The following is a 56820-nucleotide window of genomic DNA, read 5'->3' on the forward strand; positions in this document are numbered from 1 at the left end:
TTCCAAGGCGCCATCGGCGCTCAGGGCGCGCAGGGCGACGCGGGCGCTCAAGGCGCGACCGGCGCTCAGGGACCGCAGGGCGATGCGGGTGCTCAAGGCGCGACCGGAGCCCAAGGCCCGCAAGGCGACGCAGGCGCACAAGGCTTCCAAGGCGCCATCGGCGCTCAGGGCGCGCAGGGCGACGCGGGCGCTCAAGGCGCGACCGGCGCTCAGGGACCGCAGGGCGATGCGGGTGCTCAAGGTGCTCAAGGCTTCCAAGGCGCCACCGGCGCGCAGGGCGACGCAGGCGCACAAGGCGCCACCGGCGCTCAGGGACCGCAAGGCGATACGGGTGCACAAGGCGCGACCGGCGCTCAGGGACCGCAGGGCGATGCGGGTGCTCAAGGTGCTCAAGGCTTCCAAGGCGCCACCGGCGCTCAAGGCCCGCAAGGCGACGCAGGCGCACAAGGCGCCACCGGCGCTCAGGGACCGCAAGGCGACGCGGGTGCACAAGGCGCGACCGGCGCTCAGGGACCGCAAGGCGACGCGGGTGCACAAGGCGCGACCGGAGCCCAAGGCCCGCAAGGCGACCCGGGCGCACAAGGTGCTCAAGGCTTCCAAGGCGCCACCGGCGCTCAAGGCCCACAGGGCGACGCGGGCGCACAAGGCGCGACCGGCGCTCAGGGACCGCAAGGCGACGCGGGTGCACAAGGCGCGACCGGAGCCCAAGGCCCGCAAGGCGACGCAGGCGCACAAGGTGCTCAAGGCTTCCAAGGCGCCACCGGCGCCCAAGGCCCGCAAGGCGACGCAGGCGCACAAGGCGCCACCGGCGCCCAAGGCCCGCAAGGCGACACAGGCGCACAAGGCTTCCAAGGCGCCCAAGGCGCACAGGGGGACGCGGGCGCCCAGGGTGCCACCGGCGCCCAAGGCTTCCAGGGCGCCCAAGGTGCGCAGGGGGCCCAGGGAGACACGGGGGCACAAGGTCCGCAGGGCGTGGCAGGCAACGGAGTCGAGGCCGCCTACATTCAGGGCCCGCTGACCGTAATTGCAGACACCCCTGTCAATTTCGGCTGCGAGCCCGGAGATATCGCTGTCGGAACCGGCTATCAGCTCTCGGGAGCAGGCGTCAACCCTGTGCTCATCCAGCCACTCTCGACCAGTGGCTACCAGTTCACCTTTACCGGCGGAGGCGCCGACATCTGGGTGTCCTGCATTTCACTCGGCACACCGGTGGCATTGACAGCTCCGTCCAACACGTCGGGCCGGGCGACGTCCAACAGTAGCGGGGCCAGCCGGCCGGACAGCAGGTCGAAGCGTCCCGTCGTCGTCGAGGAGGAGAGATGAGCATGCGTCAAATATTCGGGTCACTCGCCTGCGGTGCGGTCCTGCTGACCGGAGTCACGGCATGCAGCGACAAGCCTGCCGACAAGCCACAGACGAACAACGCCGGCAACAAGACGAACGGCGACATCGAGACTGCGCCGGCGGACCTACTTAAGCTCGGTGTCGAGCAGGGCCAGGCCGGCAACTTCGACGCGGCGAAGGTCACCTTCGAGAAGCTGCTGGACGCCGAGGCCGACAACAAGTTCGCCTGGTTCAACCTGGGCTACATCGCCCAGTCGCGCAACCAAGCCGACGAGGCGATCAGTAACTACGACAAGGCGCTGGCGGCCGACGCCAACTACAAGCCGGCCCTTTACAACAAGGCCATAGCACTGGAAGGCAAGGCGCCGACGACGGCGATAGACATCTACCGCAAGGTCGTGTCGATCGATGACAAGTCCTCAACCGCCTACCTCCGACTGGGCATGTTGCTGTCCCAATCTGGCGAGGACGCAGCAGCGCGGGACGCCTTCAAGGCGGCGATTCGTCTGGACAAAGGGCTCACCTCCGCCGTTCCCGCGAAGTACCGCCCGACCCCTACCCCTCGATCCTCGACTTCGGCAGGTCGGTGATTGTCTCCATGCGCACGCCTCGCGTAACGGTGTTCACGGGGAGCAACCGCACCCGCTTCATCGACGAATGCTTCGAATCGCTCGTCACGCAGACCTTCTCCGACTGGGAATGGGTGGTCGTCCTCAATCAGGGGTCGCGTTGGCGACCCGTGAGGCACGACGATCGGATCCGGCTCATCGTCCAGGACGACCTGAACGGCGTCGGCGCAGTGAAGGGGTACGCCTGCGCCGAGGCTGCCGGTGACATCCTGGTCGAGCTTGACGACGACGACCTGCTCAGCAGCGACTGTCTGCAAGAGATCGTCGACGCCTTCGACTCCAACCCGGAGGTGGGTTTCGTCTACAGCGACACCGCGCAGATCCAGGAGGACGGCGGCCGCTCCGAAGACCGTTTCGCGAGTTCGTTCGGCTGGCGGCACTACGACGACAAGGTGGACGGCCGCGAAGTGCTGGTCTGCCGGGCGCTGCCGCCGACGCCACACAACGTGAGCTACATCTGGTACGCACCGAACCATGTTCGGGCGTTCCGCCGGGACATCTACGAGAAGGTCGGCGGGTACGACGAGTCGCTCGACGTTGCGGACGACGCCGATCTCATGGCTCGGATGTACCAGGTGAGCGAGTTCCATCACATTCAGAAATGCCTGTACCTCCAACGCATGCATGCCAAGAACACGCAGCGCATTCCAGATGTCAACGCGCGCATCCAGCAGCGCACGGTGGAGATCTACGACCGGAACATTCAACATAATGTGCTGGCCTGGTCACGGCGGCAGGGGCTCCTGGCGCTCGACCTGGGCGCCGCGCACAACAAGCCGGAAGGGTATCTCGGTCTGGATTACCACGACGGGTCGGGTGTGGACATCGTCTGCGACATCACGAAAGGCGTGGACCTGCCGGACGACAGCGTCGGTGTCATTCGAGCGGTGGACTTTCTGGAACACATCCCGGACAAGATCGCACTGTTCAATGAGCTGTACCGACTACTCGCGCCGAACGGCATGCTGTTGTCGCTGACTCCCAGCACCGACGGTCGCGGTGCCTACCAAGATCCGACGCATGTGGCGTTCTACAACGAAAACTCGTTCTGGTACTTCACGGACGCCAAGTATTCTCGGTTCGTACCTGAAATAGAATGCCGGTTTCAGGCGTCGCGGTTGGTGACGTACTTCCCGAGCGAATGGCACAAGGCGCACAACATCCCGTACGTATCCGCGAATCTGATAGCGATCAAGGACGACGTCGTGCGCAACGGCGGCCTGCTGAACATTTGACCATCACGCGGCGTAGCTGGCGCTGGGACCCGGAGCGCCAGTTTGGAACGACGAAGATCGTGGCCGATGAGGGCCTGGTGGGTAGGCCGAGGCACCCAACCGCGCGACCGTTCGTGGCCTACGGTGACTGTCCTGGGCATCGGCTATCGGCACGTGGGTGGCATGGACCACGCGTTAGGGGACCGAGGCCCTAAGCTATCGCAGTGCCTGAGCATGGCGTGATCGATCTCGACGAGCACAACCATGTGCCGGCCGAATCGGGTCCCACCACTACCCGTCGTCATGCGGTCAAGAAAGCTCAACTGCGCCTCGTCGCCGTCTTCCTAGTCGGCTTGCTGCTGGGCGGGATCAGTGTCAACGAGTTGCGAGACTTACGTGAGCAGCGGGAACGGGCCGCGTCGGTCGCACTCGTCGTCATACCGGGGTCGGCCCGTTCCGACGGCGTCGTTACCGAGGGCGTCGCCGAATTGGACGGGTCGGTGGAAGTGACCAACTTTGGCCCTCTGCCGGTCACGATACGTGCGGTGCAAGCGCAGACATCTGGCGTCCTGATTCAGGACGTCGGCCAGTCCCAGCCGTTGCGCCCCGGCAGCACCCGCTGGCTCGACGTCAAGCTGCGGCTTCAGTGCCCGCTCGAAGTCCGGGACGAGCCGTTGTCGATGCGCGTCTCAGTAGAGACCGCTGATAGGCAAAACAGAGAGTTCCACTACCCCGTAGCCCTGCACGCAAGCGGCTGGCACGTCCATGCTTCGCTCCTGTGCTTGCGGGCAGGTCTAGACCGGTGAACGTGACAACGGGGGGCCAAAGGGCCTGAGGGGATCCCGCGGTCGTTGCCCGGGATACGGACCTTTTGCGGACTGGCACGTCCGGCGGCGCTTTCGTGGACCTTGAGAAACGGCAGAAGCCCAGGCCGATGACCTGGGCTTCCCTACCGAGCCGCCTGACGGAATCGAACCGTCGACCTACGCATTACGAGTGCGTCGCTCTAGCCGACTGAGCTAAGGCGGCAACGATCAGCAAGTGTACGGCACCCCGGCGGCACCGACCGAACGGGATACCCCCGCCCCGCCGGCAAGCACCAACCGGACATCGGCCGCTATCTGGACGCTTACCGGACAGCGGATGATCGGTGCCGGGACTACGCTGCGCCGGGTGAGCGACGAACGCGACCACCCCGAACGTCAGGACGAGACGACCGAACGTCCTGACCGTGCGCCGGCCGGTGAACGCGCCGCCCACCGGCCGCGCAGCACCGACCCGCTCGAGTTGGGCTTCACGCCGCGCAAGCCGGTGCCGTGGCTGGCGCCGTTTCTGCTTATCAGCACCGGCATTCGGACGCTGCTCGCGGTGCTCTTCGGGGCGTACCTCGACAAGCGCGAGTTGCAGAACGCGTTCGGCGACGGCGTCTTCCGCCAGGTCGGGCCGGACGGCGGGCTGTGGCTCGACTACGTGGCCGACCTCGGTGACGGCTTCAACGCCACCTATTCGGTGGCGTACCTGCTGGCGCAGCCCGAGCTGACCGTCGACGGGCACCGCCTGCCCCGGGCGCAGACCCTGGTGATGGGCGGCGACCAGGTGTACCCGTCGGCGGCCTACGCCGCGTACGAGGACCGGTGCAAGGGCCCGTACCAGGCTGCCCTGCCGGTGGCACCGGCTGAGAAGCCGACGCTCTTCGCGGTGCCGGGCAACCACGACTGGTACGACGGTCTCACGGCTTTCCTGCGGTTGTTCGTCCGTTCCCGGGACCGCAACTTCGCGGGCTGGGGCACCGGGCAGTCCCGGTCGTACTTCGCTGTGGAGTTGCCGGCCGACTGGTGGTTGCTCGGCGTGGACGACCAGTCCGGCTCGTACCTGGACGACCCGCAGCTGGCCTACTTCGACGAGGTGGCCCGGCAGCTCGGGCCGGAGTCCAAGGTGATCATCGCGGCGCCGGCGCCGACCTGGGTCAAGGCCGCCGACAACCCCACGGCGTACGACTCGATCGACTACTTCATCCGCACGATCATCGACCCGACCGGGGCGCGGGTGCGGCTGTTGCTCTCGGGCGACCTGCACCACTACGCCCGCTACTCCGGGCCGGACCGGGAGCTGATCACCTGCGGTGGCGGTGGCGCGTACCTCTACCCCACGCACAAGCTGCCGGAGCGCATCGAGGTGCCACCGCGGGACACGCTGGCCCGCAAGGCCAGCTCCGCCAAGCCGTACGACCTGGTGGCCCGTTACCCGGACGCCGCGCGGTCGCGCCGCTACGGCTGGGGCATCTTCCCCCGGTTGCCGTTGCGCAATCCCGGCTTCACCACGTTGCTCGGCACCCTGCACACCCTGCTGATGCTGGCCATGGCCGGTGCGACGGCGAACTGGGCCGACAGCACCAACCAGCGGCTGTTCAGCGTCCCGCTGGTGGTGATGGTGCTCGTGACGGTGATCGCGGCGGCTCTGTTCGCCAAGCCGCCGAGCGCGGGCGGCAAACGCCACGCGCGGCACTGGATCCTCGGCGTGGGCCACGGCGTGGCGCAGGTGGCCCTGGCGGCGGCCGGCACCTGGGTCTGGTTGGCGCTGCCGTTCTACGACTGGCCGTGGCCGCTGCCGGCGGTCGCCGCGGCGGTGCTCTACGGCCCGGTGATCGGGCTGGTCGCCAGCCAACTGGTCGCGGCGTACCTGCTGGTGGCCGGCTCTTTCGGAGTGAACGTCAATGAACTCTTCGCCGGCCAGGGCATCGAGGATTCGAAGTCGTTCCTACGACTGCGCATCGACCCGGACGGGACGTTGACCATTTATTCGCTGGGGGTGGACCGGGTCGCCCGCGACTGGCAGGTGAACCCCGACCAGTCCCCCACCCAGAGTTGGCTGATCCCCAAGTCCCCCCTGACCCCCCACCTAACCGAACCCCCCACAGTCCTTCACTAACCCACCCCACCCACCCCACCCAGCACCCTCCGTTGATCATGAAGTTGTTGCGCCGACACGCCGCTTGGGGTCAAGGGGTGGGGGCCGAGCCGGGGACGGGGGCGGGGTGGGGTTAGGGGGTGTAGTGCTGGTCGTGGGCTTGGCGGGAGCCGCAGACGTCGGCGCGGGAGCACATGGAGCGGGAGCCGTCGGCGTCCAGGCGTACGGTCACCGCGTCGCGGGGGACGCTGTGGCCGACGACCCGGCCGTCACCCTCGGGGGTGGAGACCCGGCTGCCGACCGCCGGGGCGGTCTCCTGAAAGCGCTGGTACAGCGGGTGCTCGTACTTCAGGCAGCACATCAGCCGACCGCAGGCGCCGGAGATGCGCAGCGGGTTGAGCGGTAGGTCCTGGTCCTTCGCCATCCGGATGGTCACCGGCTCGAAGTCGGTCAGGAACGTGGCGCAGCACAGGTCCCGACCGCAGGAGCCGATGCCGCCCTGCACCCGTGCGGAGTCGCGTGCGGAGAGCTGGCGCAGCTCCACCCGACAGTGCAGGGTCGCGCCCAGGTCGCGGACCAGGGACCGGAAGTCCACCCGGTGCGGGGCGGTGAAGTACACGGTGCTGCGCTCACCGCCGCTCTCGGCGGAGCCGAGCACATGGTCGACCGCCACCACCTTCATCGGCAGGCCGTGCGAGCGGATCAGCCGTTTCGCGGCCACCTTCGCCTCGGCCTTGCGCCGACGCAACGCCTCGTCCCGGCGGAGGTCGTCGTCGCCGGCCAGCCCGACCAGGCGGGGGAAGCCGTCGGTGTCCTCGGTCACCCACTGCGCGGCCCACACGCACTCCGCCACCTCGGGCCCGTCATCGGTGGGCACCAGCACCCGGTCGCCCACCTGCGGACGCAACTCGCCCGGGTCGAGGTAGTAGAGCCGCCCGTACCGGTTGAAGCTGACCGCGCAGAGCATGCCCATCCCCCCACCCTACGACGGGTCACGGCGCAAGGCGCACCGGCCGGCTACGCCCCGCTGCCATTCATGACCGTCGACTTGACCTATTGCCGGGCGTCCCGTCGTGCCGTTGCTGCTCGCCCGGACGGTTGAATCCGGGGCCGGGCAGGAGACAAGACGTGCCTCGGCGGCGTTGAGTGGAGGCAGACCTGCGGGGGGTGCAGGGGGAAGACCACGGCGTCGCCGTGGGGGCTGGCTCAGGTCAGGCGCCCGCGAGCGACGCCGTGGCCTGTCCGAGGCAACGCAGCCACGGCCCGGAAGACCGAGTCAGTAGGGCGACGCGATCGCAGCCAGAGGTCCCGAGGGACGCGGCCAAGGCCGAAGGACAGGGCCCGGTTACCAGCCGACCCGGGTGGGCTGGTCGTAGCGGGGTCGTCCGTCCGTTGGCGGACGCCACGCGGTCTCGGCCAGGCTCGGCGCCCACTGACGCAGCAGCGTCTCCGCACCGTCGTACGCGACGCAGAGCACCGCCAGCACCCGTGCGGCGATCTCGGCGGCGTCGGCCACACCGGGCCCGACCGGCCCGGGGCGCGCCGACGCACCGGTGGCGGTGGCGGCGACCACGGCGACCGCTTCGGCCGAGCGGAGCACGTCGGCCAACGTGCGGGCCAGCGCGAGACGGCTGCCCTCCACCCAGTCGGCGAGGGCGTCGGCGTAACCGGCGGTGGATTCGAGTCGCCCGACCAGGCTGTCCGGCCCCTCGTCGAGGTGGCGCAGCAGCGCCGCCCGCTGTTGCCCGTACGCCGTGGCGGCCGGACCGGACCAGAGCACCGAGTCGGTGAGCGCGGCGGAAACGTCGTCGTACCCCCGGACGAGCCGGCGCACCGCGTGGCCGGCGCTGGCGAGCGGCACCGGGTGCAGGTCGAGGAAGCCGCGGACCGCGTCGCCCGGCAGCACCTGCATGCGGCGCAGCAGCGGCCAGACCCGGTGCCCCTCGGGGACGCCGGCCGCGATCAGCCTGTCCACCCGGCGGAGCAGGTCGAGGCCGGGCTCGGCGAGCCGGTCCAGCGCATCCATCACGGTTCCCCGGTGAGCCGGCGGCGGGCCGCCCGGTCGACCTCGGCGTAGCGGTCGGCGGCCTCCCGCACGGCCGCCGCGGCGGCGGCCAGTCGACCGGCCGCGGCGCGGGCCTCCCGGGCCCGGTCGTCGGTGGCGGTGGTCCACTGCCGGTGCAGCGCCCGACCGATCTCGCCCGGGCGGCCCGGTGCGTCGGCGCCGAACGCGGCCTGGGCCGGATCGCTGGCGGTGACGGTGTGCGAAATGACGGTGAGCGTGGCGCTCGCCTCGTCCAGTCGGGCGGAGAGCGCGCGCAGTGTGTCCATCTCAGGCCCCCGCGAGCGGTCGGTAGGCGGCGAACGTCTCGTTGTGCAGCTTTTCCCGGGCCCATTCGGCGGCGTCGGCCGCCGCGGTGACCGCGGCCTGCACGGAACCGGCCACGTCGCGCGGGCTGCGGGCGTGCAGCGGCCCGAGGAACCGGACGTCGGTGATCCGTCCACCGGCGGTGACCACCACCTCGACCAGGCCGTCCGGCGAGCGGACGGTCACCTCGACGGTCGACACCGCCTGGTCGAACTCGGCCTGGAGGGACTCGATCCGGCGGTAGCGTCGCACCGCCTCCTCGATCCAGGCTTCGTCGATCTCCCCCCGCGGCATCGGCCGACTCCTCCCGGGTGATCCATCACTCAGTGTGGTGCCACCGTCACCACGGCACAGGGACCGTACCGCACCGCAATCGGGCCTGTCGATGCCTGTGGACAACGCCGGGAGGCGCGGAATCAGCCCTTCCAGAGGGCGAGCATCATCGCCTCGACCGCGATCCGCGGCTTGACGTTCGCCTCGATCGCCGCACGGCAGGCGAGCACGGCCTCCAACCGGCGCAGCGCCCCCTCGGCGTCCCACTTCTGCGCGCCCGCGCCGGCCAGCGCGGCCGTGTCGGTGTGCACCGGGGCGACGGGTGCGCGCAGCGCCATGGTGAGCGCGTCCCGGTAGAAGCCCGCGAGGTCGACCAGCGCCCGGTCCAGTGCGTCCCGCTGGGCCCTGGTGGCCCGGGACTTCTGCCGCTTCTCCAGCTCCTTGAGCTGCCCGGCAGCGCCTCGCATGGCACCGGCCGCGCCCCGGCCGGTGCCGCCCGCGCCAAGCGCGGTCTCCAGTGCCGCCCGCTCGGTCGTGTCGGCCTCGGTGACCGACGCCTCGGCTTCCGCCTCGGCCGCCTCGATCAGCGCCGACGCCGCGTCGAACGCCGCGCCGACACCGGTCAACCGGCGGGGCACCGCGAGCACCGCCTCGCGTCGTTTGCGGGCCTCCGGGTCGCGGGCCAGCCGGCGGGCCCGACCCACGTGGCCCTGCGCGGCCGCCGCCGCCCACTGCGCCACGTCGGGCGCGATGCCGTCCCGACGAACCAGCACCTCGGCCACCGCGTCGGCCGGCGGCTGCCGCAGGGGTACGACCCGGCAGCGCGACCGGATGGTCACCGAGATGTCGTCCGGGTGGGTGGACGGGGCGCAGAGCAGGAAGACCGTCCGCGGTGGGGGTTCCTCGATCGCCTTGAGCAGCGCGTTGCCGGCGGCCTCGGTGAGCCGGTCGGCGTCCTCGATGACCACCACCTGCCAGCGCCCGCCGGACGGGGTGCTGGCCGCGCGGAGCACCAGCGCGCGCATCTCGCCGACGCCGATGGAAAGCCCTTCCGGCACCACCATCCGCACGTCGGCGTGGGTGCCGCCCATTGTGGTGTGGCAGCCGGGGCACTCGCCGCAGCCGGTGCCGTGCACGCACTCGAGTGCGGCGGCGAACGCCCGTGCGGCGACCGAACGGCCGGAGCCGGGTGGCCCGGTGAAGATCCACGCGTGCGTCATCCCGGCGGACGGATCCACCCCGCCGGTCGCGGCGTCGTCGGCCGCTAACGTGTCACCGCGGGCCGGGCCGGCGGTGCCCAACGCGGCCGCGCCAGCACGCAGCACGGCGGCTGCCGCGGCGGCAGCGCGCCGCAGCTCGACCACCGCCTCGCCCTGACCGACCAGGTCGGCGAAGACGTCCGGCATCAGGTCTTGTGCTCCATCGTCACCAGCTCCGCGTCGGATAACTCAGGCTGCACCGAGGTGTCCGGGCCCTGCGCCGGCCGCGGGTGCACGATGCCGCCCGGCTTGCCGAGCATCTCCTCGACCCGGCGGACCACCAGCCCGGTGATCTCGTCGGCCGGCCGGGACGCGTCGAGCACCAGGTAGCGCTTCGGGTCGGCGGCGGCGAGGTCGAGGAACGCGTACCGGACGCGCTCGTGGAAGGCGACCGACTCGGCCTCCAGCCGGTCGGTGCCGGTGTTGCGCGAGGCCACCCGGGACAGGCCGGTGCGCGGTTCGACGTCCAGCAGCACCACCAGGTCGGGCTTGAGCCCACCGGTGGCCCAGGAGGAGAGCCAGGAGACCTCGTCGACGGGCAGTGTCCGGCCGGCGCCCTGGTACGCCAGGGACGAGTCGACGTACCGGTCACTGATCACCACGCCGCCCCGGACCAGCGCGGGCCGGACGACGGTGGCCACGTGGTGCGCCCGGTCGGCGGCGTAGAGCAGCGCCTCGGCCCGGGGCGAGGGCGCGTCGTCGCCGGAGGTGTCCAGCACCAGCGACCGGATTCGCCGGCCGACGCCGGTGGCCCCCGGCTCGCGGGTGACCACGACCTCTCGGCCGTGACCGCGCAGCCGCTCGGAGAGCGCGGTGAGCTGGGTGGACTTCCCCGCGCCCTCGCCGCCCTCGAAGACCACGAAGAGCCCGGTGGAGACGAACGGCTCGGCGGGCATCAGCGGACGGCCCCGGATGGAGCCCCACAGGTCGGCGAGGACCGGTACGCCCTTCTTGTCGTCCATCTGGCCGAACGCGCTGATCCCGGCGAAGATGCCGGCGGCACCGGCGGCGAGCAGCAGCAGTCGGGTGGAGGAGACGGAGACACCGAGGTCGGCGATCTCCAGCTTGCGCGAGCCGCCGACACCGACCAGCACGCTGCTCAGCCCGATGGCCAGGATCAGCACCAGCCGGGTGCCGATCTGCACCACCGCGAAGACCCGGCCGCGCACCTCGTCGGCCACCTCCCCACCCAGCAGGGTGGTGCCGGCCAGGAAGGCCATCCCGGCGCCGGCGCCGACCAGCACCGCGCCGACGATCGCCATGGACAGGTGGATGGCGAAGGCGAGGGTCATCACGGCGGCGCTGGCCAGCACGATGCTCATGCCGAACCAGCGGCGCCGGGACATGTCCTTGACGACCATCGGGCCGAGCCCGATGCCGAGCGCCAGGCCGACGAAGATCGCGCCGAAGAGCAGTGAGAACGCGGCGTCACCCGCGCCCAGCGAGTTGGCGAAGAACTTGGCCGTACCGACCACGATGCCGCCACCGGCGAACGCGCCGAAGATGCCCAGCACCAGGCCGCGGACGAGCGGGGTCGCGCCGATGTACTTCCAGCCCTCGGAGAACTGCCGGAACATGCTCTGCTCGGCACGCTCGGCCTCACCGCGTTGTGCCTCGCTGATCTCCTTGATGCCGAATGCCACCACCAGTGCGGTGGCGAGCCGGGAGAAGGAGTTGAACCAGAGTGCGAGCTGGGCCGGCTCGGCCCAGGAGGGCAGGTCGCCGCCGACGGCGCCACGGACGCCACGGTCGAGCACGGCGAGGCCGATGGCGGCGGCGACCGGGGTGAGGCCGTACGTGGTGATCAGGGTGAGCTGATTGGCCGCCTCCAGGCGGGCCCGCGGGATCAGGTTGGGGACCGCGGCCTCCTTGGCCGGGATCCAGAGCAGGGTGAGCGACTCGATCAGGAAGGTGGCGATCAGCGCCCAGCCGACCACCAGGCCGCCGGCGGCGCCACTGAGGGCGTAGAGCGGAATGGAGGCGAAGAGCACGAAGCGCAACAGGTCGCAGATGACCATCGTCCAGCGCCGGTCGAACCGGTCGGCGAAGACGCCGGCCACCGGGCCGAGCACCAGCGCGGGCAGCAGCCGGATCGCGGTGACCCCGCCGAACGCGGCGCCCTGGGCGGTGCTGCCCTGCACCTGCGAGGCGGCGAAGAGTGCGGTGGCCAGCAGGCCGAGCCAGTCACCGAAGGAGGCGGCGCCGAGCACGATCCACAGCCGGCGGAACGGCCGGATGCGCAGCACGGACCGGATCGCGGCATAACCGGACGGATCAACCTGACCGCCGTTGGGCTGCTTGGCGGCGTTGTCCGACTGGTCACCCGAGCGCGACACGCCGGGCGACTCGCCGCTGTTCTGGCTTTCGATGGCCGTACCTCCACGTGCCGGCCCATCGCTGGGCACCTCCGGTGCAACACTCTAGACCCGGTGGGGGCCACCCCCCGGGCGACATTCTCCTGCTCGCTGAGCCTAGGCCGCCGGAGCTACCGACCGCAGCCCGGACGTACGCGAGGGTATTTCGCATTCTCCGTCAGACAGTTAGCGTGCACACGTGGCCATCGAAAGCGACAAACTTCGCGAGCGCCTGGATCGGGCGACTGCCCACCTCGACCCCCCGTACGCGGTGGTCGACCTCACCGCCTTCGACGCCAATTCGGTCGCCCTTGCCGATCGCGCCGCCGGAAAACCGGTCCGCCTCGCCAGCAAGTCGGTCCGCAGCCGGGAGTTGATCAGTCGAGCCCTCGCCCGGCCCGGCTGGCAGGGCGTGATGGCATTCACAGTGCCCGAGGCGATCTGGCTGGTCCGCGCCGGCGTCAGCGACGACGTGCTGGTCGCGTATCCGAGCGCCGACCGGGCAGCCCTCGCCGAGCTGGGCGCCGACCCGACACTCGCCGCCGCGATCACCCTGATGATCGACGGCACCGGTCAACTCGACCTCATCGACGCCGTCAAGGCGCCGGGGCAGCGCGCCGAGCTACGGCTGTGCCTGGATCTGGACGCCTCCTGGCGACCGCTGCGCGGTCGGGTGCACGTCGGCGTCCGCCGCTCACCGGTGCACAGCGCTCGGGCGGCCGGCGCGCTCGCCGCCGCCGTCGCCGGTCGGCCCGGCTTCCGGCTGGTCGGGCTGATGTCGTACGAGGCGCAGATCGCTGGCCTGGGTGACGCGCCGCCGGGCAAGACGCTGCTGGCGGGCGCGATCAGGCTGACCCAGCGCGGGTCGTACCGCGAGTTGCTGGCCCGCCGTGGCGCGGCGGTCGCAGCGGTACGCGAGCACGCCGACCTGGAGTTCGTCAACGGCGGCGGCACCGGCAGCGTGGCCGCGACCAGCGCCGATCCCGCGGTAACCGAGATCACCGCAGGATCGGGCCTGTACGGGCCAACGCTGTTCGACGGGTACCGCGCCTGGCGGCCCACCCCTGCGGCGTTCTTCGCCTGCGCGGTGGTCCGCCGACCGACGCCGGAGCTGGCGACGGTGCTCGGCGGTGGCTGGATCGCCTCCGGCCCGGCCGCCGACAGTCGACTGCCCCGGCCGTGGCTACCGGCGGGGCTGAAGCTGGTCGGCACCGAGGGCGCCGGCGAGGTGCAAACTCCGCTGGCCGGAGCGGCGGCGGCCGGGCTGAACGTCGGCGACCGGGTGTGGTTCCGGCATGCCAAGGCAGGTGAGCTGTGTGAACGGGTCAACGAGCTGCACCTGATCGAGGGGGACGCGGTGGTGGCGACCGTCCCCACCTACCGGGGTGAGGGGCAGGCCTTCCTCTGAAACCGGACAGCCGCCCTCACCGCGGGGTCGGGGCCCGCGCCCCGCACCGACTCAGGCCGGTTGGGGCGCCTCAGCATGCTTGCCGACGGTGGACCGGGCGTTGTCCGGGCCGTCCACCTGGCGGTGCAGGTACTCCCGGATCAACGCCTTCGCCTCCAGCAGCACCCGCTCGTCACCCTCGGACTTCCGGCGGAAAGCGAGCTTGATCAGCGCGTCCGCCGCCTCGACCGCGATCTCCAGCACGAAGCGCAGCTTGGGCACGTCGGTGAGCCCGAAACGCTCGGTGAGCACCCGGGCCAACTGGTCGGCGATCACGCCGTTGTTGTCCCGTTGCTCGTCGAGCAGGTGCAGGTCGACCACGTCGCCGAAGTGCAGGGTACGGAAGCCGGGGACGGTGCGGTGCATCGTGATGTACTCGTCGATGCCCGCGTCGACGCCGTCCCACCAGTGGGTCATCTCGTCGGAGGCGAACCGCTCGTCGAGGCGCTGGAGGTAGGACTCCATGGTCCGCAGGGTCAACGCCTGCACGATCGCCCGCTTGTCCGGAAAGAACTGGTAGACCGACCCGATCGCCACCTCGGCCCGCTCGGCGAGCAGGGTGGTGGTCAGCCCCTCGTACCCCACCTCGTCGACGAGTTCGGCGCAGGCATCCAACATGCGCTGTACCCGCGCGACACTTCGACCTTGCACCGGTACGCGGCGCAGCGGCCCGGTCGTGGCGGCTGGTGTGGACACTCTGCGCCACCCCCCTTCGACGGATGAACATATCTCCACGTCACGAGTCCGTGACTACCGGTACAACGAGCGGATCGCAATTGCGGTATTTACCAGCTAGAACGTTCCTGATATGAAGTCAGTTCATATTCATGAATGAGGAGTGCGCATGGTCCGCACCGCACCGCTCGGGGCTGGATGGTCCAACTGGGCCGGGAACCAGCGTGGCAGCGCCAGCGCGATCCTGCGCCCCGGCTCGCCGACCGACGTCACAGAAGCCGTCCGATCTGCCGCCGCCGACGGCGGTCGGATCCGGGTGACGGGCAGCGGCCACTCGTTCACCGCCGTCGCGCTCGCCGACGACCGTCGGATGGATTTGTCCGATCTGGACACCCTGGTCAGCGTGGACGTCGCCCACCGACTGGTCACCGTGCCGGCGGGCATGACGCTACACGCGCTCAACGGCCTGCTCGCCCGGCACGGCCTCGCGCTGCCCAACCTCGGCGACATCGACGCGCAGACCGTCGCCGGAGCGATCTCCACCGGCACCCACGGCACCGGAGCCGGCTACGGGTGCCTCTCCACCTTCGTCGAGGCAATCACAGTGGTCACCGGCACCGGCGAGGTGCTGCGCTGCTCCGCCGACGAGCATCCCGACGTTCTCGCCGCCGCCCGGGTGTCTCTCGGCGCGCTCGGCGTCCTGGTCGAGGTGACCCTGCGCTGCGTGGACGCCTTCGTCCTGCGCGCCCACGAACGACCGGCCGAACTGGCCGACGTGCTCGGCGAACTGCCCGAGCTGATCGGCCGGCACGACCACGTCGAGTTCTACTGGTTCCCGTACACGTCCCGGGTCCAGGTCAAGGCCAACGACCGGGTACCCGCCAACGACCGGCCGCTGTCCCGCTGGCGCGGCTGGGTGGACGACGACTTCCTGTCCAACCGGGTCTTCGCCGGCGCCTGCCGACTCGGCCGGGCCGTACCCGCGCTGGCCCCGAGGATCAGCGCGGTCTCCGCCCGTGCCCTCACCGAACGCCGGTACACCGGCCGCTCCGACCGGGTCTTCTGCACGCCGCGCCGGGTCCGCTTCGTGGAGATGGAGTACGGCCTGCCCCGCGAGGCGTTGCCCGAGGCGCTCGCCGCGCTCCAGCGGATCGTGGACGACCTGCCGTTCAAGGTGCTCTTCCCGGTGGAGGTGCGGTTCACCGCCGCCGACGACATCTGGCTGTCGCACGGCTACGGCCGGGACAACGCCTACATCGCCGTGCACCAGTACGTCGGCATGCCGTACGAGCCGTACTTCCGGGCCTTCGAGCAGGTGGCCGCCGGGCTGGGCGGTCGCCCGCACTGGGGCAAGCTGCACTACCGCGACGCCGCCTCGCTGGCCACGGCGTACCCCCGCTTCGCGGACTTCCAGGCCGTCCGCGACCGGCTCGACCCCCACCGCGTCTTCACCAACGCCCACCTGAACCACGTCCTCGGGGTCTGACGGCTCCCGTCGGTACGCGCCATCGCGGTGACCAGCGCTAGAGCGCGAGGTCGTCCAGGTTCACCGCGTCGGCCATCGCCTGCGCGCCCCTGTCGTTCAGGTGCATGCCGTCGCCACTGTCCAGCGCCGGGTGGATGTGGTCGCGGGCGTGCGGGTCCGCGACAGCGCTCGCCACATCGAAGACGGCGTCGAAGGCGTCCGTCGTACGGATCCAGTCGTTCACTTCAGGTCGTTGATACTGAAGTGGACCAGGACGTGGGTCAGGGCGGGGATGGAGAGCACGTCGCTGTCGAAGCGCGCCAGCGCGTGTTCGCCGACGCCGTTGCGCAGGAGACGGTTCCCAGCGATGCCCTGGTTGACTACCCATCCGCGCTTCAACCGCCGGTTGAGCCCGCCGCCGAAACGGAAACTGTCCAAGATCTGGAGCGTCACGGATCAGAGTGGCCCGGACCAGAGTTACTCGGTACTGGTCGCGGCCTTGCGCGGGGCGGCCTTCTTCGCAGGCGCCTTCTTCGCCGCCGTCGCCTTGGCCGTGGTCGTCTTCTTCGCGGCAGTGGACTTGCTGGCGGCGGCCGTCTTCTTGGTGGCCGTGGCCTTCTTCGCGGGCGCCTTCTTCGCCGCCGCCTTCTTCCGCGGCGCCGGACCCTTCGCCCGCTTCTCGGCCAACATCTCGGACGCTTCCTCGATGGTCAGCGCCTCGGGCGTCTGCCCGCGCCGCAGCGACGCGTTGAACTCCCCGTCGGTCACGTACGGACCGAAACGGCCGTCCTTGATCACCAACGGCTTCTCGGTCGCCGGGTCCACGCCCATCTCGCGCAACGGCGGTGCCGCGGCTCGCCGTCCACGGGCCTTCGGGGCGGCCAGCAGAGCCAGCGCCTCGTCCAGGCCGACAGTGAACATCTGGTCCTCGGACTCCAGCGAACGGAACTCCTCGCCCCGCTTCACGTACGGGCCGTAGCGACCGTTGTTGGCGAAGACCTCGACGCCGTCCGGCGCGACACCGATCAGCCGGGGAAGGCTGAGCAGCTTGAGCGCCTCCTCCAGGGTCAGCGAGTCCGGGGTCTGCGTACGCAGCAGCGACGACTTCCGCTCGCCGCTGGACACGTACGGGCCGAACCGGCCGGACTTGAGCACGATCGGCTCGCCGGTGCCCGGGTCGTCGCCGAGCTTGCGCTCGCCGCTGCCGCCCAGGAACAGCTCGTGCACCTTCTCCGGGGTCAGCTCGTCCGGGGCCAGGCCCTCGGGGATCGGCGCCCGGTCACCCTGGGATCCGCCCTCCTCGCCCTCGGCAGCCGGTGCCGGCTGCTCACCGCCGGGCAGCTCCCGTTGCAGGTACGGCCCGTAGCGGCCGACCCGTACGACGACCTCGCGGCCGTCGTCGTCGGTGAAGAGCGGGATGGAGTTGACGCTGCGGGCGTCGATGTCGCTGAGGTTCTCGGTGACCAGCTTCTTGAGCCCGCCGGAACGGGCGATGTCCTGGTCGCCGACGCCGTTGGAGCTGCCGAAGTAGAACGCCGTGAGGAAGTCGACCGCCGCGTGGTCACCGCCGGCGATCTCGTCCAGCTCGTTCTCCATGGTGGCCGTGAAGTCGTAGTCGATCAGGCGGGGGTAGTGCCGCTCCATCAGCCCGATCACCGCGAAGGCCAGGAAGGTCGGGATCATCGCCTGGCCGCGCTTGGTGACGTACCCCCGGTCCTGGATCGTCTGCATGATCGACGCGTAGGTGGACGGGCGGCCGATGCCCAGCTCTTCCAGGGCCTTGACCAGCGACGCTTCTGTGTAGCGCGACGGCGGCTGGGTGTGGTGGCCCTGCGCGGCCAGCTCGTCGGCGGTCAGCGGCTGGTCCTTGACCAGGGTGGGCAGCCGGCGCTCGGCGTCCTCGGCCTCGGCGTTCTCGTCGTCGCTGGACTCGACGTAGGCGCGCAGGAAGCCCGGGTCGGTGATGGTCTTGCCGGTCGCGCCAAAGTCGGCTTCCTCCTGCGAGGTGGAGACCGCCCGGATCCGCACCGACACGCTGGAGCCGACCGCGTCGGTCATCTGCGAGGCGATGGTGCGCCGCCAGATCAGCTCGTAGAGCTTGAACTCCTCGGCGGACAGCTCCTTGGCCACCTCGCCCGGGGTACGGAAGTTGTCCCCCGCCGGGCGGATCGCCTCGTGCGCCTCCTGCGCGTTCTTCACCTTGCCGGTGTAGCGGCGCGGCTCCGGCGGGACGCTGCGCTCGCCGTACAGCTCGACGATCTGTCGGCGGGCCGCCGAGATGGCGGTCTCCGACAGGTTGACCGAGTCGGTACGCATATAGGTGATGTAGCCGTTCTCGTACAGGCGCTGCGCGGTGCGCATCGTCTGCTGCGAGGACAGGCGCAGCTTGCGGGCCGCCTCCTGCTGGAGGGTCGAGGTGATGAACGGCGCGTACGGGCGACGGCGGTAGGGCTTCTCCTCGACCCGGGTGACTGTGAACGGCCGCCCGTCGAGCCGGGCCGCGAGACCCCGGGCACCACTCTCGTCGAGGTGCACGACGCCAGCACCGGCCCGGACGCGGCCGGTGGTCGGCTCGAAGTCCTTACCGGTGGCGATCCGGTCGCCGTTCAGGGCGATCAGGGTGGCGTTGAACGCACGCGGGCCCTCGCCGGCGTTGGCCACCGCGAGGGTGGCCAGGATGTCCCAGTATTCGGCGGTGCGGAACGCCATCCGCTGCCGTTCCCGCTCGACCACGATGCGGGTCGCCACGGACTGCACCCGGCCTGCCGAGAGCCGCGGCATGACCTTCTTCCACAGCACCGGGGAGACCTCGTAGCCGTACAGGCGGTCGAGGATCCGGCGCGCTTCCTGGGCGTCGACCAGGTCGCGGTCGATCTCCCGCGGGTTGGCCACCGCCGCCTGGATCGCCGGCTTGGTGATCTCGTGGAAGACCATCCGCTTGACCGGGACCTTGGGCTTGAGCGTCTCGACCAGGTGCCAGGCGATCGCCTCGCCCTCGCGGTCCTCATCCGTCGCCAGGAAGATCTCGTCGACTTCCTTGGCCAGCTTCACCAGCTTGCTGATCTGCTGCTTACGGTCGGCAGAGACGACGTAGAGCGCCTGGAAGCCGTTGTCGACGTCCACCCCGAGCCGGGCCCAGGGCTCCTTCTTGTACTTGGCCGGCACGTCGGCGGCGTTGCGCGGCAGGTCGCGGACGTGACCGAAGCTGGCCTCCACGACGTACCCCGGGCCAAGGTAGCCCGAGATCGTCTTGGCCTTCGCCGGTGACTCGACGATGACCAGACGGGTGGTTCCAGCGTTGCTCGGCACGTCTCTCCCCGACCTCACTCCTGCTCGTGGCCTGCCGGCGCCCGGACAGCGACCGCTTTCGACCCCGCCGTCGCACCGGCGGTCCGGATGTCCAACGTAACGCGCCGCCCGCGTTTCGGGTTTCGCGGGCCGCAAACCGCTTCGACGCGGCGGTCGACGCCGCCCCGCCGCGCTCGGCACTGCCGGACGGCGCCACCGTACACCGTGGGTAGGGCTCGAAGCGGGTCACTGTGACGATGGCGGACCCATGACCGAGGCCCGACCCGCCCGTTTTCCGCCCGGATCGACCCGCCGGCTGTCCGGCACCGGACACCCGAACGGCAGCGCCGACCTGGGCGGAATGACCGATTCAAGGGCGGGTCGGCCAGGCGTCGGCCGGCGCGGCGCTCGGCGCTCCGCCCACCAGCTCGGCGAGCCGTGCCAAACGTCGGCGGCCGGCGATCCGGTACGCCGGGCCGCCCTCACCCGGGCCGAGCAGCGTCCCAGCCAGCCCCGCCGAGGCGAGCGCCACGCCGATCGGCTCCCAACACTCCTTGTCGTCGGCACCCAGCCGCAACAGGAAGCAGTCCGGAGGCTCCGGCGTCCCGGCGACGGCGAGCCACAGCCGCAACCGCCGGCCGGTCAGGTGGAAGGCGGCCGGCGGGCGTTTCGTCGTACCGTGCAGCCAGGCGGCCGCGAGCGGCTTCAAGACCCGGGTGTACGACGTCCGAACGGCGTGTCGCGCGCCCTCGGTCGGCTCCCAGCTCGCCGCCAGCCCACGCGACGCCAGCTCGGCGACGAGCACGTGCACCCGCCAGGCGGCGTCCACCTGCACCGAGAGCCGGGCGGTGCCGCCCATCCGAACCACCTCACCCGGCCCGGCGAGCAGCCCGGCCAGGTCGGCGACGGTCGGTTCGGCCGCGTCCGCGCCGAAGAAGACAAGTTGCCGGCCCGCGTCGTCAGTCTGGGGCGGGCCGTTCTGAACTGAGCCCTCCTGCGACGAGCGGTTCTGCGGCGCGCCGCCGCGGCGTCGCCCGGGAGTGGGCGTGTCGGACTCGGGCGCGGGAAACAGCGCCGGGGGCGGCTGTGCCTTCCCGGTGTCACCGGGCCCGCTCAGCGACACTCCGGCACCTCGTCGAATGCCTGTTTCAACTCCTCGGAGTTGAGCTTGCTGGTGTCCAGCGCGCTGGCGTCGTACTCCTTGTTGAGGGTCTCCACGGCGGCCCGCACGCCGTCGTAGAAGACGGTCGGCTCGCCGGTGCCCAGGCCGTCGATGGTGTCCCGGGCGCGGCCGTACGCGTCCCGCATCTTCCCCAGTGAGCTACGGAAACCAGCGGAGATGGCCTCGCCGTTCTCCGCCTCCGGGATGCCCGCCTTCTCCACCTTGCGACGTGCGGCCTCGCTGGCCTGCTCCGCCCCGTCGAAGAGCCGCACCAGGTTCTCCTTGGCCTGCGCCGGCGTGGTCTGCGCGGTCATCTGCTCGTCGGTGCTGCTGGTCAGCTTGTTGATCTCGGAGCGCCACGGGGTGAGGGCGCCGCAGACCGAGGCCGCCCAGGCCCGCGGGCTGGGACCCCCGCCGCAGCCGGCCAGGACGACGATCGTGGCCAGGACCACCGTGAGCTTTCCGGCGGCAGACGCCCGGCACGTACGCATGCGTTGCAGCGTACGGCCTTTGGACAGGTGTGGCATCGGGCCGGACGGCCGGGGTCCCCGGTCGACGGGCTACGTCGACCGGGGACCCCGGGCCGTTCCTGGATCAGGCGTTGACCGTCTCCGGGCGGTGATCCGTGCTGCCCGCGCCGGTGTTGCCATCGGCGTCCGAGTCGGACATCGCGATGCCCTTGCGCTTGCTGAACACCACCGACGCCACGATGATCAGCGTCGCGACCAGCGCGATGCCGACCCGCAGGCCGACGTTGCGGTCGTCACCGACGCTCCAGGCCACCACGGCGGGCGCGATCAGCAGCGAGACCAGGTTCATCACCTTGATCAGGGGGTTGATCGCCGGGCCGGCGGTGTCCTTGAACGGGTCGCCGACGGTGTCGCCGATGACAGTGGCGGCGTGCGCCTCGGAGCCCTTGCCCCCGTACGCGCCGTCCTCGACCAGCTTCTTGGCGTTGTCCCAGGCCCCACCGGAGTTGGACAGGAACACCGCCATCAGCGTGCCGGCACCGATCGCACCGGCCAGGTACGCCGCGAGCGCGCCGGGCCCGAGGCCGAAGCCGACAGCGATCGGCGCCAGGATGGCGAGCAGGCCGGGGGTCATCAGCTCGCGCTGCGCGTCCCGGGTGCAGATGTCGACGACCTTGCCGTACTCCGGGCGCTGGGTGCCGTCCATGATGCCGGGCAGCTCACGGAACTGCCGGCGGACCTCCATCACCACGGCACCGGCCGAGCGGGACACCGCGTTGATGGCCAGCCCGGAGAAGAGGAAGACCACCGCCGCGCCGATGATCAGCCCGACCAGGTTGCGCGGGTTCGCCACGTTCAGCGCGTTGAGGATCTCGTTGCCGACGTCGCCCACGCCAGCCGTCGCGTACGCGCTGCTGAGCGTGTCGGTGTACGAGCCGAACAGCGCTGTCGCGGCGAGCACCGCCGTGGCGATCGCGATGCCCTTGGTGATCGCCTTGGTGGTGTTGCCGACCGCGTCCAGCTCGGTCAGCGTGCGAGCGCCGTGCTCGTCGATGTCGCCGGACATCTCGGCGATGCCCTGGGCGTTGTCGGAGATCGGCCCGAAGGTGTCCATCGCGACGATCACGCCGACCGTGGTGAGCAGGCCGGTGCCGGCCAGCGCCACGGCGAACAGCGACAGAGTGATGGAGCTGCCGCCGAGCAGGAAGGCGCCGAAGACGCCGGCACCGATCAGCAGCGCCGAGTAGACCGCCGACTCCAGACCGATGCTGATGCCGGCCAGGATCACCGTCGCCGCACCGGTCTGCGAGCTCTTTCCGATGTCCTGCACCGGTCGCCGGTTGGTTTCGGTGAAGTAGCCGGTCAGCGCCTGGATCGCGGCGGCCAGCACGATGCCGATCACGACCGCGCCGATGGCCACCAGTCGCGGGTTGCCGGTGGCGTCGGTGAGGCCACTGTCGAACTCGCCGAAGGTCGCCGGCAGGTACGCATAGGCGGCGATCGCCACCAGCACCGCGGAGAGCACCGCCGACAGGTAGAAGGCCCGGTTGATCGCGGTCAGGCCGTTACGGTCGGACGCGCGCAGCCGGGTGATGAAGACGCCGACGATCGCGATCAGGACGCCGATGGTGGAGATGATCAGCGGGAAGACCAGGCCCTGCTCGCCGAAGGCGGCGCGGCCGAGGATCAGCGCGGCGACCAGCGTGACCGCGTACGACTCGAACAGGTCGGCGGCCATGCCGGCGCAGTCACCGACGTTGTCGCCCACGTTGTCGGCGATGGTGGCGGCGTTGCGCGGGTCATCCTCGGGGATGCCCTGCTCGACCTTGCCGACCAGGTCGGCGCCGACGTCGGCGGCCTTGGTGAAGATGCCGCCGCCGACCCGCATGAACATCGCGAGCAGCGCGGCGCCGAAGCCGAAGCCCTCCAGCACGGTGGGCGCGTCACCCCGGTAGACGAGGACGACCAGCGCCGCACCGAAGAGGCCGAGGCCGACGGTGAGGAAGCCGACGACGCCGCCGGTCCGGAAAGCGATCTTCATGGCGGCCTCGCGGCCGCCTACTCGCTCTCGCGCGGCGGCGGCCACGCGCAGGTTGGCGCGGGTGGCCAACCACATGCCGGCGCCGCCGATGAACGCGCTGAACAGGGCGCCCACCACGAAGAAGAGCGAGCGGCCGATCTTCACAGCCAGCTCACTGCCGTCGGTGTCGTGCACCGGAAGTAGGAAGAGCAGCACGACGGCGACGACGACGAAGATCGCCAGGGTGCGGAATTGACGGAGCAGGTAGGCCGAGGCGCCCTCCTGGACCGCCCCGGAGATCTCCTGCATTTTCTCGGTGCCCTTACCAGCGGCCAGCACCGTCTTTGTCAGGGCGGCAGCGAAACCGAGTGCCACCAGCGCGACAACCGCGGCGATGACGACGTAGGTGACATTGCTTCCGGTAAGGGAAAGCCCGCCGCCGTCAGCGGCCAAGGTCTCGGACATCTGTGTCCTCCTGTTACCGAACAATCGCGCCGGTGAGTGGAGACGCACTGACCGACGCCTGGATGCGGACTCGCAAGCGCGCGCCAACCCACCAGCGGACCAGCGATGAACACCCATACCCGCTGGCTGCGGGATAGGTCACTTGCTGACAACCCGGGTACTGTAGCCCTCCGCAGTGTTGGAGGTCACACCCAGGTGGCACCGTGTCGTGATGATCTTCGTCGCTGTGTTATGAAACGAAATCTGATATAGGGCCCCATCCATGCAAAGAAGGCCGTATCCCCAGCAGGGGACACGGCCTACACAGCGGAACTCGTCAGCGGCCGACCGGCCACACCATCCGTACCTCGGTGCCGATGCCCTCGTCGACCGGGCGCACCTGCAGGTCCTCGACGAAACCCGCGAGCAGCGCGAAGCCGACGCCGGTGGTCAGCGCCTCATCGGTAAGCGACTCGTTGGCCAGTTCGTCCGGCGGCAGCGCGGTCAGACCGATACCCGCCTCGATCGGCGCCCGGTCCACCACCCGCACGGCGTACGAGCCACCGTCGGACATCTCCACCAGCACCGGGTCGGCCAGGCCGTACTGCCGGTGCAGGGCCACCGCGCGCGTGCACGCCTCACCGATGGCCAGGCGCACCTCGTCCAGCAGGTCCTCCCGCACCCCGGCCCGCCGGGCAACGGCGACGCCGACCAGGCGGGCGGTGCGCACGTGCACCGGAGCGGGCGAGAACGAAAGCTTGACTGTCGCCATCACGCGCCGGCGCCCGCCGAGTCGGCGCTGATCGCCGCGTCGACCGTCGGGTGCAGCGGAAACACCTGGTCCAGCGCGGTGATCCGGAAGATCTTGAGCAGCGGCTCCTTGTCGCAGACCAGCGCGAACGAACCGCTCGCCGAGCGGAGCCGCTTGAGCGCGCCGACCAGCACGCCCAGCCCGGTGGAGTCGAGGAAATCCACCCGACCGAGGTCGACCACCACGTGACGGGCGCCACCGTCGATCAGTTCGAGGAGTCGTTCACGGAGCCGGGGCGCGGTGTAGACATCCACCTCACCACCGACCTCGAGCACCGTGTGCTCGCCCACGGTGCGGGTCGCCAGTGACAGCTCCATCGGTCCTCCTCGCCAGAGCCGTAAACTCTCGTGGGCATCTAACCACTACCGCCGGGGCGGCCTGCGAACGCCAGCGGAGGCTTCCCCTTACCCCGGTGTCCGACTTTTCATCTCCGAACACCAGTGCGAGAGTGCAGGGCGTGACCTCCAACGATTTCAGTTCCGCGCGCGGCACGCCGCGCCACGACCTGGAGTCGTCGTCCGCGGCCACCGTATCCGCTGGTCCCGGCCCCGGGCCAGCGCCGGCCGACCTGCTGCGCCGGCTACGCGCCCGGGGGGCCGCCGACCCGGTCACCCACGTCGAGCGGGTGCCGGCCCGCGCCGGGGTGCCCGCACCGTGGCCGTCGTGGGCACCGGCGGAGTTGCGCGCGGCGTTCACCCGGCGCGGCGTGATCGCGCCCTGGCAGCACCAGGCCGAGGCGGCCAACCTGGCGTACGAGGGCCAGCACGTGGTCGTCGCCACCGGCACCGCGTCCGGCAAGTCACTGGCGTACCAACTCCCGGCCCTGGCCACACTGCTCGCCGACCCCCGGGCCACAGTGCTCTACCTGGCGCCGACGAAGGCCCTCGCCGCGGACCAGTTGCGCGCCGTCGCCGCGCTGGAGTTGGAGGGGGTACGCCCCGCCTGCTACGACGGGGACACTCCGCGCACTGAGCGGGAGTGGATCCGCCGGCACTCCCGGTTCGTGCTGACCAACCCGGACATGCTGCACCACGGCATCCTGCCCGGGCACGCCCAGTGGTCCGGTTTCCTGCGCCGACTGGCGTACGTGGTGATCGACGAGTGCCACACCTACCGGGGCGTGTTCGGCTCGCACGTCGCGCACGTGCTGCGTCGGCTGCGCCGGCAGTGCGCCCGGTTCGGGGCCACTCCGGTGTTCGTGCTCGCCTCGGCCACCTCCGGCGACCCGGCCACCGCGGCCGGACGGCTGACCGGCCTCCCGGTGACAGCGGTCACCGAGGACGCCTCCCCCCGCGGCGGGGTGACCTTCGCACTCTGGGAACCGCCGCTGCTGCCACCCGACTCGTCGGCCTCTTCCCCGGTGCCGCCGCAGGCGACGGGCGAGCACGACGAGCTTCACCAGGTCCGTCGGTCGGCGCTGCGCGAGACCGCGGACCTGCTCGCCGACACTGTCGCCGAGGGGGTACGCACCCTCGCGTTCGTCCGCTCCCGCAAGGGTGCCGAGGTGGTGGCCGCCAACGCGCGTCGAGCGCTGGACGACGCCGTGCCGGGGCTCGGCGACCGGGTGGCCGCCTACCGGGGCGGCTACCTGCGGGAGGAGCGGCGGGAGCTGGAACGAGCCCTGCTGACCGGCGACCTGCTCGGCCTGGCCTCGACCAACGCGCTGGAGCTGGGCGTCGACCTGGTCGGGCTCGACGCGGTGCTGATCTGCGGTTACCCGGGCACCCGGGCGTCGCTGTGGCAGCAGGCGGGCCGCGCCGGGCGTTCCGGGCAGGAGGCCCTCGCGGTGCTGGTGGCCCGGGACGACCCCCTGGACACCTACCTGGTGCACCACCCGGAGGCGATCTTCGGCGCGCCGGTGGAGGCGACTGTGCTCGACCCGGCCAACCCGTACGTGCTGGCACCACAGCTCGCCTGCGCCGCGGTGGAGGCGCCGCTCACCCCGGCCGACCTGGTGCTCTTCGGCGAGGGGGCGAAGGAGGCGGTCGACGAGCTGGTCGCGGCGGGGGCGCTGCGGCAGCGACCCACCGGTTGGTACTGGCGGCACCGGGAGCGGCCCGAGGTGGACCTGCGCGGCGAGGACGGCGCCCCGGTCGCCGTGGTGGAGTCGTCGACCGGCCGGCTGCTCGGCACTGTCGACGGCGGCTCGTCGCACTTCCTGCTGCACTCCGGCGCGGTCTATCTGCACCAGGGCGTCTCGTACGTGGTCGACCAGCTCGACCTGGCCGACGGGTGCGCGCTGGTGCGCGCCGAGGAGCCGGACTGGTCCACCCACGCCCGCGACGTCACCGACCTGTCCGTGGTGTCGGTGCGCTCCTACGTGGACGCCGGGCCGGTCGGCATGTTCCTCGGCGAGGTGGATGTGACCAGCCAGGTCGTGTCGTACCAGCGGCGGCGGATCGCCACCGGCGAGGTGATTGACACTCGGCCGCTTGACCTGCCGACCCGGGAGCTGCGCACGGTGGCTGTCTGGTTCACCCTGTCACCGCAGTCGCTGGCCCTCGCCGGGGTCCAGCCCGCCGACGTGCCGGGTGCGCTGCACGCCGCCGAACACGCCGCGATCGGTCTGCTGCCGCTGATGGCGACCTGCGACCGGTGGGACATCGGTGGGCTCTCCACCGCGCTGCACCCGGACACCGAGGCGCCGACCGTCTTCGTCTACGACGGGCATCCGGGTGGCGCCGGGTTCGCCGAGCGGGCGTACGGGACGGCGGCGGCGTGGCTGCGGGCCACCCGGGACGCGATCGCCGAGTGCGGCTGCGAGACCGGCTGCCCGTCCTGCGTGCAGTCACCGAAATGCGGCAACGGCAACAACCCGCTCTCCAAGCCGGACGCGATCCGGGTGCTCGACGTGGTGCTGACGAACCTGCCGGATTGAGCGGCTTGCATGAATCGGCACGGCACGGGGCACAATGGTGTGGGAGCGCTTCCATCGATGCCAATGTTGCTGATCGCCCCCCGTGCCCGAGGAGAAGCTGTGGCCGACACCATCGCCGAGACCGTCGACCTGCTTTACACCATCGACCAGGACAATCTCACCCTCGACCAGCAGATCGCGCTGGGGTCGGCACTGGCCGCCCTGGCCCAGGCGGAACGGCTGGAACAGATCAACGAGCGGCTGCGCGGCATCCACCAGGTCCTCAACACCTGGGCGCTGCGGGCCGCGACCTCCGCCGACAGTCACTGAGGTCTCCCGGAGTGATCCTGCTAGGGCACCAGTGATCACTCCGTGCTGGGTAGTCGTCCGGCGACCTCGACGGCTACCCAGCAACTGATCATGGGCAGCAGGGGCGCGACGGTTGTCGGGCTGTGCGAGACTCCGGCGCACCAACCCAGAGGAGTACACATGCAGCTCGACAACTTGCAGGGCCAGCACCAGTTCCACATCCGCCAGCGACTGCGCATGATGGTCAACCAGTACGAGGTCCGGGCGGTCTCCCCCAACGGCACCGAGGGTGAGCTGCTGGCGTTCGCGCAGCAGAAGCGGCTCGCCTTCAAGGAGCAGGTGACCATCTACACGGACGACTCCAAGCAGCAGCCTCTGCTCGGCTTCAAGGCCCGCCAGCGCATCGACCTCGGCGCCACGTACGACGTCACCGACGCGGCCGGCAACCCGATCGGCCTGTTCCGCAAGGACTTCGCCCAGTCGCTGCTGCGCTCCACCTGGCACGTCGAGCAGAGCGGCTTGCCGCAGGTGACGGGCCAGGAGCGAAGCATGCCGGTGGCACTGCTGCGTCGATTCGTCGACTCGCTGTCCTGGCTGCCGTACCACTTCGATTTCACCGCGAACGGCCAGCCGGTCTTCACAGTGGTCAAGAAGTGGGGCCTGCGCGACAAGTACATCGTCGAGGTGCAGAACCCGCAGATCGACCGTCGGCTGGTCATCGCGATGGCCGTCGCCCTCGACGCGCTCCAGGCCCGCTGACACACCCGGCCCGGGACCAGGGCGGCGCGGAGACCCTCCACGGTCGCCGTCGCGGCCACCCAATCCTCGGCTGCCGGCCGGGACCTGGACCTCGACCAGTCCCGGCCGGCAGGCCGCAGGGCCGCGCTTGCTCCGGCCGCGCCCGCCGCCAAGGCAGCGGTGGCAGCGGCGGTCAGCAGAGACGCCGCCGCGACTGTCAGTCGCGCGGCTCAGCCCCGCACCGGGCCGGCGCGGGCGCTCGCCGCGGCCACCCGGGTCAGGCCGGGTAGTGGCGTGAACGCCACCTGGACTGTCACCAGCACGTCCAGCCCGTCGAGGTGACAGCTGACCAGTCGGCCATCGTTGCGACCGGCGAGGTCAGCGGCAGACGCGCAGGCCGCAGCGTCGCCGTCGAGCGCCCGGGCTGCCCCGGCCAGCGCGCCGAGGTCGGCTGCCACCGCCGCCCGCTGGCTCGCCATTCCGGCGGCGACGATGGCGGCGCCGAACATCCCGAACACCACGAAGACGAGCCCCATCGCCAGCAGCAGGACCGTCGCTCCACCTCGCTGCCGGTCCGGCCGGTCATCAACGAGCTCTCCGGAAGCCGGTGGGTGACCGGCGCGGTGTGACGGATCGCCGCTTCGTGGCACTACCAGCTCCCCTCGTGCGCGCCTGGTTCGACGGCGGCGACGGCGGTGGCGACCACGGTGATTCGCGGTAGCCGGCCGCCCAACGTCCGGACGGGTGCCCGTACCGTCGCCTGCACCCGGTCGCCGTCGACGGACACCGACACCGCCGCCCCCGGCGGCGCCGCACGGCCACCCTCCGCGCTGCCGTCCGCGCCCCGGGCGGCGGCGAGCGCAGCCTCCCGGGCCGCGTGCAGGCAGCCCGCCTGTGCGCTGACGGCGTTGACCGCGGTCAGGCCGGCCAGCAGGAGCAGGAGCAGCGCCGGCAGGCCGGCCGCCAGTTCGGCGGTGAAGGACCCCCGGTCCCCGCCAACGGTCCGCACGAGGACGCGAAGTCTCCGCCCGTCGCGTGCCGCCAGCTCGGGAACGCCCGACCCTGGATCGCGGCCAGCCCGCCGGCGCCCGATCACTTCAGTGCCCGGTCGATGACGGCGGTCAGCGCCGACTGGACGTTGCCGGAGGTCAGCACCTTCAAGAGGATCCCGGCGAAGGCGACCGCGGCGAGGGTGCCCACGGCGTACTCGGCCGTGTTCATTCCGGCATCACCGCGCAGGCGAGCGATGAGTTTGCGCATGACTGTTTCCCTTCTCGATGGGTCAGAGCACATCGCCGAGAACGGCGACGATCACCGGCACAAGGCCGGCGAGAATGAACGCCGGCAGGAAGCAGAGCCCCAGCGGCAGGACGATGAGCACACCCGCCCGGCGGGCCGATGCCTCGGCAGCGGTGGCCCGGTCGGCGCGCAGGTCGTCGGCGAGCCGGGTCAGTGCACCGGCCAGGGCGGCTCCACTGTTGGCCGAGCGCAACGCCGCCGCGGTCAGGCGCTCCGCGCCGGGTACGCCGTCCAGCGCGGACCATGCCTCCGCTGGGCCACCACCGAGCAGCAGCGTGCGGCCAACACGGGCCAACCGGCCGGCGAGCGGTCCGTCCAGTGCCTCGGCGACGGCCAACACCGAGCGATCCACCGGGGCGCCCGCCCGCATCGCCGCCGCCAGAAGGTCGGCGGCGAGCGGGAGGTCGGTGGCCTCCTGCTGCCGCCGCCTACGCACAGCGGGCGACTCGATCCGCCGCAACAGGACATCGAGCAGGAACGCGGCCGGGAGAGCGCCGAGCAACCCGAGCCAGCCATCGACGACGATGGCGACGGCGAGCCCGGCCAGCACTGCCACGAGCCGGATCGCGTCCGGCCGCCGTCGCCTGGTTGAGCTGGGCTGGCTCGCTGAGCTGGCTTGGCTCGCTGAGCCGGGCCGGCCGGCTGGGCTGCGCTGGCCGGCCCATCTGCGTTGGCTCGCCGAGCTGCGTTGGTCGGCGGCGCTGGGCTGGCCGGCGGCGCTGGGCTGGCCGGCGGCGCTGGGCTGGCCGGCGGCGCTGGGCTGGCCGGCTGGGCCGCGGGCCGTCATCCGGCCCGCCCCGGTGTCGCGCCCAGCCGTTCCGCCCAGAGGAGGCCCACGACCTGAAGGGCGACCGCGACAACGGCACTAGCGCCACCGACCGTGCTGTGCAGGAGCACCGCCATGGGGTCGACGCCGATGCCGTACCCCAACCCGATGCCGCCAACCGGCAGGGCCGCCAGCAGCCAGGCCGTGGCCCGGGCCCCGGCCGCCTGGGCTGCCGCCGCGGCCATACCCCGGTCTGTTGCCCGGGCGTCCGCCTCGATCCGCTCCAGAAGCTCCGCCAGCGGCGCGCCGGTCCGGTCGGCCAACCGCACCGCGGCCGAGGTCAGCTGGCGTAAGCGGCTCGCCCCGTCACTCTCGACGGCCGCGACCTCGAGCGCGTGTGGGATGGGCAGGCCGGCCCGCAGATCCGCCGCGAGGCCGCACAGCTGGTCCAGCCCACGCCGTCGGTCCCGCTCGGCGCTCCGGTTCACTCGCCAACGCAGCGCGGCGCGCACGGCCAGCGTGCCGTACCCGGCCATCGCGACCGCGGCCACCGGACCGCCGACCACTGCACCCACACCGCCACCGAGCAGCCCGACCACCGGCAGCACGCGGGTCGTCGATCGCGAGATGCGCACCGGCGGAGGCGTACCCGGCCTTCTGTCGGTCGGGCCGACGAGCCCGTGGGCGCGGCAATCGGCGATCGCGCACCAGTCGGCCGCCGCCACGGCGGACGCGTCGCCCCGGCAGCCGGCGTTCAAGTCGCCGTGCCCATCTGCGGTTGCCGGACCGGCGACGTCGTTCCGACCGACCACGTCCACACCGCCGGCACCGATCGTGATCGTGGCCGCCGATGCGCCCGGCCGTCGTTCTGCATCGAGCATGGTGGGGGCCACCTCCGGGCGGGCGGTGCCGGTCGGGCGTCGGGGATCCCGACGGGACGGCGGGCGCGTCGGGCCCTCCGGACGCGTGAACCCGCCTGCCGTTCCCGGCCACCTCGGGCTGCGGGTGACGTCCCGGTCGGGCCAGCCGAGTGCCGTACGCCTTCCGTTGGCACCCGCAGTGGTTGCCGACTCGAACGCGATGCCGACCGGACGACCCGAGGTCGGGGCAGCGTCGATGCCGTCGACCGGCCCGTCCGGCGTGCGACCAAGTTCCCTGATCCACTGCACCAGGGCGTCATCCGGATCGACGGCGGCCCTCCGTCCCGGTGCCAGCACGCGACGTCGACGGGCCCGAATGTTTCGCATGGGCCACGCCACCAGAGCAGCGGCGAGCAGGAGTAGCGCCGCCACCAGCATCGGCTCGCCGGTCATGCCGGACCCGCCGATCCGGGCCAGGGTTCGCTGAGGATCGGCGGCACCGCCACCCCACGCTCCCGCAGCAGCGCCCCGAGGGCACGAGCGGCGAGCCCGAGCCCGCTGCCGCGCACCCAGGCGGGCACCACTGTCACCATCCGTTCGGGCCCCTCCGGCAGCAGCAGGCAGACCGACTCCAGGACGCGACCCCGGTCGCTGCGTCGCACCTGAAACAGCACCTGCAACGCGGCGGTCACCTGGGCGTGCAGCGCGGCGCGAGGCAGCCCACCCAACATGCCCAGGGCCTCCAACCGGGCCGGCACGTCCGACGGTGTGTTGGCGTGCAGCGTGCCGGCACCCCCGTCGTGGCCGGTGTTGAGCGCGGCCAGCAGGTCGACCACCTCACCGCCCCGGCACTCCCCGACCACCAGCCGGTCCGGGCGCATCCGCAACGCCTGCCGGACCAGGTCCGCCAGGCTGACCACACCCGTCCCCTCCACATTGGCGGTACGCGCCTGGAGCCCCACCACGTGCGGATGCCCCGGGCGCAGCTCGGCGGCGTCCTCCACCAGCACGATCCGTTCGGTGGCCGGCACCATCCCCAGCAGGGTGTTGAGCAGGGTCGTCTTGCCCGACCCGGTGCCCCCGGTCACCAGGTACGCCAGGCGGGCCGCCACGACTGCGGCGAGCAGTGGTGCCAGCGGTCGCGGCACTGTCCCCTGGCGCACCAACTCGTCGAGGGTGAACGGCCGGTGCCGGAAGGTCCGCAGCGACAGGTAGGGACCTTCGGTCGCCACCGGCGGCAGCACGGCGTGCAGTCGGGTGCCGTCGGGAAGCCGCGCGTCCGCGTACGGGGAGCCGTCGTCGAGCCGTCGCCCCGCGCTGGCGATCAGCCGCTGCGCCAACCGGCGGACGTCCTCCACCGAGCCCATCGGAACGGCGACCTGGTGCAGCCCCGACCCGCGGTCGACCCAGACCCGGACGCCGTTGACGAGGACGTCGGTGACCGCCGGGTCGGCGAGCAGCGGCGCCAACGGCCCGGCGCCGACGAGGTCGTCGCGCACCCGGTCGGCGATCCGCAGCATGGCGGTATCGCCGAGCACTGCGGCGGCGGGCTCGGCCCGTACCGCGGAGACGATGGCCGCCGAGGTGACCGGGGTGGTGGCGGCGGCGATCCGCTGCCGTACCCGGGCGGCGAGCGTGCCGTCCTCCGGCCCGGCGGTCATGCCGCACCCGTAGCCGGCACGCCGGTGAGGTTGGTGACGATCCGTTGGCAGAGCGCGGCGAGTGGGCCCTTGCCCCCGGCGGCCGGCGCCTCGCCCCGTTCCAGCCCACGGCAGAGCCCCGGCTCGGGGCGCAGCGTGCCGGCCAGCGGGAGGCCCAGCGCGCGTGCCACCTCGGACGCCCGCAACCGCCCTGGCGCAGGCCCGCGCACCACCACCGAGAGCGCAGCGCAGTGCGGGGCGGCCGCGGCCACCACCCGAGTCGCAGCAGCGGTGGCGCGCAACTCGGCCGGCACGACGACGAACGCCTGGTCGGCGGCTTGCAGCGCCACCGCGGCCGCGTCGTCCAACTGTCGGGGCAGGTCGATCACCACGAAGTCCCGCCCACGTCGGGCCGCGTCGACGGTCGCCGCCATGGCGGTCGCCGGCAACGGCAGCATCTCGCCGCGGTCCCAGGAGAGCACCACGAGATCACCCCGGCTGGGCAGGGCCTGCACCAGCGCCGGGGCGTCCACTCGCCCGTCGGCGCTGGTGAGCGACGGCCAACGCAGGCCTTCCAACTGCTCCCAGCCCAGCACGAGATCGAGGCCACCACCGAGCGGGTCGGCGTCGACCAGGAGAGTGCGCAGCCGGGACCGGGCGGCGGTCACCGCAAGACCACCAGCGAGCACACTCGCGCCCGCACCACCCCGACCACCGAGGACCGCGACGACCCGGGCGCCGACGCCGGCGGGACGGTCCGGGTCATGCTCGGCGAACCGATCCACCAACCACGGCTCCGCGGCCGGCAGCGTGGCGACGTGCTCGGCCCCGATCAGCTCGGCGATCTGCCAGCCGGGGTCGAGCTGACCAGCCCGGCCGAGCAGCACCAGCCGGGGCCGCTGCGGCAACCGGGCACGCAGGCAGGCCTGCGCCTGGTCGGCGCCGAGTAACACCAGGGGCGCGGGCAGCCACCGGGTACGGGCAGCCGCTGGGTCGCGGGCAAGCTCCACCTCGGTCCCGCCGACGGCGGCGAGCCGGAGCACATCATCGAGCAGATCGTCGTCGCCGGTGACGACCAGCGGGAGCCGGCGGATCGGCGGAACCGTTGTACGGGGTGGCATCGCGGCCTCCAGCGGTCGGGCTCTGGTATGCCGTCGACCCTGCTCGGAATCCGCCCCGCGGCCCGTCCCGATGTCGTCGCCTGTGGACAACCTGGTGGGCTGTGGAAAACCCCCGCCGAGACAGTTGATCTGCTACCGGCGCGGGCAACGCCGCAGGTACTGCCGCTGCCGGAAAACAGCGAGGCCGCTCCCGAAAGGAGCGGCCCCGAAATTGGCCGTCAGGCAGCGGCCTGGCGGCCTGAGTAGTCAGTCGTCGATCGCCTGGTAGACGGTGGTCCAGAAGTCGTGCCACATCGGCAGCCGCTGGTCGCCCGCGTGCGCCCGCTGCATGAAGACGATCGTGGTCAGGTCCTCGGCGGGGTCGTTGTACCAGGCGGTGCCGTAGAAGCCGGGCCATCCGTAGCTGCCGACCGAGGGCCCGAGGTGCGTACGGCGGGTCCGGACCGACATTCCGAAACCCCAACCGATGGCGGCAAAGTATCCGGGCCAGAAGCCGGAGACGGTCTTCTGCGTCGGGGTCAGGTGGTCGCTCGTCATCAGCGTCACCGCCGGCCGCGACAGCACCCGCTCGCCGCCGTGGGCGCCGCCGGCGAGCAACGCCGAGGCGAAGGCCAGGTAGTCGTGGGCGGTCGAGACGAGACCGCCGCCGCCGGACTCGAACATCCGCGGCCGACTGAACCGCCCGTCGGGAGCGTCTTCGACAACCGGCTCGCCGGTGGCGGCGTTGTCCTGCTCGTACGCCGTCGCGAACCGGCCGATGCTCTCGCCACCCACGCTGAAGGCGGTGTCGGCCATTCCCAGTGGCTTGCAGACCCGCTCACGCACGGCATCCCCGAAGGGCATGCCGGTGGCCCGGGCGATGAGCACACCTGTCACGTTGGCGGCGGTGTCGTACATCCAGCGCTCGCCTGGCTGGTGGACGAGCGGAAGGTCACCGAGCTGCCGGATCCACTCGTCCGGCGACTGATATGCGAGCGCGTCCAGCGCGTCGGCGATCGGCACCGTTCCCGGCTCGGCGGGGACCATGCCGGTGCCAAGGGTGCCGTCCAGTACGTCCCGCAGCGTTATCGGGCGTTTCGCCGGGACGGTGTCGTCCAGTGGTCCGTGCGGATCGGCGAGCACTGTCATGTCGGCCAACTCCGGGAGGAGATCGTCGATCGGATCGTCGAGCCGGAGGGTGCAGTCCTCGACGAGGGTCATCGCACACGCGGCGACGATCGGCTTCGTCATCGAGCCCAGGCGACAGATCGAGTCGGCAGCCATCGGCGTCTGCGACCCTGCGCCCTCGAACGCGAGATGACCCGTCGCCTCGACGTGCACCTCGCCGTGCCGGGCCAGGACGGCAACCATCCCCGGGACGAAGCCGGACTCGACGTGGCGCTCAAGCAACCCTTGCAGCCGAACCAGCCGTTTTGACGAGAAGCCACCAGCAGCCACCTGTTCCTCCTCAGCTCGTCCCGTTCCGGAAATTACACGGCAGGCGGCGTTCGCACGGTCCGCGACGAGGGTGGGCGGAGAGCATCCGAGCAGTCCGCTCATCGCGGATCGCTCTCATCGCGCCAACGGGCCTCATGTTGCGGAGTAGCCGCTGCGGTGGCGCGCTCCCACGGAAAAGGGACGACCCCCGTCGGGGGGATGCGGACTCAGACTGTCAACTGCTGTCAACGAGTGACGAACCGGGTCGACCAGCAGGTGGGGATCCTCGTTGTTGAACATCCTCGACCGACCAGCATCGCCGCTCGCGCTGCCTTATCGCTGCCTCGCTGCGTGATAGCGACAAGTTCCAAGCGTCTCGTCTGGCACGTCTGCGGGCCGCCACTCAGACCACGGTCCGCAGTCGAATCGCTCCGCGCCATCGGTTCACCTTGTTGCTCTCGCCGTTGCTGCGGGAGAGCCGGTGGCTGTCGGAGGTGAGTGTGAGACTGCGATCGGCATGGTGACGCGCCTGCTACGGCCGTCGTCGACCTCGGATGAGCGCAGGAGCCCTGATGGCAAGGATCTATCGCACCGTCAGCCACCCAGAAGGCTGGAGCGGCATGCCGCACTACGAGATCAAGGGCAACCAGATCTATCGCACCGTCAGCCACCCAGAAGGCTGGAGCGGCATGCCGCACTACGAGATCAAGGGCAACCAGATCTATCGCACCGTCAGCCACCCACAGGGCTGGAGCGGCATGCCGCACTACGAAATTAGGGACTAGCCCGCTGCCTTGCTGACGAATTGGACCTCGGTCCCGAAGGAACCAGCAGCGGCGGGTACGCTGCGTGAACCCGCCGGCTTGAACTGCCTCAACGGTCGGTCGGCGTCCACTGACGTCCCCGCCCTGCTTGCGTGCGGCGTCACTCAGTTGGGCACCGAGCCATGCGAAGGTCAGATGTCGGCGTCGACGGCTGCCCTCAACACCGCCTGCATCTCCTTAATGGCGATGTCCATCTCAATTACAGCCGGGTTGTCCGAATCCATCCACCTCTGATGGTTGCCCTCGTTGAAGTTCCCTTCCGACCACTCCCACCGAACACGTCGTGAGGCTCGGACCAGCGCCGCCCAGCTCTCGCCGACCTGAGGCGTGGCGTACAAGCTCACCCGCGCCGTTAGCCGATCCGGATGTTGGAGGTCGGGTACTGCGACCGGGCTGTCGCTGTACTCGTCAGTTGCGGCTTCCAGGGTTGACCACTCACTCTGGGCGTACTCGGCCAGGTCCACGTACAGGGCATCCCGTCGTTCGCGCTGCCGTGCAAGGCGTTCTCGGTCGTACCGGACCTGGTCCAACTCTCGCTCGCGTTCCCAGCGGCGATCCTCGCGCTTCCTGGTTGCCCGTTGGGTGATCCAAGTGCCGGCCAGTGCCCCCAGGATGCCGAGCGCGCCGGAGGCGAGAGGTACCCAGAGGGCTACTTGAGTCACGGCCACCCGGCAATGATTGCGTAGCTCACGGTCGTTGTCGTGCTCGGGTGCCCTCAGCTCTACCGGCGTTCGTCGACCCTGCTTGAGCCCCTGCGCGTAGGACCCTGGCCGTTGTGATGTAGGCAACGCAGTGGGATGATCGCTCTACCTTCCTCCTAATCTCGGTCACGTTGCTCCTAAAGACTCGCTAGGTTCACCGAGGAAGTTCCCGTCGCGTCCAACGAGGATGATCGAAATGAAGTCCGCCGATCACAACATGGCTGCCATGAGGGCTGGGAGCCTTGCTCCTAACACTGACCCCCTTGCTCCTAACTTGCTCCTAACTGAGGAGCAAGCTTGTGGACGTTGAACAGGTCGAGAACCTCCTACTCTTTCTCCGGACCTTTGGCTCAGACGACGTCAACATCGAGGCGAAGAGATCTGAGACCAAGCTGCCCGAGTCAGTGGCCGAGACTCTTTCCGCCTTCTCGAACACTCCCGACGGCGGCATCTTGCTCTTGGGTGTTGACGAGAGCACCAATTTTGCAGTTACCGGCGTCGCTGACCCTGGAAAGATCCAAGCAGACCTCTCGTCTGCAGCCCGCGACCGCCTGACCCCTCCCCTCCAGCCAGTAGTGGGCATGGTTGAGGTTGAAGGAAAGCCTGTTGTCTTTGCCGAGGTACCAGAGCTCTCACGCGACCAAAAGCCATGTTACATAACTTCCAAGGGCGTCAATAGGGGAAGTTATATACGGATTGGTGACGGCGATCGCAGACTTACAAGCGAGGAAGTTCAGCAACTGATCTCCGATCGGGGGCAGCCCCGGTTCGACCACGAGGTCGTTTCGGACGCAGAAATCAGCGACCTGGATCAGCACGGCATTAATTCTCTGCTTGCACGAGTCCGCGTAAGCAATTCTAGGATATTCGTCGACGAGTCCGATGAAGCCGTGCTCAAGATGCTGGGAGTCATCAAACGCGCACCTGATGGTGGAATGCGACCAACGCTTGCCGGCATTCTTTCTCTTGGCCGTTACCCGCAGCAGTTCTTCCCGCAGTTGTGCCTAACCTTCGTGCACTATCCAACCAACAAGGGTGAGAGCGGCGAGACCTCCACGAGATTTCTGGACAACGTTCGCATTGACGGCCCGATTCCTCAGATAGCACGTGAAGCGCTAGCCGTAATTCAGCGCAATATGAGCCGCAGGGCGCTAGTGAGTGGTGGCGGGCGACAGGATGTGTGGGAGTATCCGCCAGAGGCCCTACGGGAGGCGGTAGTTAACGCCCTGGTCCACCGCGACCTCAGTCCCGGCTCTCGCGGCACTCAAGTGCAGGTCGAAATGTACCCCGACCGCTTACGCATTCTCAATCCTGGCGGGCTGTTCGGAGCGGTAGACATCACGCGACTCGGGGAGGAAGGCGTATCGTCCTCTCGGAATAGCCTATTACTCAAAGTTCTTGAAGATGTCACAATTCCCGGCGAAAATCGGACCGTTTGTGAGAACCGAGGGTCCGGAATTAGAACCATGCGAAACGAACTCGCCCGAGCAGGGATGAGCCCACCACAATTTCACGATAAGGTTACCTCCTTCGAAGTGATCATGCCCAACCACACGCTTTTCGATGAGGCCACGGTCAGGTGGCTCGGCACCATCGGGCGTGAAGGGCTGAAGGACACCCAGAGGACGGCACTGGCGCTGATGCGACGCAATGAGGTGCTGGATAACGCCAAGTACCGCGCCGCTACTGGCATTTCGGATAGCCGAATCGCGACTACCGAGCTACAAGATCTTGTCGCTCGCGAGCTTGTGGATCAAACGGGAACCAGAGGCGGCGCCCGCTATACCTTGAGTGAGTACGCAAAATCGTTGGACGGGACCGAAGGTTCTCGACGAGTTCGACCTAATCGGCGGCGACAAATCCTCGATCTACTTACGGTTCACGGCGACCTATCGAAGGCCGAGATCAGTACACTTCTGAATATCAATACCAAGTCGGCTGAATATTGGCTGGCTAGACTCAGGAAGGAAGGAAGCATCCAGTTCACTGAACCGGGAAAAGGGACCAAGAACGCTCGTTATCGCCTCACTGACAAGGCTCAACAGTCTGAGTTGTTTGATTCGTAGCGGCAGCTATGCCGGAACCATCCCGTCTGCCCTCGACCCGCCCTCCTGGGGAGCGGGCCGCCGCCCGGCCCGCCATGTCAAGCGGACCTTGACGCACGTTCGGACGCTGGCGGGTCGGGCGGCGGTGTGCTCGGCTCGCCCGGGTCGAGGGCAGGCGGGATGGCCCACCGTCACCACCCACGTACCGTGACCCGCCGACGGTCCCCGGCCATCCTGGAGCCGGAGCGCCCCCGCCGGAGGCGCAGTAGCCGCAACCCCGCGACCGCCGCCAGCTCGCCGACGCGGCCAGCGTGCGCTCCCTCACGCCGCGCGGGCTCGTGGCCGCGCGGCCCGGCCGGCTGCCGGCCCAACCCCTCCCTGGTCAACGGCCTGTCGTTCTGCGGCGGCCCCTTGGGCTTCACGCTTCCGCGCCAGCCGCCGGGCGTAGGCGTGTCGGCCGTGTGCGACAGCTAAGCGGCCGGCGCGCGCCCAGGCGGCGGCGCGTGCGGCCCGTCTAGGGCCGCCTTGAAGACGTACAGAAACTTTGAACCACTTCGCCGGCAGCTCGGCCGGCACCCGAACACGGGATGGCGAGCGGACCTGGTGCCTCCGTACCCTGGCGATATGGCCGACCTCGTCGACACCGCTCGGGAAGTTGCACGACGCCTGCTGGAGACACCGTTGCCCCGTCGATGGAGTCACGTCCAGGCGGTCGCTGCCAAGGCCGACCGGATCAGCGGAGCAGTCCCCAGCGAGGATCGCGAGGTGCTCGTAGCGTCGGCCTGGCTACACGACGTCGGTTATAGCCCTGACCTGGTCGACACCGGCTTCCACTCGCTCGATGGTGGCCGCTGGCTACGCCGCGAGCACTTCAACGAGCGGATTGCCGCCTTGGTCGCTCATCACTCCTGCGCCTGGCTGGAAGCCGACGAACGTGGGCTCGGTGAGGCCCTGGCCGCCGAGTTCCCTCGGGAGGAAACCGCGGTGACCGACGCTCTGTGCTGCTCGGATATGACGACCGGACCCGACGGGCAGGATTTCGAGGTGTTGGATCGGCTGGCGGAGATTCGGTCGCGGTACGGGCCGGAGCACCTCGTTACCCGGTTCATCGGTCGGGCGGAACCGGAAATGGTCGCTGCCGTGCGGCGGACTCAGCGCCGACTCGCCGGCGTCCATCAGCCGATGTAGGGCTCGGGACGTTCCTCGTAGCCGTGGGTGATGCGGAGCAGGGTCGACGGGTGGATGTCGAGGGCGGCCAGCTCGTCGCGGGCCACCCACCGGACGTCATGTGACTCTTCGCTCGGCGTCGGTGTGCCGCTGACTGGCACGGCGCGGAAGCAGAGCGAGAACTGCTGTCGCACCTCGCCGTCTGAATACTCGATGACGTGACCGGGGTCGGAGTAGACGCCGACCATCCCGAACACTTCGACGCGGATGCCGGTTTCCTCGTGGGTTTCCCGGACTGCCGTCTCTGCGACCGACTCGCCAACTTCTTGTCCGCCCCCGGGCAGGGACCACAGGCCGTTGTCGGTCCGCTGGATGAGCAGCACCCGTCCGCGATCGTCTCGTGCGAAGACGGAGACGGCGACGACGATGCTGTTGGCCTTCGGCGCGCTCGGGTCGTGGTAGTGCTCGGTTCTTGCCACGCTCTTAGGCTGCCATCTCGCCGCGTGGCTGAGTCGTCGAGGCAGCTAGGACCCGGTCGAAGCTGTCGGCGTACGTGCCGAACAGATCGCCGCCGTTGAGCCTGCGCAGATGCATCACGGGCGCATGTGGCGCCGGAAAACCGAGCACGTGCATGTTCACCAACATCTCGTCATCGAAGCGATAGATCGAGTTGTACAACGTCGTGTCGTGGTAACGGATCTTCACCCCGGGCGAATCGTCAAGCCGGTTGTAGTACTGCTGAACTTGGCGGATCTTCGCCGCCATCACACCCGGCGAACCTTCCTCGATGCTCTTGCGCTCGATCGCCTCGCTATTCGGGTCCCCGAGCAGGATTGTCACCGTCACGCCGTCAACAGCCTTTTGACGCAGGGTGTCGATCAGCCTGCGGTCCTGCTCTACGAGGAACAGGCCGGCGTAGGCCAGCACGTCTATCCGCTTCTCCGCGCGCTCGATCAGTCGACGCCATAGGTCGTACGGCACGGCAGACCGCCGGGTGTAGAGCTGCACCAACTCGCTCTGCCCAATCCTCGACGCCTTCTCGGGGGTCACCGCGTCTGGCCACAGGTACGGCACGTCTTCCCGCACCATTGCCGCGATTGCGTGTCGGTGACGCGGGTACGGCGTCCGGTCCTGGGTGATCCACCGTTCTACGGTCTTCGCGTCAACCCCGATTTTCTCGGCCACAGCGACCGGCGTCAGGCCGTTGCGCAGGATGGCATCGCGGAGCCGGTCGTTTGGCATCATTCCTCCTCAAGGGACGACTAGGGACGCATTCATCGTAACCAAGACGTCCCATAGTCGTCCAGCTCATCGGATGGGTTGTCCCTGGCTTTTCGGGAGCCTTATCCGCAGAGGCCACGAGCAACAGTCCACCGGGGACTAGCTCATTACCTGGCCCGAGACCCAGGAGGTTTGTTGTGAAGCTGTACGTGGACACCCAAAGCAAGCAGGTCCAGGTGACGAAGGACCCGGAGCCGAAGAACGACCAGAACGGCAATCAGCGGTCGGAGAAGAACACTGGCCGGCTCATGTGGTCGACCCAGGTCTTCGTGCTCGACGAGACTGGCGGCGAGATCATCACCATCACCACGGCGGGTGAGAAGCCGGGCGTGACGGTGGGACAGCTCGTCGCTGTCGAGCAGTTGGAGGCTATTCCGTGGGCGACCAACGGGCGTAACGGCGTCGCGTTCCGTGCGATCTCGCTGAAGCCGAAGGCTGGTAACTCGGCGGCTAAGTAGGTCCCTTGCTCACCGCACTGTGTGAGCCCTGGTGTCTGACGCAGGAAAGCGGCCGGTGGTCCGCTGAGATTCATGGTCCGGGAGTGGTTCCGACTCCTACATTCCCGGCCCGTCACCACCAGTGGTGGTGGCAACTCCCGCAAGAGCTGGCGCGGGGTCGGTCCGACTCCTACATCTGCCGACCCCGTGCCCTCCAACTCATCCAACCCAAAGTGCTTGGGAGGACTCGTCATGTCCAAGTCTAGCCCCCGCCGGTTCGCCGGCAGGTCAACCGGAACGGTGACGGTCATCGAGGCCAAAGTTCACCGCTCCTCCGCACGCAACGCCAAGATGGCGTTCATCCTCACGGCGGTCATCGTCGGCCTCCTGTCGGCCGTGGTGGCCGCTTCCTACTGGCACCCCATCGTGTCCCTGTTCGTCGGCGTCCTGATCGGCGTTCCGACCGGCGGCCTCGTCTGGGTGCTCGTCCGGATCTGGCCGGTAATCCGGCTGCTGTGGTGGTGGAGCCTCGAAACTGCCATGGCGGTCCTGCTGCTCACCGCGTGGGTGCAGCTCGCCAACCACACCCCAACCCTGGTGACCCTGCTCGTGGTCGCCCTGATCGTCGGCGTCCCCGCCGCCATCCGCCCGATTCGCCGCCAGATCATCGCCTGGGGATGGTGCCTCGTGGTGCGCCACCGGCTGCGCGTGTGCTTCGCGCAGTTCATCATCGCCAACCAGTCCGGCAGCCTCCCGCTGATTCTCTGGGCACGCCCGACCCCGGTCGGCGAACGGGTCTGGGTCTACCTGCGCCCCGGCCTGTCGGCCAAGGATCTGGAAGGCCGCCTCGACAAGATCGCGGTCACCTGCCACGCCTCCACCGCGCTCATCGAGCGCGCTTCGGAGAACAACGCCGCCTACCTGCGGTTCGACATCAAACGCCGTGAGGTGCTGACCGCCCATGTCGGTTCCCCGCTGGTCGACGTGATCGATCCGGCCGCGCCCGTCTCGGCATCGCCGCTGACGGTCCCCACTGCCTTGGACCTGCCGGACGTCGAGGCTCCGACGATCAGGATCCCCGCCCAGGGCAAGCCGGCCACGAAGCAGCCGGCCGCGTCTACGGCCAACGGCAGCAAGCCCCCGGCTTCCTCCGCGTCGCCCGAAGCAGACGACGTCTCCGACTGGATCTGACCCCAACCCAACCCCGGATGCGAGGAGCCATGGCGGCTCGTTCGTGTGGCTCCTCGCGCCCACAACGCCCAGGAGGGCACCATGACCACCACGATTCCCACCACCGCCGATGCGGTGCCGGTGGGTCCTGGCCTGTCGATGTTCGACCCGATCTTCATCGGGATCGACGAGTTCGGCCAACCCGTCTACCTGGACGTCATCTACCGCAACCTGCTCACCGCAGGCGAACCCGGCGGCGGCAAGTCCGGGCTCATTAACAATATCTGCGGCCACGCCGCCCTGTGCGACAACACCCGCCTCGTGCTCTTCGACGCGAAACTCGTCGAACTCGGGCCCTGGCGCGACCTCGCCGACGCGTTCATCGGCCCCGACATCGACCAGGGCATCGACGTCCTGCGTCGCCTCCTGGTCGTCGCCACCAACCGCTACGCCTGGCTCCTCGCGAACCGGCGCCGCAAGCTCGCCGACGGCGACGGCATGTCCGTCATCGTCACCATCATCGACGAACTCGCCATGTTCTCCACCGTCCTCGGCACCAAGCAGCAACAGGAGGAGTTCTCCACCCTGCTGCGAGGGCTCGTCTCCCTCGGCCGGGCCTGCGGTATGCCCGTCGTCGCCGCTACTCAGCGCCCGTCGTGGGACATCATCCCCGCCTCGTTGCGGGACCTGTTCGGCTACCGGGCCGCGTTCCGGTGCACCTCGCTGAACAGCTCGAACATCATCCTGGGGCAGGGCTGGGCCGAGCAGGGCTACACCGCCTCCGACATTGCCCCCACCAACCAGGGCGCGGCCTACCTCCTGGCCGAAGGCGGCGTACCCCGCCGCATCAAGGCGGCCTACCTCACCGACACCGACATCTACAACATCGCCGACTACGCCGCCTGGACCCGCCGCCCCAACGGCACCAGCACCCCGGCGGTCAACCCCACCGAATGGGAGATGGCAGCATGAGCGGCCCCGCGCCGGCACCGACTCACGAGTGCTACCGGTACGCCGAGTTGGAAGACGCCGAGTACGGCGACCGCACCGACCGGCTGGAAGAGATTCAGTGGTGGCGGTGCACCTTCTGCGGAGGCCACTGGAAGCAGATTTATTGCTCCGGCTTCGACGCACTCGCCGACAGCATCATCTACGACAACCACTATCCGCGTGAATGGCCGGCACTGAACGTCCTCGACATCTTCGCTGACGTGATGAAGGCCAGAAACTCCCTGGACGACGCCCACATCTGCCGGGATCACCTGATGATCGAGTGGCAGGCGTACCTGCCCGACATCGGTGACCGTTACTACCTGCTCTGCTTCGACTGCGGAAGCCGGGGCCACGTCGTGTGGCCCGACAGCGATCCCCTGCCGCCCCCACCGCCCTACAACCTGGAGCGGCCGGCATGACCACCCGGGAACGCGCCTACGCCCGCGCGAACAACCAGCGGGCCGCCCAGTTCACCGAACTGTGGATCACCGGCAGTCCTGAGGACATCGCCGCCCTGGTCCAGGCCGTCGCCCGCAGTGGGCGACTGGTCTACCTGTCCGCACCCAGGCAGATGCCGGGTGACGACAACCGGCACCGCCGCTACCTGCGGCTACGCGCCCGATAACCGGCCGACAGGACCAGTCAACGCCTGCCAGCAACCGCTGGTCCTGCCGACCTCCACCAACAACCTCGAAAGGACGTGGTTGCCATGAAGGCTACCCATAACCCACCCGCAGAAGTACAGGTCACACCGGCTGATCTGCTGCGGATGGCTGCCCTTTACCTGCGCCGGCACGGCTGGCACCAGGGCACCTACTACGCCAAGAACCCCGACACCCTCACCCCGCCGGCCTGCGCCGCCGGGGCCATCGGCATCGCCTGCGCCGGACAGAAGGTGGAGCACTTCTCCCAGCTCGACCCCGACGCCCTCGCCGACTACCTGACCGCGCTGGGCGTGTTCGTCGACTACCTCGACACCACCGCCCCGGTCTTCTACATCGACGAAGACGGCTACCTGCTCGACGAGCACACCTCCCCGTACTCGTGGAACGACGACCCGGCCCGCACCGCCGAGCAGGTCATCACCGCCCTTGAGGCGGCTGCCACCGAGTGGGACTACCTGCGCACCGCCGGAGGTGAGGACGCATGAACACCGTCAAGAAGACCTTGACATCCGTTCCCCGTCAGAAGCGTCGGGACGTCGTCGAGAACGACGCCTTCGCCTCGTTCGCTCAGCGCATCATCCGCGCCCACGGCCGCCGCGTCGCCACCGGAGACGTCGAAGCCCTCCGCGACCTCGTGGCCCTGTCCGCCAACCTCGACGACGCCATCGGCGAAGCCGTGATCGGCCTGCGGGCCTTCGGCTACTCCTGGGCCGAGATCGGCTCCCGCCTCGGCATCACCCGCCAAGCCGCCCAACAGCGCTGGGGCGGTGACAAGCCATGACCGACCTACGCGCCGTCAACCTCGATGATCTGGCCGAGCGCACCGGCATCCGGGTCGAGTTCTACGACCCGCTCGGCACCCGCTGCGGGTTCCCCACCTTCCCCTACCACTGCGCCCCCACCGGCCTGGCCACCCTGCGGCAACTCCGCGCCGCCGGCTTCCGTCCCGGAGGACACGACCCCGTCGCCCAGATCCTCTGGCGACACCGCAGCAACCGCCGGGTCGCCTACCTCTACCGCGCTGACCTCGCCAAAGCCAAGCGCACCGCCACCCCCGCCCAACGGGGAGCCGTCGCCAAAGCCCTCCTCGCCCGCCGCACCTGCCGGCACTGCGAGCAGGTGAAGCCCTACTACATCCCCCGCCGCTACGGCTGCTGCCTCGACTGCCACGGAGGCCCCCAATGACCACCACCACGCCGGCCAGCGCCGGCACCCGCCTGGAGGGCCTGGTCCTGGTCCTCATCCTCATTACCGTCGGCGGCTCCGCCGGGGCCGCCTCGTTCACCCACGTCCACGACTGGACCATGGCCAACAGCCCTACCAACACCCCGGGATGGTTCGGCTGGGCCAACGCCGTCATCTCCGAACTCGTCCCCCATCGCAGCCCTACTCACCATCCGCCGACGCCGCCGCACCGGCGCACCCATCGGCTACCCGATGGTCCTACTCATCGCCGCCGCCGGCCTCTCCCTCGCCGCGCAACTCGCCGTTGCCAAGCCCGGCCCGTCCGGGTGGCTCCTCTCGGCGGTTCCCGCGCTGGCGTTCATGGCCCTGGTAAAACTCGTCCTCGCCCCCGCACCCACCACGCAACCCATGGCACCGGCGTCTGAGCCGATGGAGCCGATCCGCGTTCAGGTGGCCGAGCAGGTCACCACCGAGCCGGCACCGCCGGCCGCCATCAGCCCGGCACCCGAGCCAACCCCGGCCGTCGCGCCGGGACCCGTCACCGCACCGGCCACCGAGCCGGTCGACGTCCCCGCCCACCTGCTGCCCACCGCCCGCTTCGCGGCCGTGCAGCACGAACAAGCCACCGGTCAACCCATCACACCCGCCGAGCTGGCCGACCGCCTCGACGTCAGCACGGTCATCGCCGGGCAACTCCTCACCACCATCGGCGGTGGTGTCCGATGACCATCGTTTTGGTCGACATCGAGCAGGTCACCCACACCTGCCCCGCCTTCCCCGACGCGCACCCGTTCGACATCCGCCGGACCCTGGTCGACGTCATCCCCGGCGGTCCCTGCCGGGCACCGGTCACCATCCGCTGCGGCGACACCACCGCCCTGATCCCGTGCCGTCGGCACGAACCGGTCAAGCGCCAGTGCGGCGCCTGCCGGGTCATCGTCACCGAACACACCATCACCACCCGCCACCTCACCACTGAGGTTCGCGGCTGATGGCCTCGACGCTGGACCTCACACCCCGGACCACCACGGCCCGGGGTGTGGGCTCGAACGCCGACACCATCCCCGTGCACGACTACACCGCCACTGGTTCCGCCTTCACCCGCGCCACCCAACCCGACTACTTCGGATGGCTGGAACACGTCCGCGCCGCCGCCGGCTGCACCCGACCCATACGCCTCGCCGGCCAACTCCTCACCGTCGAACAGTCCACCGGCCGCGTCCTCGACCAGCGGCACACCGACGCCATGCCCGACGCCGCGATCTACACCGCCTGCGGCAACCGCCGCGCCACCGTCTGCCCCGCCTGCGCCCACACCTACCAACGCGACGCCTACCAACTCCTCCGCGCCGGCCTCATCGGCGGCAAGGGCGTCCCCGACACCGTCGCCCAACACCCGGCCGTGTTCGCCACCTTCACCGCGCCGTCGTTCGGCACCGTGCACACCCGGGCGGTCAAGCGGCATACCTGCGGCAACCGGAAGCGTTGCGACTGCCGGGCTGAGCCGTGTCACGCCCGCCGCGCCACCGACCCCACCGCCGGCCTCTGCCCCCACGGCCGACCGGCCGTCTGCTGGGCGCGCCACGAAACCGGGGACCAAGTGCTCGGACAGCCGTTGTGCCTGGACTGCTACGACCACACCCATCAAGTCGTGTGGAACCTGTTCTCCGGCGAGTTGTGGCACCGCACCAAGCAAGCCGCGGAACGATGGCTCGCCAAACTCGCCCGCCGCCGGGGTATTCCCCGTGTCCAGGTCGTCACCGCCTCCGGCAACATCCGCACAGTCCCACCGGTTCGGCTCTCGCACGGGAAGGTGGCCGAGTTCCAGGCACGCGGAGCGGTGCACTTCCACGCCCTGGTGCGCCTCGACGGCGTCCACCCCGACGACCCCACCGCCGTCATCCCACCACCGGCCACCTTCACCGTGGCCGACCTCGACGACGCGATCCGCGCCGCCGTCGAGCAAGTCGCCTTCACCACCCCCACCCACCCCGACCAACCCGCCGGCTGGCCGATCGCGTGGGGTGACCCGGGCAAGGGCCTCGACATCCGACCCATCAGCCTCACCGGAGACGGTGAGGTCACCGACAGCATGGTCGCCGGCTACCTTGCCAAGTACGCCACCAAAAGCACCGAGGTAACCGGGCACCGCTCCGTCAGGCTCGACGCCGACTCGATCGGCGACTATGCCGACCCCGACGGCGACCACACCGCCCGCCTCATCGACGCCTGTTGGCATATAGGCCGACCCACCGGAACGCCCGTTCCGCTGTCTCAGCGGCCCCGGGACCACCGGCCTGCGCCCGGCTTCGTGAAGCGCTGGGAGTGCCCCGACTGCGGCACCCACACCCGATACGCCGCCTGCCCCGTCTGCATCGCCCACCGTCAAGCCAGCCTTGACACCCAACCGGCGAAACCAGCGACCGGCAACCCCTACGCCCGGCTGCGGCGCTGGGCGCACATGCTCGGCTTCGGCGGCCACTTCCTCACCAAAGCCCGCCGCTACTCCGTCACCTTCCAACTCCTGCGCGACACCCGCGTCACCTTCCGACGCCACGAGCACGAGCACCAGGCCGACGAGCAGCCCGACACCCTCCGCGCCGTCGACCACCTCGACGAGGACGACACGACGCTCATCGTCGGCACCCTCACCTTCGCCGGCGTCGGCTGGCACACCACCGGAGACGCCCTCCTCGCCAACACCGCCGCCGCCCTCGCCCGCGAACGACGAACAACCGGCCGCGAAGAACTCGCCCACGAACTCGGCACCACCCCGGCCGGCACCGTGTCGGCCGCTGCCTGACCCACACAGACCTGAGGAGGTCACCCGTCATGAGCACCACCGCCCGACCCAGCCCGGTTGTTCGGCTCGTCCCTCGTACTGGGGCGTTCGTCGTCGAGCCGGTCACCTACACCGTCCGGGAAGTCGCCAAGCTGCTGGGCATCTCGCTCGGGAGCACCTACGCCCTCGTCCGGGACGGAACGATCCCCGCGACCCGCCTCGGTGGTCGCTGGCTCATCCCACGCACCCGGTTCCACGCATGGCTCGACGGCGTCACCGAGCAACCCGCCGCCACCGGTACCGAGCACGGGCGGAGGCACTGATGGGCTTCGTCCGCAAGACCCCGGCTGGCACCTTCCGCGCCTGCTGGCGTGACCCTGCCGGTGACCAGAAGTCCAGGAGCTTCCGCACGAAGCGGGAGGCCAATGCCTTCCTGACGGAGGTCGAGAGCGGCCTGAACCGGGGCACCTACGTCAACCCACACGCCGGTCGTACGCGCTTCGGTGACTTCGCCCAGCAGTGGCTCGCCAACCGGGCCGTCGAGGCGCGTACCAGCGAGCGAACCGTCTCCATGCTCCGCACGCACGTTCTGCCGAAGTGGGGTGACTGGCCGCTCGGAAAGGTCGACTTCATGTCGGTACAGGAGTGGGTGACCGGCCTCGGTCGGGATCTCGCCCCCGCCACCGTGGCCAAGTACTACCAACTGCTGTCGATGATCCTCAAGACGGCGGTTCAGGCACGGCTGATCGCCACCAACCCGGCCGAAGAGGTGAAGCTGCCGCGCGATCGATCCCGCGATGTCAGGCCGGTCACGATCAGCCGGGAGGACTTCCGACGCCGGCTGCTGCCCGCCGTCCCGCCTCGGCATCGGGCAATCGTCTCCACCGCCGCCGGGGCCGGTCTGCGCTGGGGTGAGTGCGCCGGGCTGACGTGGTCGTCGGTCGACCTCGGCCGGGCATCGCTACGCGTGGTCCAGGTGGCCGAGGAAACGCACGGCGGGATCGTGCTGCGTCCGTACCCGAAAAGTCGCGCCGGGGTCCGAACCGTGCCGCTGCCCGGCTTCCTCCTGGCCGCGCTCCGCGAGCTGCACGCCGCCGCCGGCGACCCGGACCCGCGCACCCTGGTCTTCCGCGACCGGGTAGGGCGCCCGCTACGCCGGTCGAACTTCCGCCGCCGGATCTGGCTGCCCTCGCTGGTCCGCGCCGGGCTGCTCGGCCAGGTTGCCAACACCGGCCCACACCGGTTCCGCGCTACGTGGCCCGATCGGGAGGGCATCGAGTGGTCGGCCGAGTTCACCACTGAACGGGAGGCTGTCGCCTGCGTCGCGGCCAAGGCTGCTGGCGGGATGCGTTTTCACGATCTGCGGCACGCCTACGCGACCTGGTTGGTCACCGACGGCGTCCCAATCAACCTGGTGCAGCGGGTCATGGGCCACGAGCAGGCGTCGACGACGCTCAACCGGTACACCCACACCCCGGACGATTACGCCGCCCGCGTCCTGGAGGCGTTCGATGGCTCTGCTGCCTCTCTGCTGCCTCTGGCCGCAGAAACGCCGTCCATGGACGGTCTGGACGGGCCGGAGGACGACTTGTGAGCTGCGGTGGAGCGTTTCCAGCAGAAAGGGACGACCCCCGTCGGGGGGAGACGGGGGTCGTCGGAGGTTCGGCTCCGGGGGGGTCGAGCCGAACCACTCAGCGGTCACGGGGGGTGCAACCGCTGAGGGTCTGCCTGTTTCGAGGATGTGAAAGCTCGTCGTACGGACAAGTCTGCCTGAGCGGGCCCGTCACGTCGAGTGGTGCTGCCTCCACTCACTGCGAAAATCTCCTCGCAGAGTGTGAGCGTGATCACGCGGAGCGGAGAGCCCGCAGGTCTGAGGGGTGGCATGACCCCGGGCACCCGCCGACGATAGACCATCCGGCTAGACTTTCGCGCCGTGGGCCGAAGTGCCGCTTTCTTCGATCTGGACAAGACCGTCATCGCCAAGTCGAGCGCCCTGGCGTTCGGTCGGCCGTTCTACCGGGATGGGCTGATCACCCGGCGTGACGTGGTCAAGTCGGCGTACGCGCAGCTGATGTTCCGGCTGGGCGGCACCGACGAGCAGACCATGGCCCGAACACGGGACTACCTGGCTGCGCTCTGCAAGGGCTGGCAGGTGGAGCAGGTCCGCCAGATCGTCGCGGAGACGCTGCACGAGCTGATCAACCCCTACGTGTACGCCGAGGCCGCCGCACTGATCGTGGAGCACCAGGCGGCCGGGCGGGACGTGGTGCTGGTGTCGGCGTCGGGTGAGGAGATGGTCCGGCCGATCGGTGAGCTGCTCGGGGTGACGGACGTGATCGCCACCCGGATGACGGTGCAGGACGGCCGGTACAGCGGCGAGGTCGAGTTCTACGCGGCTGGCCCGAGCAAGGTCGAGGCGGTCAGCGAGTTGGCCGCCGCCCGGGACTACGACCTGGCTGATTCGTACGCCTACTCCGACTCGTACAGCGATCGCCCGCTGCTGGAGTGCGTGGGCCACCCGAGCGTGGTCAACCCGGACCGGCAGCTACGCAAGCTGGCTTCGGAGAACGCCTGGCCGGTGCTGGAGTTCCGGCACCCGATCCCGCTGGGCCGGCGTCTGCGGGAACGGCCTGCGGTCCCGGTGGCCGCGGCGGCCCTGGGGGTCGGGGTGGGTGTGGCCATCGGCATCGCCTGGTACGGCCGGCACCGTCGCACCCGCGCCGCCACCACCGCCTGAACCCCCGTCCAACCGCTCAGGCGGCGGCGAGGATCTCGTCTCCGATGGCGGTGAGTTGGTCGGCGCCGACCTCGACGGCGGCCATGTAGTGGCGTAGCCAGGAGCGCAAACCGTCCGGGGTGCCGGTGGCGAAGGCACCGGCCGCGCCGACGTACTCGGGCTCCCGCTCGCGGTGCCCCACGTCGACGGGGAGCAGGCCACGTGGGTCGAGGCCACTGGCGAGCAGCACCAGCCGGGCGGCCCCACGGGCCACCACGCCGGACGGCCCGGCGAACGGGCGCAGGTTCAGCAACTCCCCGTGTACGACAGCGGCGAGCACCAGCGGGGAGACCTTCGTGCCACCGGCGACGAGGCCGGCCAGCCCGTCCAGCCGGGTGGCGACCACCGGGTCGCCGACCGGGCGGCCCAGTTCGGCCTCCGACACCAGGTCACGGGCGGCGAGCACGTGCAGTTTCGCGAGCGCCTGGCGGGGCGCCTTCGGCCACAGTTCGCTCAGGCCCGGCAGCGCTCCGGCGACCCGCAGCGCCCCCTGGAGCACCGGGTCGGTGACGGTGCCGGCCCGGACCGCCTCACGCTCGTGCCCGGCCCCCTCAAGGGCCGCACTGGCCACCGCGGAGCGGAGGCTGACCTCGGCGGCGACCTGTCCGCCGTGCCGGCGCAGCGCCCGGTGCCCGAGCGCCTGGTCGAACCGCGCGCGGGCCTGCTCGACGGCGGCGGCGATGTCGGCGAGCGCAAGCAACGGGGCGAGCGGGTCGGTGGTCACCCCGCCACGCTAACGACCCGGCCCGGCGCGGCGGGCCGCACCCGCCCGCAACGCGACCCGGACCACCCGACCCGACCCGGCACGGGCACCGGCACCGGCACCGGCACCGGCACCGGCACCGGCACCGGCAAGGTCAACACGGGTTTCTGGAAGTCGGGGTGTCCGCCTGACCTGGACCCCGCGACTTCATGAAACCCGTGTCGATCAAGGCGCCCCCGCGCGGCGACCCCGGGCGGAGACTGGCGGGGCCGGGCGCCGATCAAGGCACCCCCGCGCGTCGACCCCGGCGGAGACTGGCGGGGCCGGGCGGTGTTGGGCCGCCGGGCGCGCGGCGGGGGCCACTCGGCGCGACGCAGCGGGCAGCCGTGGCCGGTCGCAGGCCCCGCGACTACCCTCGTGCCATCGAGACCCAGGTCACCCCGAGGATGAGGAGTCACGGCATGAGCGAGGCATTGGCCAATCTGCTGAACGAGACGCGCCAGTTCCCCCCGCCGGCCGAACTCGCCGCGCACGCCAACGTCACCATCGACGCGTACGCCGAGGCGGAGGCCGACCGGCTGGCCTTCTGGGCGAAGCAGGCCGATCGGCTGGCCTGGTCGAAGAAGTGGGATGAGGTGCTCGACTGGTCGAACCCGCCGTTCGCTAAGTGGTTCGTGGGTGGGCAGCTCAACGTCGCGTACAACTGCCTGGACCGGCACGTCGAGGCGGGCCGGGGCGACAAGGTGGCGATCCACTGGGAGGGCGAGCCGGGCGACACCCGCACCATCACGTACGCGGACCTGCACGAGCTGACCTGCCGGGCGGCGAACGCGCTCACCGACCTGGGGGTGACCGCCGGCGACCGGGTGGCGATCTACCTGCCGATGATCCCGGAGGCGGCGGTGGCCATTTTGGCGTGCGCCCGGATCGGCGCCGCGCACAGTGTGGTCTTCGGTGGCTTCTCCGCCGACTCGTTGAGCAACCGGATCCAGGACGCCAGCGCCAAGGTGGTGATCACCGCGGATGGTGGTTACCGGCGGGGCAAGCCGTCGGCGTTGAAGCCCACTGTGGACGAGGCGGTGGCGAACTCCCCGTCGGTGGAGCACGTGCTCGTGGTCCGCCGCACCGGCGAGGACGTGGCGTGGTCGGAGAAGGACCACTGGTGGCACGAGACGGTGGAGACCGCGTCCGCCGAGCACACCGCGCAGCCGTTCGACGCCGAGCACCCGCTGTTCATCCTCTACACCAGCGGCACCACGGCCCGCCCGAAGGGCATCCTGCACACCACCGGCGGCTACCTCACCCAGGCGTCGTACACGACGCACGCGGTGTTCGACCTGAAGCCGGAGACGGACGTCTACTGGTGCACTGCCGACATCGGCTGGGTCACCGGGCACTCCTACATCGTGTACGGCCCGCTCTCCAACGGCGCCACCCAGGTGATGTACGAGGGCACGCCGGACACGCCGCACAAGGGCCGGTTCTGGGAGATCGTCGACAGGTACGGGGTGAGCATCCTGTACACCGCTCCCACCCTGATCCGGACGATGATGAAGTGGGGCGACGACATCCCGGCGGGCTTCGACCTGTCCTCGCTGCGCCTGTTGGGCAGCGTCGGCGAGCCGATCAACCCGGAGGCCTGGATGTGGTACCGGCAGCACATCGGCCGGGGCGAGCTGCCGGTGGTGGACACCTGGTGGCAGACCGAGACGGGCGCCATCATGATCTCGCCGTTGCCGGGGGTGACGGCGGCCAAGCCGGGTTCGGCGATGACGCCGCTGCCGGGCATCGTGGCAGACGTGGTTGACGACCAGGGCCAGTCGGTTCCGAACGGTGGCGGCGGCTACCTGGTGCTGCGCGAGCCGTGGCCGTCGATGCTGCGCACCATCTGGGGTGACGACGACCGGTTCATCGACACGTACTGGTCGCGTTTCCAGGGCATGTACTTCGCCGGCGACGGTGCGAAGAAGGACGACGACGGGCACATCTGGCTGCTCGGCCGGGTGGACGACGTGATGCTGGTGTCCGGGCACAACATCTCGACGACCGAGGTGGAGTCGGCGTTGGTGTCGCACCCGTCGGTGGCCGAGGCGGCGGTCGTCGGCGCGACCGACCCGACCACCGGTCAGGCGATCGTCGCGTTCGCCATTCCGCGGGGCAGCACGGACATCGCCGGTGACGCGGGCGAGCAGCTCATCGCCGACCTGCGCAACCACGTGTCGAAGACGCTCGGCCCGATCGCCAAGCCGCGGCAGATCATGCTGGTGCCGGAGCTGCCGAAGACCCGCTCCGGCAAGATCATGCGCCGGTTGCTGCGGGACGTGGCGGAGAACCGGTCGCTGGGCGACGTGACCACGTTGCAGGACTCCTCGGTGATGGACCTGATCTCCTCGGGGATGAGCGGTACGAAGTCCGACGAGGACTGACGGTAGGCGTACTCATCGGAGGGTGGCGGTCCGTGCGGACCGCCACCCTCCGTCATGTCTTACGGGTACGGGTCGTGCCGCCTCGGCACTGTCACATCGGTCGGTCGGGGGAGTCGGGAGAAGCTGAACGGGCACAGGCACAGGCCACCTCTGTCCTTTCGGCCGGTTGTGCTCTAGGTTCACGCAGGTTGGAAGAGTTCGACATGCATCACATCGATGGTCGGCCAATCCAACGTCCTCCTCCCCATGCCCGAGAAACGGAGCGGCATGAACCACAAACCGCAGTCCAGGGCGCGGCGACGACTACTCGTCGCACTGCCCGCCATCGCCCTCGCGGCCACGTCACTGACCGTGAGTGGCAGTGCGGCGGCCCAGTCGCCGTCCGGCACCCCCCAGGCGGTGATCGGCGCCGACGAGCACTACATCAACTACGCCGAGCCCGAGGTGCAGCCGGACACCACCGGCCGTGAGGTGAAGGGCAAGGGTGGCATCTACACCCCTGCCGCGGAGTCCGCGCGCGCGTTCGACCGCAAGCACGCCCGGGGCAATCCGGTGACCGCACGGCAGCTGGCCAAGGACGAGGCCAAGTCGCTGAAGACGGGTCAGAACCCCCGCAAGTTCAAGAAGGCCCCGACCACCCAGACGGCGAAGCTGCTGACGCTGCTGGTGGAGTTCAACGACAAGGCCAACGACGACTTCACCGGTGTGATGGTCCCCAAGACGGTGTTCGAGGACCGCACCTGCGTCCCCGGCACGGTCCAGAACGGCCCGAAGCACAACAAGATCCCAGACCCGGCGCGCCTGCCCCACGAGGACAACAACTCGATGTGGGTGCCGGACTTCTCGCCGCAGCACTACAACAAGATGCTCTACAGCAAGAAGGGCATCACCGAGCGGGTCCGCACGGACCTGAAGGGCCCGGACGGCAAGAAGGGCATCGACCTGTCCGGTCGCACCATGCACAACATGTACCTGGAGATGTCCAAGAACGCGTACACGGTGGACGGGCAGGCCAGCCCGTGGATCACCGTGCCGCACTCGGAGGGCTGGTACGCGGCCAACCGCTGCTTCCAGGACGAAACCGGCGCGTGGGTTCCCGGCCGTGAGCAGTCGATGAACGGCCACCCGGACAACCCGGCCGGCGCGGGCCGCCTGGCGACCGACGCGATCGACGCGCTCGTCGCGAAGGACCCGAACTTCCCGTGGGCCGACTACGACATCGAGGACCAGGCCGACCGCGACGGTGACGGCAACGTCTTCGAGCCGGACGGCGTGATCGACCACCTCGTGCTGGTGCACGCCGGCCAGGGCAAGTCCCGCGGCGGCGGCGCCGAGGGCGTGTACGCCGTGTGGGCGCACTCCTCCACTGTCGCCGGTGGTTACACCATCCCGGGCACCAACCTGAAGGCGTCGAACTACATCGTGCAGCCGGAGGACGCCGGCGTCGGCGTCTTCGCCCACGAGTTCGGCCACGACCTGGGTCTGCCGGACCTCTACGACACGTCCGGCAACGCCGACTCCGACGTGGACTTCTGGGACCTGATGGCCTCGGGCTCGCACTCGGGTGAGATCTTCCAGGCGCTGCCGACGCACATGGGCATCTGGGACAAGTGGGTGCTCGGTTGGGCCGACCCGCTGACCATCCGCCCCGGGTCGAACCCGCGCGAGGTGAAGCTCGGCCAGACCTCACGCACCCCGATCGACTCCGAGGACGGCATCAAGGTCGACCTGCCGGACAAGGTGACGACGCTGGCCACCCCGCACAGCGGCACCAAGATGTGGCACAGCAACAACGACCAGGAGTGGGCCGACGTCAAGCTGAGCCGCTCGGTCGACGTGCCGGCGGCGGCCGACTCGAAGTTCTGGATGTGGAACAACTACATCATCGAGGAGGACTGGGACTACGGCTTCGTCGAGCTCTCCACCGACGGCGGTACGACCTGGACCGAGCAGAAGGTGTACGACGAGGGCGGCACGGTGGTCACCACGCCGGACGGCTACCCGGACCCGAACGGCCGCATGAACGACTTCGGCGGCAAGAAGTACGGCCTGACCGGCAGCACCGACGGCTGGCGGCACGACTACGTCGACCTGTCGGTGTACGCCGGCACGACGGTCCAGGTGCGGCTGCGCCTGGCCACCGACGAGGCGTTCGAGGAGCGCAACTGGTTCGTCGACGACTTCTCGGTCACCGGCGGCGGCGCCACCACCTGGAGTGACGACGTCGAGGGCGGCGCCAACGGCTGGACGGCCACCGGCGGCACGTTCGTCGACACCACCGGTGAGGGCTGGAAGGTCTCCAGCGGCACCGAGGTGCACGCCCAGTACTACCTCGCGGAGTGGCGCAACTTCGACGGCTTCGACAAGGGCCTGAAGTACGCCTACGACACCATCTACTCGCACGAGGCGTGGAAGGTCGACCGGATCTCCTACAACGCTCCGGGCATGCTGGTCTGGTACCGGGACACCGCGCTCGGCGACGTCAACCACGTCACCGGGCAGATGACCGCGCTGCCCAGCTACGGCGCG

The 56820-nt window shown here is 70.0% G+C and carries 54 protein-coding genes, 1 tRNA gene and 2 pseudogenes (1 of these 57 only partly in view); 29 read left to right on the plus strand and 28 right to left on the minus strand.

Annotated features, from left to right (window positions below; genetic code table 11):
- From ACIA47_RS08255 to ACIA47_RS08270, 4 genes and pseudogenes are all read left to right on the plus strand, one after another.
- Positions 1-1018 (plus strand): annotated as a pseudogene (locus ACIA47_RS08255) (hypothetical protein); the annotation flags it as partial.
- A 301-nt stretch (positions 1019-1319) separates the two neighbouring features.
- Positions 1320-1934 carry a tetratricopeptide repeat protein gene (locus ACIA47_RS08260; protein ID WP_396706508.1) on the plus strand — a complete coding sequence of 205 codons (615 nt, stop codon included), beginning with the start codon at positions 1320-1322 and terminating at the stop codon, positions 1932-1934.
- Positions 1931-3208 (plus strand): glycosyltransferase, encoded by a 1278-nt coding sequence (locus ACIA47_RS08265; RefSeq protein ID WP_396706510.1) that lies wholly within the window; start codon positions 1931-1933, stop codon positions 3206-3208. The genes ACIA47_RS08260 and ACIA47_RS08265 overlap by 4 nt, the downstream gene beginning before the upstream one ends.
- Before the next feature lie 203 nt (positions 3209-3411).
- Positions 3412-3993, plus strand: a complete 582-nt coding sequence (locus tag ACIA47_RS08270; RefSeq protein ID WP_396706512.1) for a hypothetical protein — start codon at positions 3412-3414, stop codon at positions 3991-3993.
- Positions 3994-4142: 149 nt separating this feature from the next.
- Here ACIA47_RS08270 and ACIA47_RS08275 read toward each other — a convergent pair.
- Positions 4143-4216 (minus strand) — tRNA-Thr (locus ACIA47_RS08275).
- Positions 4217-4360: 144 nt separating this feature from the next.
- Between ACIA47_RS08275 and ACIA47_RS08280 the strand changes: the two genes are divergently transcribed.
- Entirely contained in the window at positions 4361-6115 is a 1755-nt protein-coding gene (locus tag ACIA47_RS08280) for a metallophosphoesterase family protein (RefSeq protein WP_396706514.1), read from the plus strand.
- A gap of 112 nt (positions 6116-6227) precedes the next feature.
- On the opposite strand, the gene ACIA47_RS08285 is transcribed toward ACIA47_RS08280, so the two are convergent.
- The 6 genes from ACIA47_RS08285 to tmk all read right to left on the minus strand — a co-directional run bounded on the left by ACIA47_RS08285 (position 6228) and on the right by tmk (position 12240).
- Positions 6228-7067, minus strand: coding sequence for a stage 0 sporulation family protein (locus ACIA47_RS08285; protein WP_396706516.1), 840 nt, complete (start codon positions 7065-7067; stop codon positions 6228-6230).
- Positions 7068-7439: 372 nt separating this feature from the next.
- The gene (locus ACIA47_RS08290; RefSeq protein ID WP_396706518.1) at positions 7440-8120 is read right to left on the minus strand and encodes a hypothetical protein; all 681 of its coding nucleotides are present in this window, start codon (positions 8118-8120) and stop codon (positions 7440-7442) included.
- Positions 8120-8425: a type VII secretion target gene (locus ACIA47_RS08295; RefSeq protein ID WP_355004913.1), complete on the minus strand. Its 306-nt coding sequence runs from the start codon at positions 8423-8425 to the stop codon at positions 8120-8122. Before ACIA47_RS08295 ends, ACIA47_RS08290 begins: the two co-directional genes overlap by 1 nt.
- 1 nt (position 8426) lies before the next feature.
- Positions 8427-8756 carry a YbaB/EbfC family nucleoid-associated protein gene (locus ACIA47_RS08300; RefSeq protein ID WP_203122400.1) on the minus strand — a complete coding sequence of 110 codons (330 nt, stop codon included), beginning with the start codon at positions 8754-8756 and terminating at the stop codon, positions 8427-8429.
- 122 nt (positions 8757-8878) lie between these two features.
- Positions 8879-10141: a DNA polymerase III subunit delta' gene (locus ACIA47_RS08305; protein WP_396706520.1), complete on the minus strand. Its 1263-nt coding sequence runs from the start codon at positions 10139-10141 to the stop codon at positions 8879-8881.
- The gene (tmk, locus tag ACIA47_RS08310) at positions 10141-12240 is read right to left on the minus strand and encodes a dTMP kinase (protein ID WP_396707322.1); all 2100 of its coding nucleotides are present in this window, start codon (positions 12238-12240) and stop codon (positions 10141-10143) included. Before tmk ends, ACIA47_RS08305 begins: the two co-directional genes overlap by 1 nt.
- 307 nt (positions 12241-12547) lie before the next feature.
- Here tmk and ACIA47_RS08315 point away from each other — a divergent pair, with 307 nt between their 5' ends.
- A complete protein-coding gene (locus ACIA47_RS08315) occupies positions 12548-13756 on the plus strand; it encodes an amino acid deaminase/aldolase (RefSeq protein ID WP_396706521.1) in 1209 nt (402 codons plus the stop codon).
- 51 nt (positions 13757-13807) lie between these two features.
- Here the strand turns inward: ACIA47_RS08315 and ACIA47_RS08320 are convergent, their stop codons facing one another.
- A complete protein-coding gene (locus ACIA47_RS08320) occupies positions 13808-14413 on the minus strand; it encodes a TetR family transcriptional regulator (RefSeq protein ID WP_203122411.1) in 606 nt (201 codons plus the stop codon).
- Between the two features lie 226 nt (positions 14414-14639).
- Between ACIA47_RS08320 and ACIA47_RS08325 the strand changes: the two genes are divergently transcribed.
- Positions 14640-15956 (plus strand): D-arabinono-1,4-lactone oxidase, encoded by a 1317-nt coding sequence (locus ACIA47_RS08325; protein WP_396706523.1) that lies wholly within the window; start codon positions 14640-14642, stop codon positions 15954-15956.
- Positions 15957-15993: 37 nt separating this feature from the next.
- On the opposite strand, the gene ACIA47_RS08330 is transcribed toward ACIA47_RS08325, so the two are convergent.
- From ACIA47_RS08330 to ACIA47_RS08365, 8 genes are all read right to left on the minus strand, one after another.
- Positions 15994-16179, minus strand: a complete 186-nt coding sequence (locus tag ACIA47_RS08330) for a hypothetical protein (RefSeq protein WP_203122402.1) — start codon at positions 16177-16179, stop codon at positions 15994-15996.
- A complete protein-coding gene (locus ACIA47_RS08335) occupies positions 16176-16388 on the minus strand; it encodes a hypothetical protein (RefSeq protein ID WP_396706525.1) in 213 nt (70 codons plus the stop codon). The genes ACIA47_RS08330 and ACIA47_RS08335 overlap by 4 nt, the downstream gene beginning before the upstream one ends.
- A 24-nt stretch (positions 16389-16412) precedes the next feature.
- Entirely contained in the window at positions 16413-19244 is a 2832-nt protein-coding gene (gene topA / locus ACIA47_RS08340; RefSeq protein ID WP_396706527.1) for a type I DNA topoisomerase, read from the minus strand.
- A gap of 349 nt (positions 19245-19593) precedes the next feature.
- On the minus strand, positions 19594-20346 hold the full coding sequence (locus ACIA47_RS08345) for a hypothetical protein (protein WP_396706529.1): 753 nt from the start codon (positions 20344-20346) through the stop codon (positions 19594-19596).
- Positions 20337-20876 (minus strand): hypothetical protein, encoded by a 540-nt coding sequence (locus tag ACIA47_RS08350; protein WP_112585753.1) that lies wholly within the window; start codon positions 20874-20876, stop codon positions 20337-20339. The genes ACIA47_RS08345 and ACIA47_RS08350 overlap by 10 nt, the downstream gene beginning before the upstream one ends.
- Before the next feature lie 103 nt (positions 20877-20979).
- Positions 20980-23340: a sodium-translocating pyrophosphatase gene (locus tag ACIA47_RS08355; protein WP_203122405.1), complete on the minus strand. Its 2361-nt coding sequence runs from the start codon at positions 23338-23340 to the stop codon at positions 20980-20982.
- 316 nt (positions 23341-23656) lie between these two features.
- A complete protein-coding gene (locus ACIA47_RS08360) occupies positions 23657-24094 on the minus strand; it encodes an ATP-binding protein (protein ID WP_030334228.1) in 438 nt (145 codons plus the stop codon).
- Complete coding sequence (locus ACIA47_RS08365) at positions 24091-24447, minus strand: STAS domain-containing protein (RefSeq protein WP_091395433.1); 357 nt, start codon at positions 24445-24447, stop codon at positions 24091-24093. Before ACIA47_RS08365 ends, ACIA47_RS08360 begins: the two co-directional genes overlap by 4 nt.
- A gap of 188 nt (positions 24448-24635) precedes the next feature.
- Between ACIA47_RS08365 and ACIA47_RS08370 the strand changes: the two genes are divergently transcribed.
- The 3 genes from ACIA47_RS08370 (at position 24636) to ACIA47_RS08380 (ending at position 28055) form a co-directional block, all read left to right on the plus strand.
- The gene (locus ACIA47_RS08370) at positions 24636-27008 is read left to right on the plus strand and encodes a DEAD/DEAH box helicase (RefSeq protein WP_396707324.1); all 2373 of its coding nucleotides are present in this window, start codon (positions 24636-24638) and stop codon (positions 27006-27008) included.
- 99 nt (positions 27009-27107) lie between these two features.
- A complete protein-coding gene (locus ACIA47_RS08375) occupies positions 27108-27317 on the plus strand; it encodes a hypothetical protein (RefSeq protein WP_203122407.1) in 210 nt (69 codons plus the stop codon).
- A 159-nt stretch (positions 27318-27476) separates the two neighbouring features.
- Positions 27477-28055: a hypothetical protein gene (locus ACIA47_RS08380; RefSeq protein WP_396706532.1), complete on the plus strand. Its 579-nt coding sequence runs from the start codon at positions 27477-27479 to the stop codon at positions 28053-28055.
- A 209-nt stretch (positions 28056-28264) separates the two neighbouring features.
- On the opposite strand, the gene ACIA47_RS08385 is transcribed toward ACIA47_RS08380, so the two are convergent.
- From ACIA47_RS08385 to ACIA47_RS08420, 8 genes and pseudogenes are all read right to left on the minus strand, one after another.
- Positions 28265-28684, minus strand: a complete 420-nt coding sequence (locus ACIA47_RS08385; RefSeq protein WP_396706534.1) for an Rv3654c family TadE-like protein — start codon at positions 28682-28684, stop codon at positions 28265-28267.
- Positions 28684-29043, minus strand: coding sequence for a TadE family type IV pilus minor pilin (locus ACIA47_RS08390; protein ID WP_396706536.1), 360 nt, complete (start codon positions 29041-29043; stop codon positions 28684-28686). Before ACIA47_RS08390 ends, ACIA47_RS08385 begins: the two co-directional genes overlap by 1 nt.
- 83 nt (positions 29044-29126) lie before the next feature.
- Positions 29127-29294 carry a DUF4244 domain-containing protein gene (locus ACIA47_RS08395; protein ID WP_081883916.1) on the minus strand — a complete coding sequence of 56 codons (168 nt, stop codon included), beginning with the start codon at positions 29292-29294 and terminating at the stop codon, positions 29127-29129.
- 22 nt (positions 29295-29316) lie between these two features.
- Positions 29317-29898 carry a type II secretion system F family protein gene (locus ACIA47_RS08400; RefSeq protein ID WP_396707326.1) on the minus strand — a complete coding sequence of 194 codons (582 nt, stop codon included), beginning with the start codon at positions 29896-29898 and terminating at the stop codon, positions 29317-29319.
- A 218-nt stretch (positions 29899-30116) separates the two neighbouring features.
- Positions 30117-30838: pseudogene (locus ACIA47_RS08405) on the minus strand (hypothetical protein); the annotation flags it as partial.
- Positions 30839-31408: 570 nt separating this feature from the next.
- Complete coding sequence (locus tag ACIA47_RS08410; protein ID WP_396706538.1) at positions 31409-32620, minus strand: TadA family conjugal transfer-associated ATPase; 1212 nt, start codon at positions 32618-32620, stop codon at positions 31409-31411.
- Positions 32617-33720, minus strand: coding sequence for a septum site-determining protein Ssd (gene ssd, locus ACIA47_RS08415; protein ID WP_396706540.1), 1104 nt, complete (start codon positions 33718-33720; stop codon positions 32617-32619). The genes ACIA47_RS08410 and ssd overlap by 4 nt, the downstream gene beginning before the upstream one ends.
- Positions 33721-33966: 246 nt before the next feature.
- Complete coding sequence (locus ACIA47_RS08420) at positions 33967-35157, minus strand: serine hydrolase domain-containing protein (RefSeq protein WP_396706542.1); 1191 nt, start codon at positions 35155-35157, stop codon at positions 33967-33969.
- A gap of 551 nt (positions 35158-35708) precedes the next feature.
- Between ACIA47_RS08420 and ACIA47_RS08425 the strand changes: the two genes are divergently transcribed.
- Positions 35709-35921, plus strand: coding sequence for a hypothetical protein (locus ACIA47_RS08425; RefSeq protein WP_396706544.1), 213 nt, complete (start codon positions 35709-35711; stop codon positions 35919-35921).
- Between the two features lie 170 nt (positions 35922-36091).
- Here ACIA47_RS08425 and ACIA47_RS08430 read toward each other — a convergent pair whose 3' ends face one another.
- Complete coding sequence (locus ACIA47_RS08430) at positions 36092-36628, minus strand: hypothetical protein (protein WP_396706546.1); 537 nt, start codon at positions 36626-36628, stop codon at positions 36092-36094.
- Positions 36629-36960: 332 nt separating this feature from the next.
- On the opposite strand from ACIA47_RS08430, the gene ACIA47_RS08435 reads away from it, so the two are divergent.
- Positions 36961-38727, plus strand: a complete 1767-nt coding sequence (locus tag ACIA47_RS08435; RefSeq protein WP_396706548.1) for an ATP-binding protein — start codon at positions 36961-36963, stop codon at positions 38725-38727.
- A 603-nt stretch (positions 38728-39330) separates the two neighbouring features.
- Positions 39331-39894 (plus strand): HD domain-containing protein, encoded by a 564-nt coding sequence (locus ACIA47_RS08440; protein ID WP_396706550.1) that lies wholly within the window; start codon positions 39331-39333, stop codon positions 39892-39894.
- On the opposite strand, the gene ACIA47_RS08445 is transcribed toward ACIA47_RS08440, so the two are convergent.
- Positions 39882-40352, minus strand: a complete 471-nt coding sequence (locus ACIA47_RS08445; RefSeq protein ID WP_357996439.1) for an NUDIX domain-containing protein — start codon at positions 40350-40352, stop codon at positions 39882-39884. The two genes, ACIA47_RS08440 and ACIA47_RS08445, sit on opposite strands and share 13 nt — an antisense overlap.
- Before the next feature lie 4 nt (positions 40353-40356).
- Positions 40357-41115: an XRE family transcriptional regulator gene (locus tag ACIA47_RS08450; protein ID WP_396706552.1), complete on the minus strand. Its 759-nt coding sequence runs from the start codon at positions 41113-41115 to the stop codon at positions 40357-40359.
- A 176-nt stretch (positions 41116-41291) separates the two neighbouring features.
- Here ACIA47_RS08450 and ACIA47_RS08455 point away from each other — a divergent pair, with 176 nt between their 5' ends.
- The 14 genes from ACIA47_RS08455 (at position 41292) to ACIA47_RS08520 (ending at position 51123) form a co-directional block, all read left to right on the plus strand.
- The gene (locus ACIA47_RS08455; protein ID WP_089021118.1) at positions 41292-41612 is read left to right on the plus strand and encodes a hypothetical protein; all 321 of its coding nucleotides are present in this window, start codon (positions 41292-41294) and stop codon (positions 41610-41612) included.
- Between the two features lie 231 nt (positions 41613-41843).
- Positions 41844-42782: a hypothetical protein gene (locus ACIA47_RS08460; RefSeq protein WP_396707328.1), complete on the plus strand. Its 939-nt coding sequence runs from the start codon at positions 41844-41846 to the stop codon at positions 42780-42782.
- Between the two features lie 81 nt (positions 42783-42863).
- Positions 42864-43733, plus strand: coding sequence for an FtsK/SpoIIIE domain-containing protein (locus tag ACIA47_RS08465; protein WP_396706555.1), 870 nt, complete (start codon positions 42864-42866; stop codon positions 43731-43733).
- Positions 43730-44173: a hypothetical protein gene (locus ACIA47_RS08470; protein WP_396706557.1), complete on the plus strand. Its 444-nt coding sequence runs from the start codon at positions 43730-43732 to the stop codon at positions 44171-44173. Before ACIA47_RS08465 ends, ACIA47_RS08470 begins: the two co-directional genes overlap by 4 nt.
- Complete coding sequence (locus tag ACIA47_RS08475) at positions 44170-44379, plus strand: hypothetical protein (RefSeq protein ID WP_396706559.1); 210 nt, start codon at positions 44170-44172, stop codon at positions 44377-44379. The genes ACIA47_RS08470 and ACIA47_RS08475 overlap by 4 nt, the downstream gene beginning before the upstream one ends.
- Before the next feature lie 84 nt (positions 44380-44463).
- A complete protein-coding gene (locus ACIA47_RS08480) occupies positions 44464-44904 on the plus strand; it encodes a hypothetical protein (protein ID WP_396706561.1) in 441 nt (146 codons plus the stop codon).
- Positions 44901-45200 carry a hypothetical protein gene (locus ACIA47_RS08485; RefSeq protein ID WP_396706563.1) on the plus strand — a complete coding sequence of 100 codons (300 nt, stop codon included), beginning with the start codon at positions 44901-44903 and terminating at the stop codon, positions 45198-45200. The genes ACIA47_RS08480 and ACIA47_RS08485 overlap by 4 nt, the downstream gene beginning before the upstream one ends.
- Positions 45197-45604 (plus strand): RRQRL motif-containing zinc-binding protein, encoded by a 408-nt coding sequence (locus ACIA47_RS08490; protein ID WP_396706565.1) that lies wholly within the window; start codon positions 45197-45199, stop codon positions 45602-45604. Before ACIA47_RS08485 ends, ACIA47_RS08490 begins: the two co-directional genes overlap by 4 nt.
- Positions 45605-45856: 252 nt before the next feature.
- The gene (locus ACIA47_RS08495; RefSeq protein WP_396706567.1) at positions 45857-46330 is read left to right on the plus strand and encodes a hypothetical protein; all 474 of its coding nucleotides are present in this window, start codon (positions 45857-45859) and stop codon (positions 46328-46330) included.
- Complete coding sequence (locus tag ACIA47_RS08500) at positions 46327-46596, plus strand: hypothetical protein (protein ID WP_396706569.1); 270 nt, start codon at positions 46327-46329, stop codon at positions 46594-46596. The genes ACIA47_RS08495 and ACIA47_RS08500 overlap by 4 nt, the downstream gene beginning before the upstream one ends.
- Entirely contained in the window at positions 46596-48407 is a 1812-nt protein-coding gene (locus ACIA47_RS08505) for a replication initiator (RefSeq protein ID WP_396706571.1), read from the plus strand. The genes ACIA47_RS08500 and ACIA47_RS08505 overlap by 1 nt, the downstream gene beginning before the upstream one ends.
- 29 nt (positions 48408-48436) lie before the next feature.
- Entirely contained in the window at positions 48437-48709 is a 273-nt protein-coding gene (locus ACIA47_RS08510; protein ID WP_396706573.1) for a helix-turn-helix domain-containing protein, read from the plus strand.
- Complete coding sequence (locus ACIA47_RS08515) at positions 48709-49980, plus strand: tyrosine-type recombinase/integrase (protein WP_396706575.1); 1272 nt, start codon at positions 48709-48711, stop codon at positions 49978-49980. Before ACIA47_RS08510 ends, ACIA47_RS08515 begins: the two co-directional genes overlap by 1 nt.
- A 339-nt stretch (positions 49981-50319) precedes the next feature.
- On the plus strand, positions 50320-51123 hold the full coding sequence (locus ACIA47_RS08520; RefSeq protein WP_396706577.1) for an HAD family hydrolase: 804 nt from the start codon (positions 50320-50322) through the stop codon (positions 51121-51123).
- Positions 51124-51139: 16 nt separating this feature from the next.
- Here the strand turns inward: ACIA47_RS08520 and ACIA47_RS08525 are convergent, their stop codons facing one another.
- Positions 51140-51886, minus strand: coding sequence for an oxidoreductase (locus ACIA47_RS08525; protein WP_396706578.1), 747 nt, complete (start codon positions 51884-51886; stop codon positions 51140-51142).
- A gap of 440 nt (positions 51887-52326) precedes the next feature.
- Here ACIA47_RS08525 and acs point away from each other — a divergent pair, with 440 nt between their 5' ends.
- On the plus strand, positions 52327-54291 hold the full coding sequence (gene acs, locus ACIA47_RS08530) for an acetate--CoA ligase (RefSeq protein ID WP_396706580.1): 1965 nt from the start codon (positions 52327-52329) through the stop codon (positions 54289-54291).
- Between the two features lie 267 nt (positions 54292-54558).
- Positions 54559-56820 carry the 5' portion of an immune inhibitor A domain-containing protein gene (locus ACIA47_RS08535; RefSeq protein WP_396706582.1) on the plus strand. It continues 534 nt past the right edge of the window, so 2262 of the gene's 2796 nt are visible here — the first part of the coding sequence; its start codon is at positions 54559-54561; its stop codon lies beyond the right edge, outside the window.

The sequence above is a fragment of the Micromonospora sp. NPDC051227 genome (assembly GCF_044455385.1).
Classification (GTDB): Bacteria; Actinomycetota; Actinomycetes; order Mycobacteriales; family Micromonosporaceae; genus Micromonospora.

Bases quoted from the DNA above. Each gene is read 5' to 3' on its own strand.
- ACIA47_RS08260 (WP_396706508.1), top strand. From the start codon at position 1,320: ATGAGCATGCGTCAAATATTCGGGTCACTCGCCTGCGGTGCGGTCCTG.
- ACIA47_RS08285 (WP_396706516.1), bottom strand. From the start codon at position 7,067: ATGGGCATGCTCTGCGCGGTCAGCTTCAACCGGTACGGGCGGCTCTAC.
- ACIA47_RS08290 (WP_396706518.1), bottom strand. From the start codon at position 8,120: ATGGATGCGCTGGACCGGCTCGCCGAGCCCGGCCTCGACCTGCTCCGC.
- ACIA47_RS08295 (WP_355004913.1), bottom strand. From the start codon at position 8,425: ATGGACACACTGCGCGCGCTCTCCGCCCGACTGGACGAGGCGAGCGCC.
- ACIA47_RS08300 (WP_203122400.1), bottom strand. From the start codon at position 8,756: ATGCCGCGGGGGGAGATCGACGAAGCCTGGATCGAGGAGGCGGTGCGA.
- ACIA47_RS08305 (WP_396706520.1), bottom strand. From the start codon at position 10,141: ATGCCGGACGTCTTCGCCGACCTGGTCGGTCAGGGCGAGGCGGTGGTC.
- ACIA47_RS08320 (WP_203122411.1), bottom strand. From the start codon at position 14,413: ATGTTGGATGCCTGCGCCGAACTCGTCGACGAGGTGGGGTACGAGGGG.
- ACIA47_RS08325 (WP_396706523.1), top strand. From the start codon at position 14,640: ATGGTCCGCACCGCACCGCTCGGGGCTGGATGGTCCAACTGGGCCGGG.
- ACIA47_RS08350 (WP_112585753.1), bottom strand. From the start codon at position 20,876: ATGCGTACGTGCCGGGCGTCTGCCGCCGGAAAGCTCACGGTGGTCCTG.
- ACIA47_RS08355 (WP_203122405.1), bottom strand. From the start codon at position 23,340: ATGTCCGAGACCTTGGCCGCTGACGGCGGCGGGCTTTCCCTTACCGGA.
- ACIA47_RS08365 (WP_091395433.1), bottom strand. From the start codon at position 24,447: ATGGAGCTGTCACTGGCGACCCGCACCGTGGGCGAGCACACGGTGCTC.
- ACIA47_RS08380 (WP_396706532.1), top strand. From the start codon at position 27,477: ATGCAGCTCGACAACTTGCAGGGCCAGCACCAGTTCCACATCCGCCAG.
- ACIA47_RS08395 (WP_081883916.1), bottom strand. From the start codon at position 29,294: ATGCGCAAACTCATCGCTCGCCTGCGCGGTGATGCCGGAATGAACACG.
- ACIA47_RS08410 (WP_396706538.1), bottom strand. From the start codon at position 32,620: ATGACCGCCGGGCCGGAGGACGGCACGCTCGCCGCCCGGGTACGGCAG.
- ssd (WP_396706540.1), bottom strand. From the start codon at position 33,720: ATGCCACCCCGTACAACGGTTCCGCCGATCCGCCGGCTCCCGCTGGTC.
- ACIA47_RS08425 (WP_396706544.1), top strand. From the start codon at position 35,709: ATGGCAAGGATCTATCGCACCGTCAGCCACCCAGAAGGCTGGAGCGGC.
- ACIA47_RS08440 (WP_396706550.1), top strand. From the start codon at position 39,331: ATGGCCGACCTCGTCGACACCGCTCGGGAAGTTGCACGACGCCTGCTG.
- ACIA47_RS08450 (WP_396706552.1), bottom strand. From the start codon at position 41,115: ATGCCAAACGACCGGCTCCGCGATGCCATCCTGCGCAACGGCCTGACG.
- ACIA47_RS08460 (WP_396707328.1), top strand. From the start codon at position 41,844: ATGTCCAAGTCTAGCCCCCGCCGGTTCGCCGGCAGGTCAACCGGAACG.
- ACIA47_RS08465 (WP_396706555.1), top strand. From the start codon at position 42,864: ATGACCACCACGATTCCCACCACCGCCGATGCGGTGCCGGTGGGTCCT.
- ACIA47_RS08470 (WP_396706557.1), top strand. From the start codon at position 43,730: ATGAGCGGCCCCGCGCCGGCACCGACTCACGAGTGCTACCGGTACGCC.
- ACIA47_RS08475 (WP_396706559.1), top strand. From the start codon at position 44,170: ATGACCACCCGGGAACGCGCCTACGCCCGCGCGAACAACCAGCGGGCC.
- ACIA47_RS08480 (WP_396706561.1), top strand. From the start codon at position 44,464: ATGAAGGCTACCCATAACCCACCCGCAGAAGTACAGGTCACACCGGCT.
- ACIA47_RS08485 (WP_396706563.1), top strand. From the start codon at position 44,901: ATGAACACCGTCAAGAAGACCTTGACATCCGTTCCCCGTCAGAAGCGT.
- ACIA47_RS08490 (WP_396706565.1), top strand. From the start codon at position 45,197: ATGACCGACCTACGCGCCGTCAACCTCGATGATCTGGCCGAGCGCACC.
- ACIA47_RS08495 (WP_396706567.1), top strand. From the start codon at position 45,857: ATGGTCCTACTCATCGCCGCCGCCGGCCTCTCCCTCGCCGCGCAACTC.
- ACIA47_RS08500 (WP_396706569.1), top strand. From the start codon at position 46,327: ATGACCATCGTTTTGGTCGACATCGAGCAGGTCACCCACACCTGCCCC.
- ACIA47_RS08505 (WP_396706571.1), top strand. From the start codon at position 46,596: ATGGCCTCGACGCTGGACCTCACACCCCGGACCACCACGGCCCGGGGT.
- ACIA47_RS08510 (WP_396706573.1), top strand. From the start codon at position 48,437: ATGAGCACCACCGCCCGACCCAGCCCGGTTGTTCGGCTCGTCCCTCGT.
- ACIA47_RS08515 (WP_396706575.1), top strand. From the start codon at position 48,709: ATGGGCTTCGTCCGCAAGACCCCGGCTGGCACCTTCCGCGCCTGCTGG.
- acs (WP_396706580.1), top strand. From the start codon at position 52,327: ATGAGCGAGGCATTGGCCAATCTGCTGAACGAGACGCGCCAGTTCCCC.